The following is a 56,409-nucleotide window of genomic DNA, read 5'->3' as shown; positions in this document are numbered from 1 at the left end:
CCGCGCAGCCGGGCAAGCCGATCGACCCCGCGTTCGCCGCGGAACGGTTGCGGCTGGTCTTCCCCTGTGCGCTGATGGAGAAGGAACTCCTGCAGACGCTCGGCACGCCGGCGAAGTACACGAGCAGCAACTACACGCGCTGCTCGAACTACATGAAGGACAAGTCCGGCAAGACCCTGAACCTCACGGTGGAGATCGGCTACTCGCTGACCTCGACGGAGGTCAAGAACGCCACCAAGCAGGTCGCCGGGCTCAAGAGCAGCGAGCAGAAGCTGACCTCGTCGTGCTTCGTCAGCGCCGTGACGCAGGAGAACCCGGCGCAGGCCGTGCGGGTCCAGGTGAGCACGGGCTCCGGCGACCAGGCCGTGTCCGACCCGTGCGAGCCGGGCCGCAAGGTGCTCGAGGGCGCCGTCCGCAAGCTGCGCGGCAACCCGCAGAAGTACAACCCGCCGAAGGGGTCGCCGGTCGAGGTCGACCCGTGCACGGCCGTGGACAAGGCGACGCTCGCGCCGGTTCTCGGCGCCTCGCCGCGGATGCTGGCCTTCGGTCTGCACCAGTGCTCGTGGACGGGGCAGAGCGCGCAGATGCAGCTCGAGTTCAAGACCGCGCGCGTTCCGAAGGACGGCAAGTTCGACCCCAAGTCCACCGAGGTCGATCTCGGCGGCGGCGTGAAGGGCTACCAGGCGCTGAAGGACGGCGCGTTCCCCACGTGCGAGATCATCCTGGTGCGCACGAAGGACTCGAGCGACGCGGGTGAGATCGCGGAGTTCAGCGTGGGAGCTTCGAAGAACAAGGAACTGGATCGCTGCCAGGCGGCGCAGGCGTTCGTCAAGGCCGTGCTTCCCGGCCTGCCCAGCGCCTGACGGGACCAGGCGGGGGCTGAAAGTTCTTCAAGTACGCGTTAGTGTCGAGGTTACTGGCGAGTACCCGGGAGGGCCCCAATGACGCAGACCGCTTCGGACAGCGCGCTGTCGGCCGATGGCGAGCAGCGGCGGTTCGCCTCACTGGACCCGCGCACGGGCGAGGTCGTCGCGCATCACCCCATCCACACGGCCGCCGAGGTCGAGGAGGCCGTGTCCTCCGCGCGTGAGGCCGCCGCGTGGTGGGCGGGCCTCGGTTTCGAGGGGCGCAAGACCAAGCTCGACGCGTGGCGCAGAGTGCTGTCGCAGCGCGCCGACGAGTTCATCGCGCTGATCAGCGCGGAGACCGGCAAGCCTGCCGACGACTCCCGCGTCGAGATCGCGCTGGTGATGGACCACCTGCACTGGGCGGCCCGGCACGCCGGCCGGGTGCTGGGCAAGCGCCGGGTGTCCTCGGGCATGCTGATGTTCAACCACACCGCGACGCTCGAGTACCGGCCGTTGGGCGTCATCGGCGTCATCGGGCCGTGGAACTACCCCGCGCACACGCCGATGGGTTCGATCTCCTACGCGCTCGCCGCGGGCAACGCCGTGGTGTTCAAGCCCTCGGAGTACACACCCGGCGTGGGCACGTTCCTCGCGTCGACGTTCGCCGAGGCGGTGCCGGAGTACCCGGTGTTCCAGGTGGTCACGGGCTTCGGTGAGACGGGCGCGGCGCTGTGCGCGTCCGGCGTCGACAAGATCGCGTTCACCGGTTCCACGCGGACCGGCAAGAGGGTCATGGCCGCGTGCGCGTCGACGCTGACGCCGGTGCTGGTCGAGTGCGGCGGCAAGGACGCGTTGATCGTCGACTCGGACGCCGACCTGACCGCCGCCGCCGAGGCCGCGATCTGGGGTGCGGTGTCGAACGCCGGCCAGACGTGCGCGGGCGTGGAGCGCGTCTACGTCGCGGAGGACGTCGCCGACGAGTTCATCGCGACCGTGGTGAAGCGGGCAGAGAAGCTCAAGCCGGGCGGGGAACCGACCGCGAACCTCGGGCCGATCACGATGCCGTCGCAGGTGGAGATCATCCGCGAGCACGTGCAGGACGCGCTGGACCGCGGTGGCAAGGCGCTGGTGGGCGGGCCGGAGTCGATCAGGCCGCCGTACGTCGAGCCCGTGGTGCTCACGGACGTGCCGGAGGACTCGCTGGCGATCACCGAGGAGACCTTCGGGCCGACCGTGGTGATCAACCGGGTGCCGAACGCGCTGGAAGGCGTGCGACTCGCGAACCAGTCCAAGTACGGGCTGGGTGCCGCGGTGTTCTCGAAGTCGCGCGGTGAGGAGCTCGCGGCCGAGCTGCGGGTCGGCATGGTGTCGGTCAACTCGGTGCTGACCTACGCGGCGATCCCCGGGCTGCCGTTCGGTGGCGTCGGCGACTCCGGCTTCGGGCGCATCCACGGCGAGGACGGGCTGCGCGAGTTCACCTACGCCAAGGCCGTGACGAAGGAGCGGTTCAAGTCGCTGATCAACATGGCGACGTTCGACCGGTCCTCGATGGCGGGCAAGCAGATGCTGCGGCTCGCGCGGATGCTCTTCGGACGCTGAGCACCCGCGCGGGCCGCACGCTCACGCGCCGAGCTGCTTCTGCAGGTCGTCCAGCACCACGTTGGCGGCGAGCACGCCGAGTCCGAGGAAGTAGGTCTCGTCGAGGACCGGCTTCGCCTTGCCCGCCTTGACCGCGTTCAGGCCGCTCCACAGCGGACCGCCGACGACCGAGCCCTCCGCGGTCTTGGCAGGGTCGCCGTAGGTGGAGTAGACGATGAAGTCGCCGTCGGCCTTGCCGATCTGCTCCGCGCTGACCTCCGCGGCGAGGTCGTCGACCTGCGACGGGGTCGGCTGCGGGATCTTGGCGTCGATCAGGATCGTGCCGATGAACGACTTCTTGGCGTAGAGGCGGATCTTGCCCGGCATGAAGCGCAGCGCCGTGACCGTCGGGCGCACGCCGAGCTTCTTCTCGATGGCGTTGCCGACCTCGGTGGCCTTGTTCGTGTAGTCCTCGAGCATTTTCGCGGCGTCGGCCTGGCGGTCGAGCGCGGCGGCGTTGAGGAGGAAGTTCTCCTTCCACACGTAGCCGGGGCGCACCGAGAACACGGTCGGGGCGATCGCGCTCAGCTTCGGGTAGAGGGCTTCCGCGCGCAGCTGCGAGCCGAGGATGAGGTCCGGGTTGAGCTTGGTGATCGCCTCGAGGTTGAGGTTGTTGATCGTGCCGACGTTCTCCGGCTTGCCGCCCTTGTCGCCGATGTAGGACGGCATGGCCGGGGAGCCGTCGGTGAACGCGATGCCGACCGGCTTGATGCCGAGGGCGACGACGTTGTCGAGCTCGCCGGTGTCGAGCACGATCACCCGTTCGGGCTTCTTCTCCAACTTCGTCTCGCCCATCGCGTGCTTGATGGTGCGGGGGAACTCGCCGGGCTTCGCGGTGGTGCCGAAGCCGTTGCTCAGCTCGTAGGCCTTGCCGAAGTCCTGGCCGCCCTGGGCGACGGTCGGCTTGTCCGGGGTGCTCTGACCGCAGGCGGCGAGCACCAGGGCGACTGCGGCGAGCAGCGCTGCTCTCTTCGACACGACGTGGTTCCTCCGCTACTTGCAGTGATGTTGACCTGCGTTTATTAGGGCAGCCTAACGGTACCGGGGACGTTTGCCCGTTCCGAGTGTCAGACCCCCGGAGTAAGAAGGAACACGGTCACCGCCGACTCGGAAGGGCGCTTCGATGAAGAAGATCATCAATGATCCGGAAACCGTGGTGCAGGACGCGCTGCGGGGGATGCAGGCCGCCCATTCCGATCTGCTGACGGTGCACCACGACCCGGCCGTCGTCGTGCGCGCGGACGCTCCGGTGCAGGGCAAGGTCGCGATCATCTCGGGTGGCGGGTCGGGCCACGAACCGCTGCACGGCGGGTTCGTCGGGCGCGGGATGCTCGACGCGGCCTGTCCCGGCGCGGTGTTCACGTCGCCGACGCCGGACCAGGTCCTCGACGCCGTCGCGCGCACGGACGGCGGCGCGGGCGCGCTGCTGATCGTGAAGAACTACACGGGCGACGTGCTGAACTTCGAGACCGCGGGCGAGATGGCGGAGTCCGAGGTGCGCAGCGTGGTGATCGACGACGACGTGGCGGTGAAGGACTCGCTGTACACGGCGGGGCGGCGCGGCGTCGGCGGCACGGTGCTGCTGGAGAAGATCGTGGGCGCGGCGGCGGAACGCGGCGACGATCTGGCGGCCTGCGAGGCGCTGGCGTCACGGGTGATCGGGTCGGTGCGCTCGATGGGGCTCGCGCTGACCGCGTGCACGGTGCCGCACGCGGGTACGCCGAGCTTCGAGCTGGCCGACGACGAGATGGAGATCGGCATCGGCATCCACGGCGAGCCCGGTCGCCAGCGGGTGCGTGCCGGTACCGCGTCCGAGATGGTGTCGGCGTTGCTCGAACCGGTGCTGGAGGACCTGCCCTTCGCGGCGGGCGACCGGGTGCTGCTCTTCACGAACTCGATGGGCGGAACTCCGTTGATCGAGCTGTACTTGGCGCACGGCATCGCGGAACAGCTGCTGGCCGATCGGGGGATCACCGTGGAACGCAGGCTCGTCGGCTCGTACATCACCAGCCTGGAGATGCAGGGCATGAGTCTCACCCTGCTCCGGCTGGACGACGAGATGATCGAGCTGTGGGACGCGCCGGTGCACACGCCCGCACTGCGGTGGGGAGTCTGAGGTGGGGTGCACGGCAGCGGACGTCGTGGCAGCGCTGCGAGCGGCCGCCGAGGTGGTGAAGGAACACCGCGACGAGCTGGTGCGCCTGGACCAGGCGATCGGCGACGGCGACCACGGCGAGAACCTGAGGCGCGGCTTCACCGCGGTGCTGTCCCGTTTGGACACCGAGGAGCCCGCTGCTCCCGGCAAGGTGCTGAAGCTGGTCGCCACCACGTTGATCTCGACGGTGGGCGGTGCGGCGGGCCCCTTGTACGGCACGGCGTTCCTGCGCGCGTCGGCTGCGGTGGGCGACTTGGAGGAGCTCGACCGCGACGCAGTGGCACGAGCGCTGCAGGCCGCGCTGGACGGCGTGGTGGCACGCGGCAAGGCCGTGGTGGGCGACAAGACGATGGTCGACGCCCTGACCCCGGCGGTGGCCGCGGCGGCGTCCGTGGACGGCTCGGTGGCCGCGGTGCTGTCGGCAGCGGCCGACGCGGCCGCCGAGGGCGCGGAGTCGACGGTGCCGATGGTGGCCCGCAAGGGCCGCGCGTCGTACCTGGGCGAGCGCAGCGCAGGCCACCTGGATCCGGGCGCCCGCTCGACGTCGTTGCTGTTGCGGGCTTTCGCGGACGCGGCGGCCAAGGCATGACCGCGGCACCCCGAGTGGGACTGGTGATCGTCTCCCACAGCGACATGCTGGCAGGCGGCGTGGCCGAGCTGGCTGGCCAGATGGCCCCGGACGTGTCCGTGCTGCCCGTGGGCGGCACGGAGGAGGGCGGCCTCGGCACCGACTACGGCTCGGTGGTCGAAGCCCTGGCGGACGCCGACTCGGGCACCGGCGTGGTGGTCCTCTACGACCTGGGCAGCGCCAAGATGACAGCCGAGATGGCTGTGGAATCGGCAGACGACCCGTCCCGCTACACCGTGGTGGACGCGCCCCTCGTGGAAGGCGCGGTGGCCGCCGCCGTCGCCGCCCAGGGCGGTGCGTCCCTGGCCGACGTGGCCGCAGCGGCCGAGGGCGCGTCCGGCGAAACCCCGGCCGCCGCCCCCAGCCGTCCCGCCCTGCACGTGGTCCAGGACGCGGTGTCGGCCGAGGTGCTGCTGACCAACGAGGTGGGCCTGCACGCACGCCCGGCCGCCCTCCTGGCACGGACGGTGGCCGAACTCGACGCGGACGTCGTCGTGCGCTACGGCGACGAGGAGGCCAACGCGGCAAGCGTGCTGGCGCTGATGGGCCTGAGCGCGCCCGGCGGCAAGTCGATCACGGTGGTGGCCACCGGCAAGGACGCGGGCGAGGCGGTCAGGCGGATCGAGGAGCTCGCGGAGAGGGGGTTCGACGACTAACCCGCCCGGCGGAGCAGGGCATCCGAGGCGTTGGTGCGGCTGTTCGGCCTGCCCGCAGGTGTGAGGGGGCGCGCCGAGTGCGACGGCGTGTCCTGTGCGTGGTTGTACCGGCGGCTGTGGGTCTCGGCCGAGTTGACGCTCGTACGGTCCCGAGGCCCGTGCGGTGGCGGGTCGGCCGCCTGTGGTTGCGGCGTGTCCGCGTGCCGCCCGCAGGTGTGAAGGTGACTGCGCCGAGCGCGACGGCGTGCCCCGTGCGTGGCCGCACCAACCGCTGCGGGCCTCGACCGTGCAACGCCCGCGCGGTCCCGACAACGGGCCGGCCGCAACCCGGATGGCTCAACTTCCCGCTGCCCCACACGGGTTCACCAGGCACAAAGCCGCATCTAGGCGTTTGCTAGACCGATAACTGTTTCGATCCTGATGGCGAAGCTCACGGCGCCCGCCCACGCTGGGAGTGGCATAGTCGCCCGCAAGTTACTCCTTGGTAGCCCACGCTTTACCCCGCAGGGAGGTCTGCAGTGGCGCGCGAAATCAACACCGTCGGAGTCGTCGGCTTCGGAACCATGGGCGCGGGCATCGTGGAGGTACTCGCGCGCACCGGGCTCACGGTGAGGGTGGTGGAGGTCGACGCGGCCGGTGTCGAGCGCGGCCTCGGGCACCTCGAGCACTCCACGCAGCGGGCCGTGCAGCGCGGGAAGCTCACCGCGGACGAGAAGGCGGCGATCCACGGCCGGGTCACGACGAGCCTCGATCTCGCCAGCCTCGCCGGGTGTGACCTGGTGATCGAGGCGGTGCCGGAGAACGTCGAGCTGAAGGCGCGGATCTTCCAGGAGCTCGACGGGATACTGGAGCCCGAGGCGATCATCGCGTCGAACACCTCGAGCTTGTCGATCACCGAGATCGGTGTGCACACGAAGAGGCCCGGCAAGGTCGTCGGTCTGCACTTCTTCAACCCCACGCAGGTGCTGAAGCTGGTCGAGGTCGTGCGCACGGTCGTCACTGAGCCGGATGTGATCACCGATGTGGTCGCGTTCACCGAGCGGCTGGGCAAGTCGCCGGTCGTGATCGGGGACAGGGCTGGCTTCATCGCGAACGCGTTGCTCTTCCCGTACCTCAACCACGCGGTGAAGATGCTGGAGTCCAAGTACGCGACGCGGGAGGACCTCGACGCGGCCATGCGGTACGGCTGCGGCTACCCCATGGGTCCGTTGGCGCTGTTGGACCTCATCGGTCTCGACACCGCGTACGAAATCCTCGACACGATGTACCACCAGTCGCGCAACCGGCTGCACGCTCCGGCGCCGCTGCTCAAGCAGATGATCACGGCCGGGCTGCTGGGCCGGAAGTCCGGGCGCGGCTTCTACACCTACGACGGGCCCGATTCGCCGGTCGTGGTCAAGGACGCGCAGACGCCGTCCGAAGTGGACAGTTCGGTGCAGACGCGGGAGATCCAGCGGGTCGGCGTCATCGGTACCGGCACCATGGCGACGGGTATCGCCGAGGTGTTCGCGAAGCGCGGTTACGACGTGGTGTTGCGCGCCCGCAGCCTGGAGAAGGCCGAGACGGCCATCGGCGCGGTGCGGAAGTCGCTGGACCGGGCGGTCGCCAAGGGCAAGCTGGCCGAGGGTGACCGGGACGCGATCCTGGGGAGGATCACGCCTGCCGTCGACTTCGTCGAGCTGGCGGACTGCGACCTCGTCGTCGAGGCGGTGGCCGAGGAGATCGGCATCAAGAAGGAGGTCTTCGCGGCGCTCGACGAGGCGTGCAAGCCCGGTGCCGTGCTCGCGACGACCACGTCCTCGTTGCCGGTCATCGAGATCGCCGCGGCGACGAGCAGGCCGGAGGACGTCGTCGGTCTGCACTTCTTCAACCCCGCGCAGGTCATGAAGCTGGTGGAGATCGTCGAGACCATCTCGACGGGCGCGGACGTGGTCGCCACGGCCCGCAAGATCTGCCTCGACCTCGGCAAGCACCCGGTGCACTGCGGTGACGTGGCCGGCTTCATCGTCAACGCGTTGCTGTTCCCGTACCTCAACGACGCGGTGAAGATGCTGGAGGCCCACTACGCCGAGGCCGACGACATCGACAACGCGATGAAGGTCGGCTGTGGTCTGCCGATGGGTCCGTTCGCGCTGCTGGACGTCGTGGGACTGGACGTGTCGCTGGCGATCCAGCGGACGCTCTACAACGAGTTCCGCGAGCCCGGTTTCGCGCCGGCGCCGCTGCTCGAACATCTCGTCACGGCGGGTCGCCTCGGGCGCAAGACCGGCAAGGGATTCCGGGACTACTCGTGAGCCGCTAACAGGGGCACCATGTCCCGTCTGGCATGGTGGTGCCATGCGGCGACTGGTGCTCCTGTTGGCTGTCCTCGTGCTCGCGTCCGGCTGTGCCAGGACGACCGTCGGGGGCACTCCGGTCGCGCAGGCCCCGCTCGACGTGACGTCCCCGTTCGACAAGGACAGCTCGACCGATCCGAGCGCGTCCGAGGACCCCGACGTCTCGACCGCGCCGATCGACGGCGAGGTGCAGGGCGTGTGCGCGAAGCTGAAGTGGACCGACCTGCCCTACCCCGGCGCGAAGGCCGACACGCCGCCAACCCAGATCAACTACGACTCGACGTTCGACCAGTCGTGCCGCTGGACGACGAAGATCGACAACGTCGAGGTCGGTGTCTCCCTGCGGTTCCGCGAGGGCAGGCAGATCAAGATCGAGCGCACGACCGGCGACTGGGACGTGAAGGGCCACAAGGTCTCGTACCTCGACCGGTCCAACGAGCAGGACGTCGAACCCTCGTGCGTGCTGGTCGTTCCCTACAACGGCGGCGGGCTCGGCATCATCGTCATCGACTCGTCCGGCAAGTTCGGCACCGTCTGCGATCAGGGTCGCAAGGTCGCCGAGGTGCTGATCGACCGCGAGAACTCCTAACCCGGCCTGTCACATTCCGGGCGGCTGTGCCGTCTGGTGGTCATGGCCACGCACACCAAGCTCCTGCACGCGATCGTCGTCCTGCAGACAGCAGCTGTTTTCGTCCAGTCGATCACCGCGGGACTGATGATGACCATCCCGTCCGGTCACGTCCTGCACAGCGCCGGCTCGTACACGTTGTGGGTCGTGACGGTCGCCCACGTCGTCGTCGCGGTTCTCGCGTGGCGGCCGGGCGGCGGGTCGGCCCAGCCGATCTGGTACGCGCTCGGCTTCCTGGCGTTGATCACCGGTCAGGTGTACGCCGGCGTCTTCCACCTCACGGCGCTGCACGTCCCGCTCGCGGCCGTGCTGCTCGTCGCCAGCCTGCTGTACCTGCTCAGGATCCGCAGCAGCCTCCGCCGCAACACCCGCCCCCGCCCTGCGGCTGCTGCTGCGTACCGCTGATTCCCGCCATGGACAGCAGCTTGACCGTGTCGGAGTGGCCGTCGGGGCAGCTCGCCGGTGCGGACGACTCGCTCATCGGACGCTGCAGCTCGAAGGTGTCGTCGCAGGTTCGGCAACGGAACTCGTAGGTCGGCACGACCTGATTCTACGAGCGGTTACCGTGTGGTCGTGCCTCGTCGTAACGCGCCCAAGAACGAAGACCCCAGGCCGCTCGGGGGCGGTGTCGGCTGGGCCCGTGCCGAGTCGGGCCCGGACGGCGACTGGCTGGTCCGCGCCATCTCGGGGGCGCAGGCCCAGAAGACCTATCGCTGTCCGGGCTGCGACCACGAGATCCGCCCCGGCACGCCGCACGTCGTCGCCTGGCCTGCGCAGGAGTCGGGCTCGGTGGAGGAGCGCCGCCACTGGCACCAGGGCTGTTGGGACTCGCGTGGCCGCCGGGGTCCTACAGCCCGGCGGTGGTGAGCCAGCGCTCCACCAGCTCGGCGAACCGCTCCGGCTGCTCCACCGGTGGCAGGTGGGCGACCCCTTCCATCTCGACGAACGTGCTGCGCGGCAACACCTCCGCGAGCTGCCGGCCGATCTCCGGCGGCATGAGCGGGTCGAGCTCGCCGGTCACCACGAGCGCGGGGATCTCCGCCTTGCCGAGCACGTCAGCGGAATCAGGCCGTTTCGCCATCGCCCGCTGCCACCACGCCACGTCCTCCGGCCGCTGCTCGAGGATCATGGTCGTGACGAGCTTCCGCGCCTGCGCCGACGCGTTCGGGCTGAGCAGGTTCGGCAGCATCGCCTCCGCGAGCCACTCGCCGACACCCTCCGCCTCGACCCGATCGGCCATCGCATGCCGGTTCCGCACGGCTTCCGGCGCGTCCGCGGTGTGCTTGGTGTCGACGAGGACGAGACCTTTCACGCGTTCCGGCGCGCGCCTGAGCACGGCCATCGCGACGTAACCGCCCATCGAGCACCCGCCGAGCACGACCTCCCGGTCGCCGAGCTCGGCGATGACCTGGCTCGCGAGCGTGTCGAGGTCCGGTTCGCCGTGCCCGCGAAGGGTCGGCGTCAGCGCACCCGGCACGTCCCACATCCGTGCGTCGAGCGGAAAGGCGTGCAGCAGCACGAGATCGTCCATCAGCTCTCCCACTCCGGCGCCAGCACCGACCAGACCTCGAGGTCCTGCCGGACCCCGCGGTGCACGAAGTACGAGCGCAGCACCCCGTCCCTCGTCAGCCCGAGCCGCCGCGCGACGGCGATGCTGGGCGCGTTCTTCGACGACACCAGCCACTCAACCCGATGCATGCCCCGCTCGCGAATCGCCCAGTCGATGAGCACCCTGGCGGCCCGCGTGATCAGTCCCTTGCCCGTCGCCGCCGGTTCCAGCCAGCACCCGACCTCGGCCCTGCCCTGCGACACGTCCATCTCGCGGAAGATGACGCCGCCGACCAGCTTGTCGTCGAGCCAGATCCCGTAGATGCGACCGGTGTCGCTCGCCGTCTTGTCCGCGTAGCGCTGCAGGAGGTTCCGCGCGCTGTCGAGATCCTTCGCCGCGTCCGCGAACCCGATGTGCTGCCCGATGAACTCCCGCCCGCGCTCCATGTGCGCGAAGAACTCTTCTGCCTGCCACGGCTCCAACGGCCTCAGCTCGGCTCCGTCGCCCAACGACCTCACGAACATCGTTCCCCCATGATGAGTGTTATGCCGACCCGAATCGTATTAGTGCGTCATGCACAGTCCGTCCCACCACGGTTCGGTGTGCCCGACTACGACGAGCGGCCCCTGAAGCCGGAAGGTCTGGCGTCCGCGCGGGCTCTGGTGCCGCGCCTGGTGAGTTGCGCGCCGGTGGCGGTGCTGTCGAGTCCGCTGCTGCGGGCGGTGCAGACCGTCGCGCCGACCGCGGAGGCGCTGGGGCTCGAGGTGACGACCTGGCCGGAGTTGCGGGAGTGGAGGTCGGGGCTGGTGCCGAGCGCCGACTTCGTGGAGCAGTACTCCCGTAGCTGGGCGAATCCCGGGTTGGTGCACGGGGACGGCGAAAGCCTCGACGAGCTGACCGTGCGGGCGGGGAAGGCGTTGGCGCGCATGGCCGAGGAGCACCCGGATGCGACCGTGCTGGTGGGATCGCACGGGATGTTCGTGTCACGCGCGTTGATCGCGGCAGGACATCGCGCGGACATCGAGTTCCTCCACGCGATGCCGATGCCGGCGATCTACGAGGTCACTTCTTCGCCGGTTGCGGGCGAGTGATCTTGGCCGTGGGACCGTCGACCTGCTTCGTCTCCGCGGGCTTGGCCGGTGCGGCGGGCTTGGCCTGAGGTGCCGCGGGCTGTGCCGGAGCGGGAGCGGCAGGAGCAGGAGCCGCGGGAGCCTGTGCCTGCTGGGCGGGAGCCTGCTGCGCGGGAGCGGCCTGAGCAGGAGCCTGCTGCGCGGGCACCTGCGACCCCTCCGACGCCCCTGCCGGCGGCTCCTTCTCCTCCTCCACCGGGTCGAGCAGCGGCACGACCTCCTGCAACGCCGTCCGCACGCTGTGCAGCTGGTGCGACAGGCGGTTGCGGAGGGTGCGGAGCTGGTCGACGCGCTGGGTGGCGGCGGTGGTGCGGCGGTTGGCTTCCTCGGTGGCCTCGCGGACGCGGCGGTTCGCCTCGTCGGTGGCCTCCTGGATGCGGGCCGTGGCCTCGGTGATCGAGTCGTGGCGGCGGCGGTTGGCCTCCTCGGTGGCCTCGCGGACTCGGCGTTCGGCTTCGGCCTTGGACGAGGTCTGTTCGGCGGCGATGGCCGCGCGGACGCGGGCGGCTTCCTCGGCCGCCTCGCGCAGGCGGCGGTCCGCCTCCGCCTTCGAGGTGGCCTCCTGCTGGGCGAGGGTGGCCATGGCCTCGCTGCGGCGGGCCGCCATCGCGATCTCGAAGTCCTCCTCGACGGTCACTCGGCGGGCCTCGGACTCGTCGGCGATCTTGCGGGCGGCCGCCTCGGCCTCGGAGACGATCTTCTCGGCCTCGGCGCGGGCCGTCTCCAGGACGCCCTTGTGCTCGGCCTCCATCTGGGCGCGGCGTTCGTCGAGTTCGGCGATGAGCTTCTCGTAGCGCTGGCGGAGCACACCCGCGTCGGCTTCCGCCTTGGCGCGGATGTGCCCGCCCTCCGCTTCGGCACGGGCCTTGATCTCGTTGGCCTCGTCCTGGGCCAGCCGCAGCATGCGCTGGAGGCGCTCGGAGAGCCCCTCCAGCGTCGTCGGCGGCAGCGACAGGCGCTCCACCTGGTTGCGCAGCTCGGTGATCTCCGAGCGTGCGGCTTCCAGCTGGCGCGCCAGGTCGGACGTCTGGGACACGGCGGCATCGCGGTCAGCGGCCAGCAGCCGCAGGTCCGAGTCGAGGCGTTCGAGATGATCCTCGACCTGGGCGCGGTCGTAACCGCGCTTGACGATGTCGAAGCCGGATCCCAGTGGGACGAGGTCACGGTCGTCGGCGAGGCCCATGCCCCTCACGCTACCCGTTCGGGTAACCCTGGAAGGTCACACACCCCGGAATCGGTTGATGGCCGTGAGGTGCTTCTCGCGCATCTCGTGATCGAGAACACCCAGACCCTCTTCCGGGGCAAGGCACAGCACGCCGACCTTGCCCTGGTGCACGTTGCGGTGCACGTCGTGCGCGGCCTGGCCCGTTTCCTCCAACGAGTACACCTTGGACACTGTCGGGTGGATCTTTCCCTTGGCGATCAAGCGGTTCGCCTCCCACGCCTCGCGGTAGTTCGCGAAGTGCGAGGAGATGATCGACTTCAGGTTCATCCACAGGTAGCGGTTGTCGTACTGGTGCATGTACCCGGAGGTCGACGCACACGTCACGATCTTGCCGCCCTTGCGCGTCACGAAGACCGAGGCGCCGAACGTCTCCCGGCCGGGGTGCTCGAACACGATGTCCGGGTCCTCGCCGCCGGTCAGCTCGCGGATCTTCGCGCCGAACCGCTTCCACTCGCGCGGGTCCTGCTCGTGCTCGTTCTTCCAGAACTTGTAGCCCTCAGCCGAACGGTCGATGATCAGCTCAGCGCCCATGGACCGGACGATCTCCGCCTTCTCCGGCGAGGAGACGACGCAGATCGGCGTGGCGCCGCCGTTCAGCGCGAACTGCGTGGCGTACGAGCCGAGACCGCCGGACGCACCCCAGATCAGGACCGTGTCGCCCTGCTTCATGTTGGCGCCGTTGGTCGACACCAGCTGCCGGTACGCGGTGGAGTTGACCAGACCGGGGGAGGCGGCCTCCTCCCACGTGAGGTGCTTGGGCATCGGCATCAGCTGGTTCGACTTCACCAGCGCGAGGTCGGCGAGACCTCCGAAGTTCGTCTCGAAGCCCCAGATCCGCTGCTGCGGGTCGAGCATCGTGTCGTTGTGCCCGTCCGGCGCCTCCAGCGGCACGTCCAGGCAGTGCGCGACCACGCGGTCGCCCGGCTTCCACGCGGTGACGCCGGGACCGACGCGCACGACGACACCGGCCAGGTCCGAGCCGACGACGTGGTACGGCAGGTCGTGGCGGCCGCCCAGCTTCTTCAGGAAGCCGAACGTGGACACCGGCTCGAAGATCGAGGTCCACACGGTGTTGTAGTTGATCGCGGAGGCCATGACGGCGACCAGGGCCTCACCAGGGCCGAGCTCCGGCGTGGCGACCTCGTCGACGTGCAGCGACTTGCGCGGGTCCTTGTCCCGCGTCTCGAGACCCGAGAACATGTCGGCCTCGTCCGCGTGCACTGTCACGCCCCGATAGCTCTCCGGAACGTCCAAGGAACCGATCGCGTCCAGCTCGTCGGCCAGAATCGCATCAAGGATCTTCTGCACGGCGGCATTCCTTCCCTAGTGAGGGATCGTCGCAGGTTGCCGGAGGTTACCGACCAGTAAACGATCCAGAATCATGCCTGTGAGGGATTCCACTGAGATTTCTTGACCGGGCGGCCAACCAAGCGGAGCATGGAGGTGTCCGAGCAAGGAGGAGGTGTGTGGAGATGACCAAGGCGTGGACCAGGTGGCAGGACTGGGCCGAGGTGGCTATCGGCGTTCTGGTGCTGCTCTCTCCGCTCGTCGTGGACACCTCGAACGCGGCCATGTGGACGATGATCGTGCTCGGCGCGCTCATCGCGATCGACGGACTCGTCGATCTGGCCATGCCCGCGATGATCTACGGGGAGTACGTGCAGATGGTGCTCGGAGCACTGCTGTTCATCTCGCCGTGGGTGATGAGCTACACCGACATGACCCAGGCCTCGTGGGTTTCCTGGGTCGGCGGCGTGCTCACCGTGGCCGCGGGGGCGCTGGCGATGCCCGCCGCGAACGCAGCGCACTCGGCTGCGGCGCAACCGCACTGACCAGAAAACCGTGGGCCCGGGAGCAGTCTTGGGCCCACATCCCTGCTCGTTGGAGGCTCGCGTGGAGGATTCGGCCAAGGAGCGCATCCTGGCCGCGGCCGAGGAGCTGTTCGCCGACTCCGGCTTCGACGCCACCCCGACCTCGCGCATCGCCGAACGCGCCGGCGTGCCCAAAGGCCTGGTGCACTACTACTTCAACCGCAAGAAGGACCTGCTGGCCGCACTGGTCGCGCGGTTGCCCGACAGCACCGTCGACCACCGCAGGGTCGTGGTCGTGGGCGACATCGCCGAGTCGTTGCGAAGGCTCGTCGCGGCACTCGACGCGCGCCTGAACGCCTCACCCCTGCTGTCCCACCTGCTCTGGCGTGAAGCGGATACGCATTCGGCGGTCCGCGACGCGATGCAGGCGCGCTACGACAACGTCGCGGCGCAGATCAAACAGGTCATCCTCGCCGCGGGCGGGGCAGCGGTGGCGATCAAGGACGTCGAAGCGGCCGCGGCACTCCTCGCGCTGGCCGTGAGCTACCGGCACTCGGTGGCACGGCACAGCGACGAGGACGACCCGATCGATCGAGAACTGAGCTTCGTCGCTAATGCGCTGACCCGGCGGGTTCAACCAGCTCGATGAGCACGCCGCCCGCGTCCTTGGGGTGCACGAAGTTGACGCGGCTGTTCGACGTGCCGCGCTTGGCCGCGTCGTAGAGCAGGCGCAGCCCCTTCGCGCGCAGCGCGTCCGCCGCGACGTCCACATCGGACACCCGGTAGGCGAGCTGCTGCAGGCCGGGGCCGGAGCGGCCGATGAACTTGGCGATCGTCGAGTTCTCGTTCAGCGGCGCCAGCAGCTGGATCGCCGTGCCGTCCTCGTCGCCGGGCGCGTGCAGCATCGCCTCGCGCACGCCCTGCTCCTCGTTCACCTCTTCGTGCGCGACTTCGAGGCCGAAGTTGTCGCGGTAGAACGCGATGGCGACGTCGAGGTCGGGCACCGCGATGCCCACGTGGTCGATCGCGGTCACGAATCGGGCGATGTCTGCGTTCATAGCGGGGAAGGGTAACTACCTGATCGGTGCAGGTGCCCCTGTGCGTGGTCTCACACGATTACCGCCCAGTAGCCGCGGGTATGGTGCCTAGTTAACGACCGTTCGCTCTTCCATGGAGGCAGCTGTGTCCGGTTCCGTCATCGTCGCCGGGGCGCGCACCCCGATGGGGCGACTGCTCGGATCGCTCAAGGATTTCTCCGGCGCCCAGCTCGGTGGCGTCGCGATCAAGGCGGCACTGGAACGCGCGGGCGTGGCTCCCGAGCAGGTTCAGTACGTGATCATGGGTCAGGTGCTCACCGCCGGTGCGGGCCAGATTCCCGCCCGCCAGGCCGCGGTCGCCGCGGGCATCCCGATGAACGTGCCCGCCCTGACCATCAACAAGGTCTGCCTGTCGGGCATCGACGCCATCGCGCTCGCCGACCAGCTCATCCGCGCGGGTGAGTTCGACATCGTCGTGGCCGGTGGCCAGGAGTCGATGACCCAGGCGCCGCACCTGCTGCCGAAGTCGCGCAGCGGGTTCAAGTACGGCGACGTGCAGCTGCAGGACCACATGGCGCACGACGGCCTGTTCTGCGCGTTCGACCAGGTCGCGATGGGCTCGTCGACCGAGAAGTACAACGCCCGCTACGGCGTCACCCGCGAGGAGCAGGACGCGTTCTCCGCGCGGTCGCACCAGCTCGCCGCGAAGGCCGCCGAGAACGGCGTGTTCGACGCCGAGATCGCGCCGGTCGCCATCCCGCAGCGCAAGGGCGACCCGATCCTGTTCAGCACGGACGAGGGCGTTCGCGGCGACACCACCGCCGAGTCGCTCGCCAAGCTGCGTCCCGCGTTCGCCGCGGACGGCACCATCACCGCGGGGTCGGCGTCGCAGATCTCCGACGGTGCCGCCGCCGTCGTCGTGATGAGCAAGGCCAAGGCCGAGGAGCTCGGCCTGGAGTGGATCGCGGAGATCGGCGCGCACGGCGTCGTCGCGGGTCCCGACGCCTCGCTGCACGAGCAGCCGTCCAACGCCATCAAGGCCGCGTGCGCCAAGGAGGGCATCGAGCCCGCCGACCTCGACCTGGTCGAGATCAACGAGGCGTTCGCTGCGGTCGGCATCGTGTCGACCCGCCAGCTCGGGATCTCCGAGGACAAGGTCAACGTCAACGGCGGCGCCATCGCGCTCGGCCACCCGATCGGCATGTCCGGTGCCCGTATCGCCCTGCACCTCGCTCTGGAGCTGCAGCGGCGTGGGGGCGGCGTGGGTGCCGCGGCGCTGTGCGGCGGTGGTGGTCAGGGCGACGCTCTGATCATCCGCGTGCCCAAGAAGGCCTAGTGTCTTTGGCTGTGGCCAAAGCTGTTGACGTAGCAGGACTGGTCGACCGCGCGCGTGACGGCGAACCGCGCGCGGTCGCCAGGCTGATCTCCCTGGTGGAGCAGGGGAGTTCGCAGCTGCCCGAGGTGGCCGCGGCGCTCGCTCCGCACACGGGCGACGCCCAGGTCGTCGGCATCACCGGCGCGCCCGGCGTCGGCAAGTCGACCTCCACCAACGCTCTGGTGCGGGCTTTCCGCGACCAGGGCAAGCGGGTCGCGGTGATCGCCGTCGACCCGTCCAGCCCGTTCTCCGGCGGTGCGCTGCTGGGCGACCGCGTGCGGATGGGCGACCACGCGACCGATTCCGGCGTCTTCATCCGTTCGATGGCCACGCGCGGGCACCTGGGCGGGCTCTCCTCGGCCACACCGCAGGCGTTGCGCGTGCTCGACGCGGCCGGTTTCGACGTGATCCTGGTCGAGACGGTCGGCGTCGGTCAGTCCGAGGTCGAGATCGTGGCGCTGGCCGACACGACGCTGGTGCTGCTCGCGCCGGGCATGGGCGACGGCATCCAGGCCGCGAAGGCGGGCATCCTGGAGATCGCCGACGTGTTCGTCGTCAACAAGGCCGACCGCGACGGCGCCGACCAGACCGCGCGCGACCTCAAGTACATGATCTCGCTGGGCCGCCGCGACCGGGAAGGACCGCTGTGGCGCCCGCCCGTCGTGAAGACGGTCGCCGCGCGCATGGAGGGCCTGGACCGCGTCGTCGAGGCCATCGCCGAGCACCGGGAGTGGATGGCCTCGCACGGCGAGCTGGAGGAACGCCGGCTGCGCCGCGCGGCCGCCGAGATCGAGGCGATCGCGGTTGAACGTGTGCGAACGCGATTCGGCCCGGTGGACCAGCTGGCCAAGCGCGTGGTGTCCGGCGAGCTGGACCCGTTCGCCGCCGCGGAGCAGTTGATCAGCGGTAACCTGCCGGAATGACCGCTTGGGGACCGCCTCCACCTGTCGTCGTCGACCTCGGCAAGAGTGCCACCCGCAAGGTGCTGATCGGCGGCACGGTCGCCGGCGGGCTGGGCATCCTCGCCCTGATCGGTGCCGTCAGCGCCTTCGCGGACGGCGAGCCGGTCGGCGGGATCATCGCGGGCATCATCGGCATCGCCTTCACCGGCATCGGCGTGATGGCCGTGGTGAAGTGGAAGGTCGTCTCGCGTCCTCGCAAGCTGATCATCGAGCAGCAGGGCATCCGCCTCGACGACCCCCAGGGCATGCCGTGGGCGGTCGGCTGGCAGGAGCTGGGCGCCATCTCGATCTCGCGCACGCAGGAACGCGCGGTGCAGCTCGCGGACGCGCTGGTCAGGCGCACGATGGTCCGCGTCGACCTGCACCCGCGCGACCCGCAGCGGTTCCGGCCGGCGCACCCCACGATGGAGCCGCTGTGGGAGTTCCACCGGGTGCGGAACGGGTACCGGCTGCCGCTCGGGGACTCGGCGGGGTTCATCGCACCGATCGACCACGGCTTGCGGACATTCGCGCCGCAGATCTACCGCGGTGTTGTGGACGAAGGGTTCAGTGTCGGGCTGCACTGACGTCCGAACGGGTACATCTCTACTCTGAGTAGTTCTCCTTTTCACCGTTTGCGGTGATGGGGCTCCCCTTTGACTACTGAGGGGAGTTACTCTCGGTCGTTCGTACGGTGTCACTTCTCTCCCCCCAAAGGGGTGAAGCCGTGGGCGGCAACGTGAGCACGGAACAGCGGGTGCTGGACGTCGTGCTGTCGCTCGCCGACGACGACACCCTTCCCGAGCTGCTACGACACGTGGTCGAGTCGGCGTGTGAGCTGATCGGCGCCCCCTACGGCGCTCTCGCTGTCATCAACGGCCACCGCGAGCTGCTGGAGTACGCCCACACCGACGGCCAGGCCCACGTCACATCGGGTGATCCACGCTCGATCGGCGTAGCGGACTTCCTGGGCGCGCCCGTCAAGGTCCACGACGAGACCTTCGGCAACCTCTACCTCGCGGGCAAACCCGAGTTCACCGACCAGGACAGGGACATCCTGACCGCGCTGGCCACCGCGGCGGGCTCCGCGATCGGCCACCTCGACCGCTACGAGCAGACGCGCAAGCGCGAGACGTGGCTGCGCGCCGCCGCCGAGGTCACCACGAACCTCCTGACCGGCACGAACGGCAGGGACGCCCTGTACGTGGTGGCGCGAACGGTGAGGGAGACGGCCAAGGCCCACTTCGGCGCGGTCGTCCTCCCGGACCACAACGGCGACCTGGTCATCGAGGTCACCGACGGCGGCACCTACGACGCCGAGGGCATGCGCCTGCCGAGGAAAGGCACGGTCAGCTACCGCGTCTACGAGTCGGGCCGGTCCGAGTGCCACGACGAGGGCACGGTCCCGACGGTGCCCGGCCCGTGCGCCGTGGTCCCGCTGACCGTCGGCGACCGCACGATCGGCGTCCTGATCGTGGCGAGGCGGAAGGGCGAGGCCACGTTCGACGACGTCGAGCTGATCGAGGCCTTCGCCGCCCAGGCCGCGCTCGTCCTGGAGTTCGCCCGCGCGAAAGGCGACACGGAACGCCTGGCGGTGCTGGAGGAGCGCGACAGGATCGCCCGCGACCTGCACGACCTCGTCATCCAGCGGCTCTTCGGGCTCGGTCTGGGCCTGCAGGGCCTCACGGGGATGAGCGGCACGCCCGTGCTCACCGAACGGATCACCGGTTTCGTGGAGGAGGTCGACCACACGATCCGCGAGATCCGCAGAACGATCTTCTCCCTCCAGGAACCGCCCACCGGCGGCATGAGCCTGCGCGGTCAGCTGCTCAACGCGGTGCACGAGTCCGCGCGGCTGCTGGGCTTCGAGCCGGACGTGTCGCTGGAAGGCCCGCTGGACACCGTCGTGCCCGACCAGGTCAGGCCGGATCTGCTGGCCACGCTCCGAGAGGCGCTCACGAACGTCGTGCGGCACGCGAGAGCACGGCACGTGGCTGTCGCCGTGAGCGTGAACCGCACGATGACCCGGCTGGAGCTCAGCGTCTCCGACGACGGCAGAGGCTTGCCGTTGACCGACGATTCCTGCGCTGTGCCCCATCACGCCGGTGGGCTCGCGAACATGGCGGCTCGGGCGCGGCGCCACCACGGCGACTGCGCGGTGGACTCGATTCCGGGTGCGGGCGTGAGCATCACCTGGTTCGTCCCTCTGGTGCTGCAGGAGGCGAGATGGCGATAGCGGTGCTCTTGGTGGACGACCACGAGATCGTCCGGCGCGGGCTGGTGCAGCTGCTGGCCCAGGCGGACGACATAGCCGTGGTGGGGCAGGCGGACAGCGCCACCGCCGCGATCGCGCTGGCGCCGAGGCTCAAACCCGACGTGGCGATCATCGACGTCCGCCTGCCAGACGGCGACGGCGTCACGGTGTGCCGGGAGATCAGGAGCCTGGTGCAGCCGTCACCCGCGTGCCTGATGCTCACGTCCTATTCGGACGACGAGGCGCTGTTCGGCGCGATCATGGCGGGCGCGTCCGGGTACATGCTGAAGGAGGTCAGCGGCAACGACCTCGTGGCCGCGGTCCGCACGCTGGCGTCCGGCGGCTCGCTGCTGCACGCCGGTGTCACCTCGACCGTCCTGCAACGGCTCAGGGGTGGGCCGGAGGAGGACCCGCGCTATGCGGCGCTGAGCCCGCAGGAGCGCCGGATCCTCGACCTGATCGCGGAGGGGATGACGAACCGGCAGATCGCGAACCGGCTCTTCCTCGCCGAGAAGACCGTGAAGAACTACGTGTCCTCGCTGCTGCACAAGCTCGGGTTCGACCGGCGGACCGAGGCCGGTGTCTACGCGGCCAGACGCCGGCGGACACATCCCGGTACGTTCTGAGAGTGCTCGATGCCCGCTTGGCCGCTCATGGTGCTGTCTCCACGACGTTGGCCGGGCTCGATGATCACGAACTGCGCGACCTCGTCGAGAGGGCGGAACCGATCGGCTCCGGCATCGGCGGAACTTCCGCGCTGCTGGACGTCGGCGGAACGCCGGTCTTCGTCAAGCGGGTGCCGCTGACTGATCTGGAACTGCGGCCGGAGAACGTCCGGTCCACGGCCAACCTCTTCGGGCTGCCCGTCTTCTGCCACTACGGCGTCGGGCTCATCGGCGCGCCGGGTTTCGGTGCGTGGCGGGAGCTGGCCGTGCACACCATGACGACGGACTGGGTGCTCGCGGGGGACCACGAGGGTTTCCCGCTGATGTACCACTGGCGGGTGCTGCCGCATCCGGGGCAGTCGCTTCCCGACGAGCTGGCCGACGTGGACGCGGCCGTCGCCTACTGGGGCGGTGGAGCGGAGATCCTCCACCGGATCGAGGCTCTGCGCGACTCCTCGGCGAGCATCGCTCTGTTCCTGGAGTACATCCCGCAGAACCTGCACGACTGGCTGGGCTCTCAGGTCGAGCTCGGCGACGAGGCTCTCGAAGGTGCCTGCGCCATGGTCGAAACGCAGCTGGAGGCCGGGACGTCGTTCATGAACGCCAGAGGTCTCCTGCACTTCGACGCCCACTTCCAGAACGTCCTGACCGACGGCGAGCGCCTGTACTTCGCGGACTACGGCCTCGCGATCTCCTCCCGGTTCGACCTGTCCGAGGAGGAGACGGCCTTCTTCGCCGAACACCAGGCCTACGACCGTTGCTACAGCGTCACCCACCTGGTGATGTGGCTCAACGCCGTTCTGCCCGGCCGCGTCCCGCCACAGGTCGCGGCGATCCTCACCCGCCACGCCCCGGTGGCCGAGGCGATGACGGGCTTCTACCGCAGGTTCCAGCGCGAGAGCAGGCAGACCCCGCACCCGCTGAAGGACCTCTAGGCCACCCGCGGCACCGGCTTCGCGGCCGGAGCTTCCTTCTCCACCAACCGTTCCGTCTTGGCCCACGAGTTGCGCCCGGCGAAGTGCCGGTACAGCGCGCGCAACGTGGAGATGGAGCCCAGGATCAGGAACGCCGGGTAGGCGAGACCGACCGCGAGGCACCGCCACAGCGGTTCGTCGGCGTGCCTGAGCCGGTGCACGACGCCCCAGATCAGGCCGGGCAGCACCAGTGCCACGAGCCAGATTCCGAGTGCCAGCAAGGTGTTCGAGCCGCTCACGGACATGCCGCCGATGCTGTGGCCGCTGAACTGCGCGTAGAAGTTGATGCCCACCAACGCGGTGATGAGCAACGTCATCGGTGCGACCAGCCACGGCGTCAGCAAGTACTGCAGGAACTCAAGTAGCGCGACGGAGCCCACGTGCTTGGCTCTGACCAGCTTCGGCACGTAGCCGAGGCACTGGAGGTTGCCCTGGCCCCAGCGGGTTCGCTGCCGCAGCAGGCGGTTGACGTCGATCAGGCCCTGCTGGGTGATCGTCGCGCGGGTGGCGTAGCGGATGCGCTGGCCGGAGAGGTGCACACGCAGACCCAGTTCCAGGTCTTCGACCAGGCAGGCGGACCAGGGCGCGTCGCCGAGTTCCCGCAACGTCGAGAGCCGCACGAACTGGCCGTTGCCGCCGAGTCCGACGGTGCCGAGCACGTCTCGCAGCGACTGGGACGCGTCCACGACACAGCTGAACTCCAGGTCCTGCAGGAACGCCAGCAGGTTGGTGCGGTTGTGGATGCGGACGCGACACTGCACGGCGCCCACGTCGCGCTGCCCGAAGTACGCGGAGATCTCGGACAGCATGCCGGGCTCGCCGCGGCCGTCGCCGTCGATCACGCCGACGATCGTGCGGTGCACGGTGCCGGCCTCCTCCGCGATGCCGCGGACGTACCGGTACGCGTGGTTCAGCGCCTCACCCTTGCCCTTGCGGGCATCGGGCGGGTTGCGGCGCAGCACGTGCAGCCGGTGGTCGTCGATCTCGGCGAGCACGTGCGGGGTGCGGTCGTCGGATCCGTCGTCCACGACGACGACCTGGACCGGTGTGCGCGCGCCGTCGAGCGCCAGTGCGGAACGCACGGTGTTCGCGACGACACGTTCCTCGTTCAACGCCGGAATGATGATCCAGTACTGCAGCGGATGCCGCGAAGGTACTTCCGATCCGCCCGGTTTCGGACGCCACCAGACGAACAGCGCCAGCACCAGGTTGTAACTGGGCCAAAACACCAGCAGGACGAGCATGAACGTCGCGAATTGTGTCGTGTCGCTCATGACACAAACCTGTCTACAAAAGCGGTTGTGCTGGCAACAACAGCCAACCGGAGATGAAGTTGAGTCATTGCTGGCTCCTGGTAACGATGCGCTGGGCCGGTGCGAGATACCAGACAGCAAGGCCAGGAGCTGGTGTTCGAGGCGAGACTAGGGCGGGTGGAGCGGAGCGTCAACCGGCCATATCGGGGACGAATGGAGCTTCGTTACACGAAGTTCGTCAACCTAATCACCGATATGGCGGTACCCGCGCGAGGCGGGTGCTAATTGATTGTCAGCGATGATCGAGTCGCTGTGGGTGATGGCGCACGTTCGCCGCGCGTGCCTGAAGAGTCCGAAGAGGTAAAAGATGGGACTAAGTGCCCTGGTACCCGGCCCTCGGCAGTTATATCCGGGCGAGGTTCCCGAGGTTTTCCTGGTCGCGGGAACCAGACCGGAGGCGGTGAAGATGGCCCCGGTCGCCGCCGCGATGTTCTCCGGCGGGCGCATCCGGCCGGTGCTGGTGAACTCCGGGCAGCACCCGGAGATGGTCGACCAGGCCCTGGAGTCGTTCGGCTTCGTGGCGGACGTCGCGCTCAAGCTGAACCGCGTCACGGGCGGTCAGGCCGAGCTGACGAGCCAGCTGATCGAGGAACTCGACCGGCTCTTCACCGAACGCACGCCCGCCGCCGTCCTGGTCCAGGGCGACACGACGACGACGCTCGCGGGGGCGCTCGCCGCGTTCTGGCACCAGATCCCGGTCGTGCACCTGGAGGCAGGACTGCGCTCGCACGACCTGACCTCGCCGTTCCCCGAGGAGGGGAACCGCAAGATGGTCGGCCAGCTCGCGTCCCTGCACCTCGCGCCGACGGCGGACGCCGCCGCGCACCTCGCCGCGGAGTCGTTGCAGGGCAACAACGTCCTGACGATCGGCAACACCGTGGTGGACGCCGTGCTCGACGTCGCCGCCCGGCGCGCGCCGTACGGGGACGCGCGGCTGCAGGAGATCGAGAACCGGGTCCACGCGGGACAGTCGCGGCTCGTGCTGGTCACCACGCACCGCCGCGAGTCGTGGGGCGAGCCGCTCGACCGCGTGCTGCACGCGGTGGCGGACATCGTCGAGGCCCGCCCGGACGTCGAGGTGGTCCTCCCCGCGCACCCGAACCCCGCCGTGCGCAGGCAGGTGCTCGACGTGCTCGGCGGGATCAGCCACGTCACGATCACCGACCCGCTGCCGTACGCGCAGATGGCCAGGCTGCTCGCGCAGTGCACGCTGGCGTTGTCCGACTCGGGCGGCATCCAGGAGGAGGCACCGTCGTTCGGTGTTCCCGCACTGGTGCTGAGGGACGTGACCGAGCGGATGGAGGCCGTCAACGCGGGCTGTGCCGTGCTCGTCGGCACCGACCGCGAGCGCATCACGTCACTCACCATCCGTCTGCTCGACAACCCCTCCGCGCGCGAGGCGATGACCGCCGACGGCAACCCGTTCGGCGACGGTCTCGCGTCCGTGCGCACCGAACAGGCATTGGCCTGGCTGCTGGGCCTGCAGCAGCAACGACCCGTTGAGTTCGCTCCTTACGCCGGCAGCGCGACGGTGCGCATGCCGGGAGAGGTGGATGTCGCATGAAAGGTCGGCTGATCAAGCTGGCTGCCGGGGTCGCACTGGCGGTCTCGATGGTTTCCGTGCCCGCCGCACAGGCGGACCTCGCGCTCGACCCGCATCTCGGCGAGCTCGTGAACAACGCGCTGCCCGCGCCGCCGACGCCGCAGACCAAGCCGTCGACGACCAGCACCCGCTTCGGCAAGCTCACGACGGACCCCAAGCCGATCTCGACGGCGATCGGCCCGTTGTCGCTGTCGTTGTCGCTGGGAGCCACGTCCACGTCCACGTCCGCGGCCGCGGCCGGCACGAACGGCGGTGGGGCACCGGGCGCGAAGGCGGGGCAGAAGACGCTGGTGCTCTACGACAGCACCGGTCAGTGGGCGTGGCTGGGTGAGGCGTACGCGGCGCAGGCGGGCAACCTCGCCTCGCACGGCAGCTCGTACGTCATGCACCCGGTCGCCGGCTACACCGCGGGTGAGATCGCCGGCTACACCGGCGTGATCTACATCGGCTCGACCTACGACGAGCCGATCCCGGTGCCGTTCCTCGACGACGTGCTCGCGACCACCAAGCCCGTGCTGTGGATGGGGCACAACATCTGGCAGCTCACCGCCCGTGCGCCGAGCTTCGGCACGACGTACGGCTGGAACTGGGTGCAGTTCGACTTCGGCGCCGCGACCACGGTCCGGTACGAGAACACCGACCTCGGCCGCAGCTCGCTCGCGACCCCGTCCGGCCTGATGATCACGCAGATCACCAACCCGGCGATCGCGTCGGCGCCCGCCGTGGCGAACGGCTCGGCGTACGGCCCGATCAACTGGGCCACCAAGGCGAAGAACCTGACCTACGTCGGCGAGATCCCGTTCAGCTACGTCGACCACGGCGACCGCTACCTGGCCGCCGCCGACCTGATCAGCAAGGTCTCGAACCCGACGATGGCCGACCGCAAGCGGGCCCTCGTGCGCATCGAGGACGTCGGCCCCGACGCCGACCCGTCCGAGCTGCGCGCGATCGCGGACTACCTGTACCGGCAACGGATCCCGTTCAGCATCGCCACGTACCCGAGGTACGAGAACCCGTACGGCGTGGAGAACAACGGCGTGGCCGAGTCCTACACCCTCGCGCAGCGCCCGGACGTGATCAACGCGTTGCGGTACATGCAGAACCGCGGCGGAACGATCCTGATGCACGGCTACACGCACCAGTTCGAGAAGCTGATCAACCCGTACGACGGCGTCAGCGGCAACGACTTCGAGTTCTACACGGCTCACGTCGACGCCAACAACAGCGTGATCTACGACGGCCCGGTGCCCGGTGACTCGGCGGCGTGGGTGCAGAGCAGGATCAACGCGTCGACGTCGGCGTTCGCGGCGGCGGGCTTCCCCAGGCCCGCGATCTTCGAGCCGCCGCACTACGCCGCGTCGGCCGCGGACTACGAGGTCATCCAGCAGAACTTCGGCAAGCGCTACGACCGCGGTCTGTACTTCGCCGGATACTGCCCGGGCGGCGCGTGCGGCACCGGCACGCCGCAGTACGACAAGATCTACGGCCAGTACTTCCCGTACCTGGTCCGCGACATCTACGGCTCCGTCGTGGCGCCGGAAGCGGTGGGCAACGTCGAGCCGGAACCGTTCAACAACCACCCCGCCAGGCTGCCGGCCGACCTGATCAAGACGGCGCAACAGCTCAAGGTGGTCGATGATGGTGTCGCGAGCTTCTTCTACCACCCGTACCTCGGTACCGGGTACCTGAGGGACACCGTCAACGGGCTGAAGAACGCGGGCTACACGTTCGTGTCCGTCGGTACCGTGATGGCGGGCTGACAGGAGGTTGGCGTGCGCTGGTTGTGGGCGGTGCTGATCCTGGCCGGCTGTTCCGCAGGTCAGGTCGGCCCGCCCACCTCCGGTGGCACCGACGAGGGCTGGCAGGTCACCGTCTACTACACGGCGGTCGAGAAGTTCCACAGTGGACCGACGGTGCCCGTGCGCGGGTGCCCGGTCATCGACTGCGAGCACGGCAACGAGCTGCTCGGCACGTTCCCGCAGTCGTTCGCGAAGGCGGTGAAGGACGAAGGTACCGGCCGGACCGCCTCCGGCCGGTACCTCAACTGGTCCCACGACAAGGGCTACTGGCTGGACGACGCCCCGCGGGACGCGTTCGGCAAGCCCCTGAAGCCGTTCGTCTCCGCGGCCGCGGACGGTCTGCGGCAGGGTTCGCGCATCAAGATCGTCTCTTGTGGACAGACGCAGGAGGGCGCGAACGTCGACTTCGCCGTGTGCCAGAAGCTCGCGGCGTCGTCGTGGGAGATCACCGACGAGTTCACCCCTGGACTCGGCGGGAGCCGGCACATCGACCTCTACCTGGGCGAGGAGACCGGCCCCCGCTTCACGGAGAGTCCCTGGTACACCACCTTTTCCGAGGCGGTGCTGGAGGTTCACCAGCCGAGCTGAACCGCCAGCTGCCGCGCCTGCTCCAGCACCCCGGCCCGCTGCTGTCCCGGCTCCGGCAGCGGTACGCCGGGACAGGACAGGTCGGCGGACGGCGTCACGCGGTCGACGAGGTAGCGCTCGACGACGTCGTTGACGCAGCCGTTGTTCATCCCGTAGATGCCGTGGTCACCCTCGTCCTGCACGGTCAGCAGCCGTGAGCCGGCGAACCCGGCGTGGGCCTTGCGCGCGCCCTCGATCGGCGTCGCAGGGTCGCGCACCGACTGCACCATCAACGTCGGCGCGACACCGATTCCGTCGGGGTGCTTGAGCTGCACGTTCGGGCGGTCCCAGAACGCGCACGGGCCCATGATCTGGTAGTAGCCGAACAGCGGCCACCTCGCCCCGTCGCGCACCGCGTCGCGCTCCAGGTACCTGCGCCCGCCCTGGAACGGCGTGTCGTTGCAGAGGATCGTGTACAGCGTGGCGGTCTGCGCGTCCGGGTAGTTCGCCTGCGCCTTCAGCTGCGCCGGCACCGCACCCGCCAGCTCGGCGAACTTCTGCGCGGTGGCTTCGAAGGAGTACTTGCTGTACTGCCCGCGGAAGAGCAGGGCGTCCAGCGTGACCGGGTAGTAGGTGCCGCCGTCCGGCAGGGTGACGGGCTGCGCGGCGAGCTTCGCGCGCGTCCGCTCATAGGTTTGCCGCACCTCTTCAGCGGTCTTGCCGAGGTGGTAGAGGTTGTCGTACTTCGCGGCCCACGGGAGGAAGTCGACGCGAAATCGCCGTTCGACGCCCATGCCGAAGTCGTCGAACACCTCCTGCCACGGCCCGGTGAACTGGGCGTTCGAGTCGAGCACGATCTTGTCGAGGGTCTTCGGGAAGTACGTGGCGTAGTAGGCGCCCATCCAGCTGCCGCCGGAGTAGCCGAGCCAGTCGACCTTCTTGCGCCCCAGCACCTGCCGGAGCAGGTCGAGGTCCTTCACGGTCTGGTCGGTGGTGACGTACCGGCCGAGCTCGCCCGACTTGGTCTGGCAGAACTTCGCCTGCAGCTCCATGCCGCGGTAGAGCAGGTCGAGGTTGGCCTTGCTGCGGTCGCGCGGGTCGGTCGAGCCGAGCGTGTCATACAGGCCGCAGGTGATGTTGCTGCTGGCGCCGGTGCCGCGCACGTCGATGCCGTAGATCTCGGCGTTCTCGCTGAGCTTCGGTCGGCTCAGGAAGGCCAGCGGCAGCGTGCGGCCCTCACCGCCGGGCCCACCTGGATTGGTGAAGACAGCGGTCTTCCCCTTGCCGTTCAACGGAACCGTGCGGCTGACCGCGATCGTGATGGTCTTGCCGTTGTGCGGGTTGTTCCAGTCCATCGGAGTGGTGAACTGGCCGCACTCCAGACGTTCCGCACCGGGCGGGAAGCCGGGCGGGACCTGGTCGAAACACTTCTGCCACGTGATTTCCTGCTTGGCGAAGGCGTTCTCGGCCTGCGCCTGCGGGACGATCCACAGCGACGTTGCTGTCACGACGGCCAGCGCCGCCGCGATTTTCCTGCGTTGCATCGGTTTCCCCTCTTCTACCAACCGAGCTGGGTCGCGATCCTGCGTGCCTCGGCGAGCGGGTTCCGCACGGTCTCACCGGGTGCGGGCAGCGGAACCCCTGGGCACTTCAGGTCTTTCGCGGGCGTGACGCCGTCGACGAGGTACTGCTCGACGATGTCGTCGACGCAGGAGTTGCCGAAGCCGTAGATCCCGTGGTCGCCTTCGTCCTCCACGGTGAGCAGCACGGAGTTCCGGAAGTTCCGGTGGGCCTTCTGCGCGCCTTCGAGCGGCGTCGCAGGGTCGCGCACCGACTGCACCATCAACGTCGGCGCGACGCCGATTCCGTTGGGGTGCTTGAGCTGCACGTTCGGCCGGTCCCAGAACGCGCAGGGCCCCATGATCTGGTAGTAGCCGACGAGCGGCCACTTCGCACCATCACGCTCGGCGTCCCGTTCGAGGTACCTGCGCCCGCCGTGGAACGGCGTGTCGTTGCAGACGATCGAGTACGCCGTGCCGGTCTGGGCGTCCGGATAGCTGGCCTGCGCCGTCAACCGCGCGGGCACCGCACCGGCGAGCTCCGCGAACGTCTGCGCGGCATCGACGAAGGACGCCTTGCTGTACATCGCGCCGATCAGCAGGTAGTCGAGCGTCACCGGGTAGTAGACGCCTTCCGGTCGCGTGACGGGCTGCCGGGCCAGCTCGGCGCGCGTGCGTTCGTAGGCCTGGCGCACCTCCTCGCCGGTCTTGCCGAGGTGGTAGACGTTGTCGTACTTCGCCACCCACGGCAGGAAGTCGACGCGGAACCGGCGCTCGAAGCCCATGCCCCAGTCGTCGAAGATCGGCTGCCACGGCCCGGTGAACTCGACGTTGGAGTCGAGCACGATCCGGTCGAGCGTCTTGGGGAAGTACGTGGCGTAGTAGGCGCCCATCCAGCTGCCGCCGGAGTAGCCGAGCCAGCTGACCTTCTTCCTGCCCAGCAGCTGGCGCAGCAGGTCCAGGTCCTTGACCGTCTGGTCGGTCGTGACGTACCTGCCGAACTCGCCGGACTTGGTCTGGCAGAACTTCGCCTGCAGCTCGACGGCCCCGTAGAGCACGTCGAGGTTGGCCTTGCTGCGGTCGCGCGGATCGGTCACGCCGACCGGGTCGACGTTCCCGCACGTGACGTTGCTGCTGCCGCCGGTCCCGCGCACGTCGATGCCGATGATCTCGGCGTTCTCGCTGAGCTTGGGCCGGTCGAGGTAGATCAGCGGCATCGAGCGCCCCGGCCCGCCCGGTCCGCCGGGGTTGGTGAAGACGGTGCTCTTCGCCGTGCCGTTCCTGGGCCTGAGCCTGCTGACCGCGATGGTGATGGTCTTGCCGTTGTCCGGGTGGTTCCAGTCCATCGGCGCGGTGAAGCTGCCGCACTCCAGCCGTTCGGTGCCGGGAGGCGCTCCCGGCGGCGGCGTGTCGAAGCACTTCTGCCACTGGATCTGCTGGGTGGCGCTCGCCTGTGCCTGTGGTGCGATGAGCGACGTGGCGGTGAGGACGGCCAGCGTCGCCGCCAGTTTCCTGCGGTGCATCCGGTTGTTCCCCCTTCTGTCGGCCGAGCCCGGCCGGCACCCCAGCTCATCGCGTCCGGGGGTACGGGAACATCGGCCTAAGGGTGGCAACCGGATACAACTCTGGTCTTACGCCGACCCGGCCAAACCCCTATGACGTTCGTCATCCGACGTAGATGAAGGGGCTCCTTCATCCACCTGACGTGGATGAAGGAGCCCTTCATCGATCTGAACGTCGAGGTCAGCAGGACTGCTTGTAGAAGTACTTCGAGTTCTTCTCCGCGTCGTCCTTGGTGATCGCGACCAGGTCGGTCTCGATGTTCCGCTTGGTCGCCTTGCCCTCGATCGCGGCCAGGGCCTGCTCGACGCCCTGCTTGCCGATCGTGGCCGGGTCCTGGGCGATCAACGCCTGCACGGTGCCCGCCTTCAGGTCCTCCACCTGCTTCGGCGAGGCGTCGAACCCGACCAGGTTCACCGCGCCGGTCTTGCCCGCGTTGCGCAGGCCGGTCGCCGCGCCCTCACCGGTGTTCAGGTTGGTGGCGAACACGCCGATCAGGTCCGGGTTCGCGGCCAGGGTCGCGGTCACCTTCGAGGCCGCGGTGGCGGGCTCGTTGTCGGTGTACTGCTGGCCGATGTACTTGAGGTTCGAGTACTTCTTGATCTCGTCCTCGAAGCCCTTGGCACGGGCGTCGGTGGTGGACGTGCCGGCCTTGGTGTTCAGCACCAGCACCGAGCCGGTCTTGCCGGCGCTGAGCTTGTTGAGCGTCTCGGCGGCGAGCTTGCCGCCCTGCTCGTTGTTGGACGAGATGGTGGACGAGGCGATCGAGGTGTCCTGGAGCTTGGTGTCGACCTCGACGACCTTGATGCCCGCGTCCTTGAGCTGCTTCATCGGGCCCGCCATGGCCTTGTCGTCGGTCGGGGCGATGAGCACCGCGGCGGGCTTGGAGGCGAGGACGCCCGTGACGATCGGGGTTTGCTGGGCCGCGTCGAACTTGGCGGGTGCCTGCGTGTCGAACTCGTAGCCCGCGGCCTTGGCCGCCTCCTGGAAACCGCACTGCATCGAGATGTAGAACGGTTCCGCCGTGATGCCGGGGATCAGCACCAGCTTCTTGTTCGCGGCGGAGTTGCCCGAACCCGAATCGCCGATCTGCCCGCCTCCGCCACACGCGGCGAGCAGGAAAGCGGCTGAGAGGGCCACTGCGGAGCGGATCTTCATTGGTCCAGCACCTTTCCCTAACGTTGGTTGCGCGCCCGCCGCCGTGTCTGGTCCAGCCACACGGCGGCCACCAGCACGATCGCGACCGCGATCGGCTGCCAGAACTCCTTGACCCCGATGATCACGAGGCCCTTCTCCAACACCGCCGGGATGAACACGCCGAACACCGTGCCCAGCACCGAACCCGTGCCGCCGAAGATGCTGGTACCACCCAGGACGACGGCGGCGATCGCGTTCAGGTTGTCCGTCTCGTGGCCGGTGACGACCGCGACGCGGAAGAACGCGTTGCCCATGAAGCCCGCGAGGCCCGCGAGGGTGCCCGCGAGCAGGTACACCTTCGTGAGGTGGCCGCGCACCGAGATGCCGACGCGCCTGGCCGCCTCCTCGTTCGAGCCGACCGCGTAGGTGTAGCGGCCGAACCGCGTGGTGGACAACAGAAGCGCGCCGAGCGCGGTGACGATCGCGGCCACGATCACGATGTTCGGGATGCCGAAGTACGTGCCTGAGCCGAAGGTGCGGTTCAGCTTGTCCGGGATGCCGGACACGTTGGAACCGTTGTTCAGCAACAGGGCCGCGCCCTGCGCCGCGCCGAACGAACCCAGGGTCACGATCAGCGGCGGGATCTTCGCTCGCGAGATCAACAGGCCGTTCAGCAGGCCCCAGACCGCGCCGCTCACCACCGCGACCAGCAGGCCGAACGCGATCACGCCCCAGCCGGCGTTCGTCGCGTCGCCGCCGGAGACTGCGTTCATCGCCATCGCGGACGAGACGCTCGCGAACACCAGCACGGATCCCACGGACAGGTCGATGCCGGACGTGATGATCACGAAGGTCATGCCGACCGAGAGCACCAGCAGCACAGCGGTTTCCGCGAGCAGGAACTGCAGCGTGGTCACCTGGAACACCGCGTCCGGCCGGATCGCGCCGAACACGGCGATCAGGACCAGCAGCACCAGGCCGATCCACAGCGTGTTCGCGCCTGTCAGACGCTTCAGCAGCGGGGTGCGCTGCTCGTCCGACTGAGCTGACAACGTTGTCTTCTCATCGGTCATCATGCGGCGTCCTCTTGCGACAGTGCGCCGGTCATTGCACCGACGAGCTCTTCAACGGTCGTGTCGGCGGCCTTGAAGCGGGCCACGCGGCGGCCGAGGCGCAGCACCTCGACGCGGTCGGAGACCGACAGGACCTCCGGCATGTTGTGCGAGATCAGCACCACGGCGATGCCCTCGTCGCGCACGCGCTTGATCACCTCCAGCACGCGTTCCCGTTGCACCACACCGAGAGCGGCCGTCGGCTCGTCCATGAACACGAGCTTCGACGCCCACGCCACCGAACGCGCGACCGCGACCGACTGGCGCTGACCACCGGACAGCGCCGCGATCGGCACGTCGATGCTCTGCAGCGACGCGCCGAACCGGGTGAAGTGCTCCGCGGCCTGCCGGCGCATCGCCTTCTTGTCGAGCACGCCCAGCCAGCCGAGCACGCCGGGCTTGAGGATCTCCCTGCCCAGGAACATGTTCGCGGCCGGGTCGAGGTCCGGCGCGACCGCGAGGTCCTGGAACACCGTCTCGATGCCGCGGTCGCGGGCGTCGTTGGGGGAGCTCAGGTGGAGGGGCTTGCCGTCGAACAGCAGTGTTCCGCTGGTCGGCTGCTCCACCCCGGACAGGCACTTCACCAGGGTGGACTTGCCCGCGCCGTTGTCGCCGATCAGCGACACGACCTCGCCGGGGTAGGCGGTGAACGACGCACCGCGGAGTGCCTCCACGGTGCCGTAGTTCTTCGTGAGGTCACGAGCCTCCAGCAAGGGCTCGCTCATGGTGAGACATCCTCTACTGTGGACAGTACGGGCGGACGGCAGCGGATCGCCACCAGGTCACCGGTCAGCCCGAGCTCGCCCGCAGCGTGCGGAACGACGACGGTGCTGCCCTTGCGGACCTCCAGCTCGCCGAGCTGGCCTGACCCCTCCAGCACCACCAGCACGGCGAACGACGGCTCCAGTGCGAAGGAGCCCTCCACGTGCAGGCGGTCGGCCTGGAAGAACGGGTCGGCGTCGTGGCCGAGCAGGTCGACCGACGGCGCCCACTTCTCGGACGTCTGGCGCACGAGCTTCTCCAGCCTGCCGCCCCAGCCGTGCCGGTCGACGCAGTCCAGCGCGACGTCGTAGCCGAGGCCGAGGTGACCGACGTCCGCGTCGGCGAGGAAGCCCTGCCACTCCAGCGTCACCGAGAAGTCCGTGGGCTGCTGCAGTTCGACGATGAACACCCCCTCGCCGATCGCGTGCGGCACACCGGCGGGCACGAAGACCGTGTCGCCCGGCCGGACGCGGACGGGGTTGAGCGAGTCGAGCATCGCCCTGGTGTTCTGCTCCGCCACCCATTCGGCGACGGTCTCGGCGGGCACGTCGTCGCGAAATCCGATGTAGACGGTCGGGTCCGGCCCGGTCGTGCCGACGACGATCCACGCCTCCGTCTTGCCGTGGCGGCAGTTCAGGTGCGAGGACGCGAAAGCGTTGGACGGGTGGCAGTGCACCGGCAGGCGCTGGCCCGCGTCGAGCAGCTTCACCAGCAACGCCGTGTCGGCGCCGAACTTCGCCACGTGCTCGGGGCCGAGCCACCCCTCCGGATCCGCCTCGACCGCGTCGCGCAGCAGCACGCCGTTCGGCAACGTTGTCAACCCCGCGTCGCTGCGCCCGAACAGCGTCGTCGTCGAGGCCACCCAGTCCTCCGGCCCGAAGTCGCCGCTCGTGCCGCCGCGCAACGCGGCGATCGCCTCGCCGCCGCGGTAGAACTGCTTCGGCTGGTTGGCCGGCAGGTTGACAGGCTGGTGGAGCACACCAGAACTCACGCGTGGACCTCCCCGGATCCTCGTGGCACCAAGCGCACCGGCAGCACGACGCGGCGCGGTGGTGAGTTGTCGCCGTCCAGTCGGGCGAACAACAAATCGGTGGCCGCCTTGCCGAGCGCGCTCGCGTCGTGCGCGATCACGGTCACCGGCGGCGACAGCAGGTCGGCGAGCTCGAAGTCGTCGAACCCCACCAGCGCGGGCCGTTCCGCGACACCCGCGAGCGAGCGCAGGATGTGCACGGTGATGCGGTTGTTGCCGGCCACGATCGCGGTCGCGGGTTCGCGCAGGTTCTGCAGCCGCTGCAACGTGGTCGCCACGCTGCTCTCGTCGTGCGGTCCCATCGCCACGAGCTCCTCGTGGTAGCCGATGCCCGCACGCACACAGCCCTCGCGGTAACCGCGCAGGCGTTCGTTGGCGGTGAAGATGTCCGGCGCGTCGCCGAGGAACGCGATGCGGCGATGGCCGTGTGCGGCCAGATGGGTGACGGCTTCGACGGTGCCGCCGATGTTGTCCACCAGCACGGTGTCCGCCACGACGTCGCCGGCGGGCCGGTCGAGGAACACGACGGGCGTGCCCGCGCGCATCTCCGGCACCAGGTAGCTGTGCTGCAGGCCGGCCGGAACGATCAGCAGCCCGTCGACCCGGCGGCTGCAGAACTCCAGCGCCAGCTCGCGTTCGCGGCCGGGATCCTCGTCCGACGACCCCGAGATCACCTGTCTGCCGCGCAAACGGGCGATTTCCTCGACAGCGCGCGTCACCCCGGAGTAGAACGGGTTGCCGACGTCCTCCAGCACGAGCCCGATGGTGCCGGTGGACGAGCCGCGGCGCAGGTTGCGGGCGCTCAGGTTCCGCCGGAACCCGAGCTGGTCGATGGCGGCCAGCACGCGCTCGGCGGTGGACGGGTGCACACCCGGCTCGTCGTTGACGACGCGCGAGACGGTCTTGATGCTCACGCCCGCGAGCCGCGCGACGTCGTTCATCGTCGCGCGACGGACCTTGCGCTGACCGGCAACCGGTCCGCTGGGGGACAACGTTGTCATAGTGGCCGTATCTCACCCCGCCTTCACGTCCTTGTCAACAGTTGCGGAACCGGTCAAGCGGCCACTTGTTGCGGCACTTGCTGTCCTGAACAGGACAAGTGCCCGCATTGGTCTTGACCACCGCCGTGTGCACTCCGCCAGGATCGGGTGCCAGACAGCGTTGTCAGGAACCGGCTGTCGATGAACGGCGCTTTTGTCCACCTCACGTGCACAAAAGCGCCGTTCATCGACAGCCACTGAGGGGAGATCGACGATGCGTGACCTGCCACGCCGTAGCGTTCTCGGCCTTCTCGGCGCCGCCGGGCTCGCGGGTGTTCCCGGTGTCGCCGCTGCTCAACCGTCACCGTCCGCGCCACCGCCTCCCGCGGAGACGGGCGCGGCTACTTCCGTTGGCGCGACGGCGATGGCGCCACCTCCCAGGGGCTGGCGCGCCGTCGCCGAGGACGTGCGCAACGAGACCCGCTGGGCCTGGCGGTCCTATGTGGAGCGTGCGTTCGGCCACGACCAGATCAAGCCGGTGTCGGGCGGCTACGAGGAGTTCTTCGTTCCCGGCCACCCGATGGGTCTCACGGTTGTCGAAGCACTGGACACGTTGTGGCTCATGGAACTCGACGCCGAGTTCGCCGAGGGCGTCCGCTGGGTCAAGGCCAACCTGAGCTTCGACGTCGACGCGCCGTTCCAGGTCTTCGAGACCAACATCCGGATGCTCGGCGGCCTGCTCTCCGCCTACCACGTGAGCGGCGACAGAGCGTTGCTGAACCTCGCTCGCGACCTGGGCGACCGGCTGCTGGTCGCCTTCACCAAGTCGCCGACCGGAATTCCGTACCGCTACGTCAATCTGCGCACCGGCGCGGTCTCGTCGCCCGAGACGAACCTCGCGGAAACCGGTACGTACATCACGGAGTTCGGCTCGCTGTCGAAGTGGACCGGCGACCGGAAGTACTACAACGCGGCGAAGAAGGCCTTCCAGGTCACGTTCGACAAGCGGACGGCCTACGACCTGCTGCCGTGGGACGTGCACGCCGAGACCGGCGCCTGGCGCAACCGCTACGCCACGATCGGTCCGCCCGCCGACTCCTACTACGAGTACCTCTGGGACGGCTGGCACCTGTTCGGCGACCGCGATCTCAAGCGGTGGTGGGACGTTCTGCTGCGCGGCATCCTGCGCTACCAGACCGACGTCGTCGGCGGCAGGTTGTGGTTCGCTCAGGTCGACGCGTTCACCGGGCGGCGGGACTCCAGGACCCAGAGCGAACTTGCGGCGTTCTTCGGCGGGTTGCTGGCGGAGAGCGGCGACGTCGCGCGGGGCCGGGCTTACCACGATTCCTGGACGGCGGTGCAGGACCGGTACGGCGTGCTGCCGGAAGGCATCAACTACACCTCGCTGCGCCCCACCTCGGTCGGCAACCAGCTCCGGCCCGAGTACGCCGATGCGGCGTTCTTCCTGTGGCTCGCCACGCGTGACGAGATCTACCGCGAGCGCGCGTACCGGCACTACCAGGAGATGAAGCGGACCTCGAAGACCAAGTACGGCTACACGATCCTCACGGACGTCACGACCGGGGCGAAGGGCGACTTCTGTCCCGGCTACTGGTGGTCGGAGCAGCTCAAGTACTACTGGCTGATCTTCGGTGACGCCAGGAGGTTCGACTACACCAGCCACTACCTCAGCACCGAGGGCAACATCTTCCTCGGCGCCAGGAGGTGACGGGCTCCGGGTCTGAGCGTCGTGACGTGGCGGCGGCGGCGCTCAGGCCCGGTCTTCCTGCCCGCGTCACAGGCTCAGGCACGAGTCGTACATGATCTTGAACACCCGGTCGCGGCCCGGCGCGTCCTTCGCCATGGTGTTGTACATCTTCGTGTTGTCCGAGCAGGAGGCCACCAGGGCGGTGCGCGCCTTCTGCGCCTCTTCCTTCAGCTTGTTGCGCTTCAGCTCCTCGTTCGCCGCGATCTCCTCCTGGCCGGACTCGGTCACCTGCTTCTCCAGCTCCACGATCCTGCGCGCCGACTGGTCGCGCTGGGAACGCGCGTTGGCGTGCATGACCACGAGCACCACGGTGACCAGCAGGCAGACGGTGGCAACGCAGGCCAGGACCACGGGCAGGGTGCGCTTCGGCGCGGCAGCCGAGGGCTCTTCCATCAGCACTTGGACTCCATTTCCACGAGTGCGCGCAAGGTTTCGTCGTCGGACTTGTCCCGCGCCGCGAGGATCAGCTCCTTGGCGGCGATGGCGCAGGGCAGCTGCTTCTCACTGCTCTGCTCCAGCTCGGCGATGCGGCCGGTGACCTCGGTGTTCTCGCGCTGGTAGTTGGCTCGTTCCCGCTTGTTCTCCTCGACGGTCTCGGTCAGGTCGTCGACCCGCAGCTGGTTGGCGCCGGCCTCGTCGCGGGCGCCCAGGTAGAGGGAGAGCATCAGACCCGCCGTCCCGAGCAGCACCCCGATCAGCAGGCTGAGCGACACGATCGCGCGTTTCATGAGGCGAGAGAACACTTTCCGCTGGAGGCAGGCGGTCCCCGGTCCGCCCGGTACGGGGTCTGACCTCGGCTGATCGAATCCCCGGACCGGCCCGGTCCGGATCTCCTCCGTGGACTCCACCGGTGAAATACTGTGATCGGCATGGACGACCACGCCCCGGCCGATCCTCGTGCCACGTTCGCCGAAGCGCTGCGCCGGTTGCGCGGCACCGTGCCGGACGTGTCCGACGAGCTGCTGGCCCGCCGCGCGAGCGCCACCGCGCTGCCGTCGGGGCGCAAGGTCGGCATCAACGCCCGCCGGCTCGGCGAGTGGCTGCACGGCCGGTCCGTGCCTCGTCAGTTCGAGCCCGTCTTCGCACTGGTGCGGACGATCGCCGCTGCCACGGGGAGTGCTCAGGGCCCGACGGTGGAGCAGTGGCGACAGATGTGGCTGGCCGCGCAACAGCACCGCGTGACACCCGTTGCCGAACAGGACGAGCCGGGCGCCGAACTGGTCGTCGGCCGTCCGCCCACGGATGCCGTGGCCATGCGCGAACGGCCTGAGCTCGCCGATGCGATCGACGCCGCGTTGACCGGCGGCGACGCCCACGTGCTGCTGACCGGTCCCGGTGGCATGGGCAAGTCGCAGCTCGCGGCCGCCGCGTTCCACCGCGCCCGGTCCCGCGGCGGCGTGTTCGTCTGGGTGCCCGCGTCGTCACGGCAGTCCGTCGTCAGCACCTACGCCCGCGCCTGGCGGGTCATCGCCGGTGAGGACCGGCCAGGTCACCAGACAGGCGGCCACGGGTACGGCTACGACGAGGACACCCAGGCCGACCTGCTGGTCGCGTGGCTGCGGTCGGCGGACCGGCCGTGGCTCGTCGTGCTCGACGACGTCGACGACCCCGCCGACCTGGAAGGGCTGTGGCCGCTGGGCGAGCGGGGCCGGTGCGTGATCACGACACGTCGCCGCGACGCCCGCCTGATCCGCGAGGGGGTCGCGGTCGTCGAGGTCGGCGTGTTCGGACCGGCCGAGTCGGTGGGCTACCTGCGCAGCCGGCTGGGTTCGGCGACGCGGGACGACGCCGAGCTGGCCGGCCTCGCGCGGGCACTGGGGCACTTCCCGCTCGCACTGGGGCAGGCGGCCGCGTTCGTCATCGACACGGGCATGGAGGTGACCGCCTACCGCGAGCTCGTCGAGGGTGAGCGAGAGCGGCTGGCGGACCTGTTCCCGGCGTCGTCACCCGCGGACGGCTACGACCGCACGGTCGCCACGACCTGGCAGCTGGCCGCGCGGCGCGCCGAGGCCCTGGCGAAGCCCGGCACCGTGCCGCGCATGCTCGAGCTCGTCTCACTGCTCGCTCCCGGCCATGTGCCGGAGGCGGTCCTGCTGACCACCGCGGCCTGCCGCTGGATCGGTGGTACGCGGCTCGACGCGCTCATGGCGTTGCGAGCCCTGCACCGGCTCGGGCTGGTCGACCACGAGGCGCAGGTGGTCGCGATGCACGCGTTGGTGCAACGGGCCATCCGCGAGGCGATGGCCGCCGCGACGGTGCCGGAGGCGGTGCAGGCCGCCGCCGACGCGCTGGACGAGTCGTGGACGGCCGCGGAGAACGCGCACGACATCGAGGCCGTCCACACCAGCATCGAGGCACTGCGGCGGGTCGCGGGCGAGCACCTGTGGCAGGGCCGGATGCACCCGGTGCTGCGCCGCGCCGTCGAGCACCTGGACCACGTCGGCCGCATGGCCGCGGCCCGCGACACCGCGGAGGACCTGCTGCGCACAGCCCGGTCGCGGCTCGGGCCGGCGCATCCCGATGTGGTCTTCCTGCGGGTGTCGTCGGCGTGCGCGACCGGCGAGCTCGGTGACCGGACCACGGCACTGGCGGCGCTGAGCGCGATCCGGAGCGACGCCGAGCCCGTGCTCGCTCCGACCGACCCGGACGTGCTGCTGGCGCGGATGCACGAGGCGCGGCAGCGGTTCGAGCTCGGCTCGGCGACCACCGCGCTCGACGACATGACCGCCCTGTACGACGACGCCAAGGCCACGCTCGGCCCGTACCACCAGACGACCCTCTACATCCGCCGCCACATGGCGTTGTACCGCGGCATGGCGGGCGACCCGGTGTCCGCGCGCGACGAGTACGCCGCGCTCGCCGAGGAGCTGGTTGCCCGGTTCGGCGCCCTGCACCCCCAGACGCTGATCACCAGGAGCGAGCTGGCCAGGTGGCTCGGTGAGACCGACGCCCCGGAAGCGGCCGTGGAGGCTTATCTGGCCGCGACCGCGGACATGGAGGTGGTGCTCGGCCGGCTGCACAACGAGACCCTGATCGCCCGGCACAACCTCGCGTACTGGCGCGGCCTCGCCGGCCAGCTGCCGGAGGCGGTCGAGGAGTTCTCCGTCGTCGCGGAGGACAGCGCGACGGCGGTCGGCCCGCGCAACCCGACGACGCTGATCGCCCGTGTCGCGCGGGCCTACTGGCTGGGCGTCGGCGAGGACCCCGCCGGTGGCATCGCCGAGCTCGACGAACTGGAGCACGTGCTCGGCGAGGTGCTGGGCGCCACGCACCCGCGCGCGCTGCGCCTGCGCCGCCAGCGCGCCGAACTGCGTCATCGCGGCGGCGACACCGAGGGTGCGGTCGCGGAGCTGACGGCGGTGCTCGCCGAAATGCGCGCGGTCCAGGACGAAGACCATCCGTACACCCGCGAAGCGGCCGCTCTTCTGGCCGACTGGGGGAGAACCTGATTAGGTGAAACCCGTGGACGCACTGGATCCCATTGAGTCGGTCAACACGTTCATCGGCACAAAGGACGAGGGCAACACGTTCCCCGGAGCGTCCATGCCGTTCGGCAAGGCCCATTCCAGCCCGGTTGGCTCGCACTACGCCGGCTACCGCTACGACGACCAGGTGATCCGCGGCTTCGGCCACTTCTTCCTGTCCGGCGCCGGGTGCTGGGAGCAGGGCGGCCTGGTCCCGATCCTCCCGGTCACGCAGCTCCCCGGCAGTTTCGACCACAAGCGGTACGGCGCCAGGTACACGCACGACGGTGAGATCGGCAAGCCCGGTTACTACAAGGTCAAGCTCGATCGCGACATCACGGTCGAGTGCACCGCGACCACGCGCGCGGGGGTCGAGCGCTACACGTTTCCCAGTGGTGCCAAGGGCACGCTGCTCGTCAACGTCGGCCAGGCCAACGACAAGGAACCGGTGTCGGCGAGCAGCATCAGGGTCGTCGACGACCGCACGATCACCGGAACCGTGGAGACGCAGGCGTTCTGCGGTGGCCGACCGTACGTCACCTGCTTCACCACCAGGTTCGACCGCCCCTTCGCGGAGTTCGGCACGTGGTCGCCGAGCGGAGCCAAGCCGGGGCAACGGGAATCCGCCGGCGGTGCCGGGCTACGGGGCGCGTGGGTCACGTTCGAGCCGGGACCGGTCACCGCGGCCACGGCACTGTCCCAAGTGGACGGACAAGGCGCGACCACCAACCTGGAGACCGAAATCGCGGGCAAGTCGTTCGACGAACTCCGCAACGAGGCCCAGGACGCCTGGCGCCAGGAGCTCTGCTGCATCGAGATCGAGACGGAGGACTGGGACGAGCGCGCGGTTTTCTACACCGCGCTCTACCACGTGCTGCTGCAGCCGTTGACGGGCAGCGACGTCGACGGCCGGTATCGCGGCTTCGACAACCAGATCCACCACACCGACGGCTGGACGTACTACGAGTACTTCTCGCTCTGGGACACCTACCGGGCGCACAACCAGTTGCTGTCGTTGATCCGCACCCAGCGGTCGAAGGACATCGCCAGGAGTGTCCTCGCGATTCACGAGCAGGGCGGGTGGCTGCCGCGCTGGGCGTTCGCGAACCAGGAGACCAACTGCATGACCGGTGATCCGGTCACGCCGTTCCTGGTGGACCTGTGGCGCTTCGGGCACCTCAAGGGCTTGGAGGAACAGGCGTACCGGGCGCTGGTGCAGAACGTCGACGGGATTCCGCCGGAGAGCTCGCGGTTCCAGGGACGGTCGGGCAACCCGAACTACCTGGCCAAGGGTTTCGTCCAGTACGACAAGCGTTTTCCCAAGAAGGGACAGGACACCGACCCGCACCACGGAGCGTCGGCGACGCTGGAGTACGCACTGGCCGACGCGACGCTGGCGATCATGGCCGAGGAGCTGGGGCACAAGGAAGACGCGGAACGGCTTCGCAAGCGAGGGCTCAACCACCGCAACCTCTGGGACCACAGCGTCACCGACCGCGGGTTCACCGGGTTTCCGCGGCCCAAGCTGCAGAGCGGGGCGTGGCTCAGCCCGTTCAACCCCCAGGGGCCGGAGGGGTTCCACGAAGGCACGGCCTGGCAGTACCAGTGGCTTGCCCAGCACGACGTCAGCGGGCTGATCACGGCGCTCGGTGGCAAGGCGGCGGCAGAGGCGCGGCTCGACGACTTCTTCGCCTACGCCGATCTGCTCGTCGACCCGAAGCGGACCGTGCGGGAGAAGTGGGTTGTCGGGCCGTACGACTACTACAACCAGTTCCGGTACAACCCGAACAACGAACCCGACCTGCACGTGCCGTGGATGTACGCGTTGATCGGCAAGCCCGAGAAGACCTCGGTGGTGGTGCGGGCAGCGCAGACGTTGTTCGTCAACGGACCCGGTGGTGTCACGGGCAACGACGACCTCGGCACGATGTCGGCCTGGTACGTGTTCAGCGTGCTCGGGATGTATCCCGCGGTGCCGGGCACGGGGGAGTTCGTGCCGCACGCGCCCCGGTTCCGGCGTGCTGTGGTCCACCTGGAGAACGGCAAGGACATCGTGATCAAGGCGGAGGCCGCGGACACCGGGAAGACACAGGTGGTGGAGCGGATCAGGAGCGGGTGGCTCAGCCGGAACAAAGATCGGATCGAGCTGGCGGAGCTGCGCTCGGGGACCACGCTCGAGGTCGACCTCCACACACTTTCCAATTGAGACGCCGAAACGGTCGTAGGCTCGTCTGATGGGCACCTGCGCGAGCTGTGGCACGGAATTCGCGCCCCTGCCGTCGCGGGCGCGGTACTGCTCGAACGCGTGCCGTCAGCGTGCCTACCGTCAGCGCTCCGCCGGTACGTCCACTGTGGTCGCCGAGCTGCCCCGTTACGACGACGCGTTCGTCGGCAGGGAAACAGAGCTGGCCGAGCTGCTCTCGTTGCTGCGCGAGCACAGGCTGCTCACGCTCGTCGGGCCGGCCGGGGTGGGCAAGACGCGGCTCGCGGTCGAGCTCGCCAGGCGGACCAGGAAGATCGAGGTCCGCTCGGTCGAGCTGGGCCGGCTGAGCCGTCCTGACCAGGTGGTGCAGGCGTTCGCGGAAGCCGTCGGGGTGTACCAGCACGCGGGTGTCGCGCTGCGGACGACGTTGCTCGCGGAGCTGGGCAACCGCAGGATCCTGCTGCTCGTCGACAACTGCGAGCACCTCGTCGAGGAGTGCTGTGACGTCGTCGACGCGCTGTTGTCGCGCTGTCCGAACGTGCAGGTGCTGGCGACCAGCCGGGAGGCGTTGCGGGCCGTCGGTGAGGCCGTCTACCCGGTGCACGGCATGGACTCCGACGCCGTCCGGCTCTTCGTCGAACGCGCAGGGGTGCAGGGTGACCAGGACGCGATCGCGGCCGTCTGCGCGCGGCTGGACGGGCTGCCGCTCGCGGTGGAACTGGCAGCGGAGGTCTCCCGATCGGTGCCGTTGTCGGAGCTCGGGGACCGCCTCGACCAGCGGCTGGATCTGCTCAGCGACGCCGGTGACCAGACGCGGCACCGCAGCCTGCGCGCGGCCGTCGCGTGGAGCCACGACCTGCTGACCAAGTACGAGAAGGAGCTCTTCCGCCGGCTCGCGCTGCTGCCGGGCGGGTTCGGCCTCGACATCGCCGGGGTCGTGCAGGGCGGGCCGGTGATCGGCCTGCTCACGGCGTTGCAGGCGAAGTCGTTGGTGGTGCGGGAGAACGACGGCCGCTTCCGGATGCTCGAGTCGGTGCGCCTCTACGCGGAGGAACGCCTGCGAGAGCACGACGAGTGGGGCGTGACGGCCGAACGGATCGTGGAGTGGCTCTGCGGGCTGGGGGAACCCGGTGTCGCGTCGTCGATTCTGGCGCCGGAGCAGGTGAAGGCGCTGCACCAGGAGTACGACAACGCGGTGTACGCGTTCGCCCATCTGGTGGCGCCGCACGACGAACGACGCCTGATGCTCGCCACGATGGTGCTGCGGGTGTGCTTCGACCGCGGTTACTTCGCCGAGGCGGGCGCGGTGCTGATGCAGGTGCTGGACCAGACGCCCGCCGACGCGCGCTACCGGATCCTCGCGCTGGAGTACGCGTCGCTGCTGGCGGGACACGAGGGCCGGCACGACGAGGCGGTGAAGTTCGCGTCGGAGGCGGTCGAGACCGCGCAGGCCGGTGGGCAGCAGGAGATCATGTGCCGCCTCTACCGCACGTTGGCGGGCGCTTACGACGGCATGGCCGATGTGCCGAACACCGCATGGGCGCTGCGCCAGTCGATCGAGTACGGCGTGCGGAACGGCAACGAGGTGAGCGTGGCCGTGTCGCGGCAGAACCTCGGCTGGTGCCTGCTCAACACCGGCTCGGTCGACGAGGCGGGCGCGCTGATCGAGGACTCGCTGCCGGTGCTGAAGGCGCACGCGCGGGCGGACATCGTTGCCATCGCCGTGCACACGTGGGGCTGCATCGCCCTGGAACAGGGTGATCTGGCCGCCGCGGGCGCGCGGTTCGCCGACGGTGTGCGGATGTCGGCGCACGTGCCACGAGCGGCGCTGGAGTCGGTCGAAGGCCGCGCGGTGGTCGCCGTCCTGTCCGGACGGCACGAGCTCGGCGTGCGGTTGCTGGTGGCGTGCGAACAGATGCGCACGACGTGGGTCGTGTCGGCGCAGCCGTGGTGGCGGCGGAAGGTGGACGCCGCGCTGGACGTCGCGCGGGAAGCCTTGTCCCGTGCGGCTTTCACGCGGGCGGTGAGCGCGGGGCGGGCGATGGATGTTCGTCATGCGGTGGAAACCGCGCTGGACAAGGAGATCGTGCGCCCCGCGGTGCTGAGCGACCGGCAGCGGATGGTCGTCGAGCTGGTGGCGCAGGGCATGACCAACGTCCAGGTCGCCGCGAAGCTGGGGATCTCGCACCGGACCGTGGAATCCCACGTGCACAACGTGAAAACGGCGTTGAATCTTTCGACTCGCGCCCAGCTCGTCGCGTGGGCCCAGCAGAACTGACACGTTCCAACTGAGACGTAACGCTGCGGTTCATCCGGATGACTTCACGCTCCCTGCCGTTCATTGTGGGTACAACCAACGGAGGGGAGGGGGACACGTGGAACCTTTCCGGCTGCTGCACCCCGACCTCGTGCCGCACAGACGTGAGTCGTTGCAGCACGCTGCGTCCATGTTCGTCCAGATGGGGTTGGACGACACGGTGCTCTCGGCGTCGCCGGTGCACCAGCGGCTCGCCCGCGTGGTGCTCGCGAGCAGCGACGTGATCGAGTGGAAGCCCGGCTTCGACGGTGGTGACGCGCGTCACGACGAGCGCTTCGGCGTCGTGCGGGTCGGCGGCGACCGCGGCGGGGTGTTCCTGTCCAGCATCCTGATCGCCTACCTCGACGTGCTCGAGAACGCGGCCAGGATGGGTACCTCGATCAGCGAGGACGCCTGGCGCACGATGCTCTGGGCGCCGACCGCGCTCTTCGACCACGTGCTGCGCCGCCCGCAGGTCGGCATGACCGTCGTGACCGCCGGTCCCGGCACCGAGTACCTGCCGCACGAACGCAAGCAGGCAGGTCACCGCCTGTACCTCGTGCTGATGCAGGCGGTGCGGTTCGCGGTGTCCGGCGTGGTGCGCGCCCAGGACGACCGCACACTGGTCGAGGACTGCGTGACACTCGCGACGGCCTGCCTGCGCGCCGCGACGGTCGCCCTCGCGTTCGCCTCCGACGTAGGTGAGGAACCGTCGCCGCCGATCGTGGAGATCACCGAGCACCAGTACCTCTGGCAGGTGATCAGCGACGTCCGCGCCGCCGCACCGCGCGCCAGGTTCGAGCAGTTCGCCGCGGCGCTGCGGCGACTCAACGACGTCTACACGGAATGTCCGCTGCTGGTCGTGGGGTGCTGAGCCGAACGTCTCGACTTCGCGCCGACTTTCGTCGTTTCACCACGTGGACCGGTCCGCGCTGACCTAACGTCGCGCCTATGACAGAGGAACGTCCGGCGGTCGTGGTGCGGGACATCCGCAAGAGCTACGGCGAGCTGAAGGCGGTCGACGGTGTCTCGTTCACCGTGGCGGAGGGCGAGTTCTTCGGCATCCTGGGGCCCAACGGTGCCGGCAAGACCACCACGCTGGAGATCATCGAGGGGCTGCGCGAGCCGGACAGCGGCGAGGTGCGGCTGCTGGGCGAGAGTCCGTGGCCGCGCAACGTGAAGCTGTTGCCGCGCATCGGTGTGCAGCTGCAGGCGTCGTCGTTCTTCGAGAAGCTGACCGCGAAGGAGCAGCTGCAGACGTTCGGCTCGCTCTACGGCGTGAGCCCCGGCACGGCCGCGGACATGCTCGAGCTCGTCGGCCTCGCGGACAAGGCGAACGAGCAGGAGAACAAGCTCTCCGGCGGCCAGCGCCAGCGGCTCTCGATCGCGTGCGCCCTGGTGCACGACCCGGACGTCGTGTTCCTCGACGAACCGACCGCCGCGCTCGACCCGCAGGCGCGCCGCAACCTCTGGGACGTGCTGCGCGCGATCAGGGAACGCGGCAAGACCATCGTCTACACCACGCACTACCTCGACGAGGCCGAGATCCTCTGCGACCGCGTGGCCATCATGGACGAGGGCAGGATCCTCGCGCTCGACCCGCCCGCGGTGCTGGTGCGCGGCCTCGACGCGCCGACCCACGTGATGGTGCAGAAGGGCGTTCTGTCCGTTGTGGACGCGTCCGCGCTGGACGGTGTCGAGGAAGCGCACGAGAACGAGGTGACGCTCACGATCTCCACCCGTCAACCGGCTCCCGTGCTGTCCGCGCTGGCCGAACGCGGTGCGCTGGACGGCCTGCAGGTCCGCACGGCCACCCTCGAGGACGTCTTCCTCAACCTGACCGGACGGGAGTACCGCGCATGACCGCGTTCAGGACGCTCTCGCTGGCGATGCTCAAGGGGTTCGTCCGGGACAAGGTGACGCTGTTCTTCACCTTCCTGTTCCCGCTGATGTTCCTGGTGATCTTCGGTCTGATCCTGCGCGACGTCGGCGCCGACAAGACCAGGATCGCGGTGGTCGGCGACGGCCAGGTCGTCAGCGCTCTGCGGGACAGCGGTGTGCTGGAGCTGGAGCAGTACGACGACGTCGACGCGGCCGTGCAGAAGGTGAAGGATGGCGACCTGCCCGCGGCGCTGATCGTGCGCGGTCAGCAGCTCGAAGTCCGGTTCGCGCAGAGCGACCAGGTCAAGTCCGCGACGGTGCTCGGGATCGTGAACGGGTTCGTGGACAAGGCGAACGTCGCGGCGACCGGCCAGCCACCGCGGTTCACGTTCTCCGCGGAGAAGGTCGAGGACGCCTCCCTCAAACCGATCCAGTTCCTGACGCCGGGCATCCTGTCGTGGGGTGTGGCGGTGTCCGCGGTGTTCGGGTCCGCGCTGACGCTGGTGTCGTGGCGGCGCAAGCAGGTCCTGCGGCGGATCCGGCTCGCGCCCGTGTCGGCGACCTCCGTGCTGTCGTCGCGGTTGCTGGTCAGCACGGGTGTCGCACTGGTGCAGGGCGGGATCTTCGTCGGCATCGCGATGCTGCCGGTGTTCGGGCTCAAGCTGTCCGGGTCGTGGTGGCTCGCGATTCCGTTGCTGCTGCTCGGAACCATCTCGTTCTTCGCGCTCGGCATGCTGGTCGGGGCGTTCGCCAAGACGGAGGAAGCGGCGTCGGCGGCGGCGAACATCGTCGTGCTGCCGATGGCGTTCCTGTCCGGCACGTTCTTCCCGGTCGAGCAGGCACCCGCGTGGCTGCAGGCCGTGTCGAAGGCGTTCCCGTTGCGGCACATGAACGACGGCATGCTCGACGTCCTGGTGCGGGGCAAGGGGGTCGAGGCGCTGGCGGTGCCGGCGGCGGTGCTGGCCGGATTCGCTCTGGTGGTCGGTTTCCTCGCCTCCCGAGTCTTCAAATGGGAGGAATAGGACTGTGTTGGATGGCCGCGCTGCCGCGCGGCGGAGGGTTCGTCCACAAGTCGGTCATCCGCCGAACCCCCGGGCGGTGGCCGTGTGCTCCCCGTCACGGTTCATGATGGGGAGTCATGACGTTCTCCACCGTGGCCGGACGGTTCCGCATCTTCGCCCTCGCCGAGGCGATCTCCTGGGCGGGCCTGCTGCTCGGGATGTTCTTCAAGTACGTCGTCGTGCAGAACGAGATCGGCGTCAAGATCTTCGGCCCGATCCACGGCGTCATCTTCGTCGGCTTCGTGCTCGTGACGCTGATGGCGAAGGAGCCGCTGAAGTGGGACGGCCGCACGCTCGTCCTCGGCCTGCTCTCCAGCATCCCGCCGTTCGGCACGGTGATCTTCGAACGGTGGGCCGCGAAGACCGGCCGTCTCGACGAGATCGCTACCGAAGCAGCGCCAGAACAGCTCTGAGCTCGGCCTGCGCGTCGCCCTCGTGGTAGATCCGCTCCGACTGCTCGACGTTGTCCAGGAAGTGCTGGTACTTCACCGCGTTGTGCAGATGTGACGCACGGCGGCCGACGTCGAGCGCTATGAGCGGGTCGCTGTCCGGACGGTGTGCGAGCCACGCTTCGCACCACACCTTCCGGATGTGGTCGCGGATCTCCGGCCCGCAGTAGGCGATCAGCCGGCACGCGTCGAGCGCCGGGTGACCCCACACGGCGTCGGCCCAGTCGATGATCTCGCCGCTGCGGCGCCAGTTGCCGGGGTGGAAGTCGCCGTGCGTGAGCGTGTCCGGCAGCCCGAACGACGGCATCGGCACGGCCGTTCCGCGGACCCGCGGTGCTCCGGCCAGCGCGTTCTGCACGGCCACCCACCGCGGCAGGATCAGCTCGACGTGCTCCGGTGTGACGGGCCAGCACTTGTCGCCGGGCGCATCGGTCAGCAGCACCCGCTGCGGTGCCGAGGCGATCACCTGCGGCACCAGGGTCGGGTCGTGCTCGGCGACCATCCTGATCACCGCACCTTCATCGCCGAAGAACGACGGGACGGCCTTCAGCCACACCGGCCCGTTCCCGGTGGGCAGCCGGTGGACGGTCGAGAGGTTCCACGTCCGCACCTGCACGGCCGGACCGGTGCGTTCGACGTGGCCGTCGGCCCACGCGACGAGCTCGTCCAGTGCGCCCAGCCGCGCGAACGGCACGCGGAACGGGGCGTCGGCCTCCGGTTCCTCCGCGGGTTCGAGGTGGGTCCGGTCGGGTTCACGGTGCGCCTCGACGTGATAGGTGACGAGGCCACCGCACGGCCGTTCGCCGCCCTCGACGCCGATCATCCTCAGAACGCTCGTGCGCACGCCGAGCAGCGCTTCGAGTGCGGCGTTGACGGGTTCGACGTGGTACCAGTCCGGCGTGTCGACCGCGATGACCGGGGTCCGGCCGGCGAACCCGCTGGGTGCGCTGACCAGAGCGATGATCGACCGTCCGCTCACGAGCCCGCCACGAGCGCGAGGGCGGCCCTGAGCTCGATCTCGGGATCTCCCCGGTGGTAGATCCGCTCGGACTCCTCGATGTTGTCGAGGAACTCCTGGTACTTCACGGCGTTGTTGAGGTGCGTCGCGCGCCGGGCCACCTCCAGGGCTTCGAGCGGCCTGCTGCCCGGCCGGTGCCGCAGCCACGCCTCGCACCACACCTGCGCGAGGTGGTCGCGGATCTCGGGCGGGCAGATCTCCATCGCACGGCACGCGTCGAGCGCCGGATGGCCCCACACGGCGTCGGACCAGTCGATGATCTTGCCGCCGGACTTCCAGTTGCCGGGGTGGAAGTCGCCGTGGGTGAGGGTGTCCGGGAGCCCGAACGACGGCATGGACACGGGCGTGGTGCGGATCCGCGGCGCGCCCGCGAGCGCGTTCTGCACGGCCACCCAGCGCGGAATGATCAGCTCGACGAGGTCTGGCCGCAGCGGCCAGCAGATGTCGCCGGGCGCGTCGCCCAGCAGGACTCGGTGGGGCGCGGAGGCGATCAGCTCAGGGACCAGCGCCGGGTCGTGGGCGGCGACCATCTCGATCACCGTGCCCTCGTCGACGAAGAACGGCGGGACGGCCTTCAGCCACACCGGCCCGTTCGCGGTCGGCAGCCGGTGCACGGTGGAGAGGTTCCACGTGCGGACCTGGACGGCCGGACCGGTGCGTTCGACGTGGCCGTCGGCCCACGCGACGAGCTCGGCCGGTCCGCCCACCCGTGCGTACGGCACGCGGAACGGAGCATCGGCGTCGGGTTCCTCTGCCGGGTGGAGGTGGGTCCGGTCCGGTTCGCCGTGCGCCTCGACGTGGTAGGTCACCAGGCCGCCGCTCGGCGACGAACCGCCCTCGACGGAGATGAGCCTGAGCACGCTGGTCCGCACGCCCAGCAGGTCTTCCAGGGCGTCGTTGACGGGCTCGACGTGCATCCAGCGCGGCGAGGAGATCGGGAGCGGGTCGGTGCGGCCCGCGAACCCGCTGGGAGCGCTGACCAGCGCGATGATCGTCCGATCGGTCATCGGTTCACCAGTTGCCGGACGGCGCGCAGCTCACCCTGCGGATCACCTTCGTGGTAGATCCGCTCGGAGGTCTCGATGTTGTCCAGGAACTCCTGGTACTTCACCGCGTTGTGCAGGCGCGAGGCCCGGCGGGCGACCTCGAGCGCCGCGAGCGGGTCGCTGTCCGGGCGCAGCGCGAGCCAGGCCTCGCTCCACACGCGACTGATCACGTCGCGCAGGTCGGCGTGGAACTCCATGAGCCGGCACGCGTCCAGCGCCGGGTGTGCCCAGCAGGCGTCGGACCAGTCGATCACGACTCCGCTGCCGCGCCAGTTGCCGCCGTGGAAGTCGCCGTGGGTGAGGGTGTCCGGCAGCCCGAACGACGGCATCGGCACGGCCGTCGGCGTGAGCTGGGGTTCGCCGGCGAGCGCGTGCTGCACGGCGACCCAGCGCGGCACGACCCGCTCGACCATCTCCGGCGTCAGGTGCCAGCAGTTGCCGCCCTCCGCCTGGCTGAGCAGCACCCGGTTCGGCGTCGTGGCGAGGACCTCCGGCACCAGCGTCGGATCGTGCGCGGCGACCATCTTGATCACGGCGCCTTCGTCGGCGAAGAACGGCGGCCTGGCCTTGAGCCACACCGGCCCGTCCGCGGTGGGCAGCCGGTGCACGCTGGACAGGTTCCACGTCCGCACCTGCGCCGCGGGCCCGGTGCGGGTGATCACCGTGTCGGCCCAGTCGAGGAGTTCGGACGGTCCGCCCTGGCGTGCCCACGGCATCCGGTACTCGGCGTCGGGCTCCGGTTCCTCCGCGGGTTCGAGGTGGGTGCGGTCCGGTTCGCCGTGCGCTTCGACGTGGTAGGTGACGACGCCGCCGAACGGAACCGTGCCGCCTTCGACCGAGACGAGGCGCAGCACGCTGGTCGGCACGCCGAGCAGCTCCTGCAACGCGGTGTTGATCGGCTCGACGTGGTTCCAGTTCGGTGTCTCGACCGGGATCGGGCCGGTGCGTCCCGCGAAGCCGCTGGGGGTGCTGACGAGCGCGATGATCGACCTGTCCGGTCGTTCCCACTGCATGGGCACATGACGCCACAGGCGGGCGTTCGTGCCAAACGAATTAATCCTCGAAGTCGCCGCTCGCCCTGCGCACCTTGGCGAGCAGCTCGGTGAGCTGTTCGGTCTGCCGGTCCGTGAGGCCCTTGAGGCCCAGGTTGACCTCGACGACCGCGGCGGTCGCGGCCTCGCGGCGCTGCAGGCCCGCGTCGGTGATCTCCACCAGCGTGGTGCGGCGGTCGGTCGGGTGCGGGGTGCGACGGACCAGGCCGTCGCTCTCCAGCCGGTCGACGATGTTCGTGACGCTCGTGGGGTGCAGCTGCAGGCGCTCGCCCATGACCCGCATCGGCAGCGCGCCCTTGCGCGAGAAGTAGAGCAGGACCAGCGCCTCGTACCTGGCGAACGTGAGGCCGTGCGGCTTGAGGGCTGCGTCCACGGCGGACTGGATGATTTGCTGGACACGCATGACGCTCGTGACGGCGGCCATCGAGGTGGACGGACCCACCCGGTCGTCCCACAGCTCGGCCGCGCGGGCGATCGGATCGAACGGCAGCGGTGTCATGGGCACCGAAGCTACCAGTCAGTACAAGGCTTGGATCATCAGGAGGCACGTGTGCTTGTCGCGTTCAGCGTCGCTCCGTCCGCATCGGACTCGTCGGGAAGCGTCGCCAAGGCCGTCGCCGAAGCCGTGCGGATCGTGCGGGAGTCGGGCCTGCCCAACGAGACGAACGCGATGTTCACCTTGATCGAGGGAGAATGGGACGAGGTGATGGACGTGGTCAAGCGCGCGACCGAAGCCGTGCAGGCCAGCGCCCCGCGGGTCTCGCTCGTGCTCAAGGCGGACATCCGGCCGGGCCACACGAACCAGCTGAGCACCAAGGTGCAGCGGGTTGAGGAGCACCTCGCCGACACGCCATGATCGGGTTCCGCCGCCGACTCTCCAAGAGCGGAGGCGCATCTCGTGAGATTCGTGATCACCCTGCTGGCCGCGTTGCTGGCCGTGACACCTGCCGCGCAGGCCGGGCCGTCCACCAGGTGGGAGAACATCGGCCCGAACGGTGCGGGCGGGTACCTGGCGTTCGCCGGAAACGTCGTCTACGTGCTGCCGGGCGCTGGCCGGCAGGTGTTCCGGTCCGCTGACCGGGGTCGCAGCTGGCGGCAGGGGCGGCAGTTCCCCGAGATGCGCGGCGCCGCGCTGGCCGCTGACCCGTCGCGGCCGGACACCGTGCTCGTGGCCGGGTACGAGGGCGGCGGCGGTGCCGGTTCGGTGCTGCGGTCGGTGGACGGTGGCTTGTCGTTCTCCGTCGCCCTGCGGACGCCTTCCGAGGTGCAGGACGTCGCGTTCGGAGGCGGGTTCTCGTACGCGGCCTCCGCCGAGGGGGTCTACCGAAGCGTTGGCGGGCTCGGGTGGTCGTTGCTGCCCGGCTCGCCCCCGTCGGCCGAAGACGTGCAGGTCGTGGGCTCGAATCTCGTCGTGGCCGCCGGTGGGGTCGTGCACGTGCTGCGTGCGGGGAAGTGGTCCGTCTCGGACGTGCCAGCGGACAAGATCAGCTCGCGCGGCGACGTCGTGGTGGCGCGGAAGTTCAGCGGCGGAGTGCACCTTTCGGCCGACCGCGGGGCGACCTGGCGTCCGGTTTCCGGTCCGTGGACGTCGTCGTGGATCTTGTACGGCGGGATCACGGCCAACGGCTGGATCCAGGTGCAGACGCTGGACGGGCACTTCATCAGCGCGGACCAGGGCGCCACGTGGAAGCGGACCGACGCGGTGGCGAAGGTCGACGTCTACACCGAGACCGGCAGCTTCCCCGACCTGCCGGACTGGCAGTGGGTCTACGGGTCCGGCGGCGTCTACGCGACCGCTGATCACGAGCACTTCAAGCGCGTCGGGGTGCCGGGAGCGCACGTGCTGTCGCTGGTGGAGTCGGGGCGGTCTCTCATCGCCGGGACGATGCAGGGCTCGTACCGGACCGATCTGCCCGTCGCCGCGCAGGAGTGGGACTTCGACGGGACCGCGCCGCCCGCGATCGGCAACCGGATCGGGGCGCTGGCCGCGCGGGACGGGGTCGTGCTGCGCGGACGGAACGGCTATCGCGGATCGCAGGACACGATCTTCGTGGAGCGGTCGCCCGACGGTGGCCGGACCTGGGTGACGACCGCCGAGATGCCGGGCAACACGCGGTCGCTGGTGTTCGACCCGGTGCTGCCTTCGCGGGTGTTCCTGGGCGCTTACCTGATCAACGCCTTCTACGTGTCCGTGGACGGCGGGCTTTCCTTCGTGCAGCGGGTGCACGCGCCTCTGCGCGGGATCAGGACGATCGCGGCCGATCCGTCGGGCATCTGGCTCGCGGACGCCGGCGGGCTCTACCGCTCTTCGGACGCTGGGGTGACGTTGAAGCAGGTGCTGCCGGGCCGGATGAACTCGGTGCTGGTGGACCCGCGCGATCCGCGGCACGTCGTCGCCGTCGGGCAGAACTCGGTGTTCGTGTCGTTCGACGGGGCTGCTTTCACCGAGGTGTCCGTGCCCGCCGAGCAGCTGTCCGCGATCGCGGCGGGGCCCGGCGGTGCTGTACCTGGGCTCGCTCTCGGGCAAGGGCGTGCTGCGGTCGGTCAACGGCGGCCGTTCGTGGACCGTGCTCGGCGGTCCGGACGCGGAGACACTCCTGGTTTCCTCGGATGGCCGAACGCTCTACGCCGGCACGGTGAGCGGATCCGTGCACAGGCGTTCGCTGGGTTAGCGTGTCGGGCGTGGACGCGAGACAGCTGTGGTTGCGGTTCGAGCCCTACCACGACGTCACGTACTTCACGCCCGAATCCCGCGCGGCGACCGACGCGCTGGGCTGCAAGGGCGGCTGGATGGGCTACTTCGGCATGCGCGCGGCACCTCTCGGCGCGGCGTCCCCGGAGTTGGTGACGGCTGTCTTCTACAACTTCGCCCCACGCATGGTCGCGCGCGCTCTGCCCGACGCGTGGGCGGTCGCCTCGCCTGCCGACTACCTGCGCGTGCGGCTGGAAGGCGTGGACGGCGCCCTGCGGCGGATGCTGGGTTCCGTGGACACGCCGGACATCGCCGAAGCCGCTGACCTGGCCCGTTCCGCGGCGCTGGCGGTCGACGTGGCCGGGCGCCCGCTGGCCGCCGCGAACCGCGCGTTGCCGTGGCCCACCGCTGCGCATCTGGCCTTGTGGCACGCCTGCACGATCCTGCGCGAGGCCCGCGGCGACGGCCACGTGGCCCACCGCTGCGCATCTGGCCTTGTGGCACGCCTGCACGATCCTGCGCGAGGCCCGCGGCGACGGCCACGTGGCCGCGCTGGTAGCGCACGGCATCGGCCCGTGCCAAGCGCTTGCGCTCTACGCCCGTGAACATTCCCTCGATCCGGCATACATGCGCACCGCGCGTGGTTGGACCATCGAGGAGTGGGAAGCCGTTTCGGACCTGCCCGGCGACCTCGCCGCAGTGGAGCGTGCAACTGATGCCGCTGCTCTCGCGCCGTGGGAGGCGTTGGGCGCCGCTGGAACGTCGCGGTTCATCGAGCTGATGACACCGCTCGCTCTACGCATCGCTTCAGCCAACGAGGCGATGCGCGTCAACCCGATGGCCCTGGACCCGGTCCGGGAACTAGCCGTGCCAGGATGGAACACGTGACAAGGCCTGATCCTCGCAAGACCGCCGCACTGTCCGCCGCGCTCTCGGGCGCCGTCGATCTGGGCGCCCTGAAGGCCCGAGCCGATGCCGCCCGCCAGGCTGCCGCCGCGCCTCCCGCCTCTTCTGGCTCGGGCGACAACGGATCCGCGCCGTGGATCGTGGACGTCACCGAAGCCTCGTTCCAGGCCGTGGTCGAGCAATCCCTGCAGGTGCCCGTGGTGGTGCTGCTGGGGGCCTCCTACTCACCCGAGTCGCAGCAGCTCGCCGCGTCGCTGACCCGGTACGCCCAGTCGTCCGGCGGCGCCTGGATCCTGGCGCGGGTCGACCTGGAGCAGGCGCCTCGGATCGGGCAGGCGTTCGGGGTGCAGTCGGTGCCGACTGTTGTTGCTGTTGCTGCTGGTCAGCCCATTGACGCGTTCGCGGGACCGATCGCGGACGCCGAGCTTTCGCAGTGGATCGCGCGGTTGCTGGACGCCCTGCGGGACCGTCTGCCCGGCATCCGGGCCGGGGAGGCTCGGGCAGGCGCTCCTGCCCAGGAGGAAGTGGTCGAGGATCCTCGGATCGTGGCTGCCGAGGAGGCGTTCGAGCGCGGTGACTACGCGGCGGCGCAGGAGTACTACTCGCAGATCCTGGCATCGGAGCCGGGGAACGAGCTCGCCAAGGAAGGGCTGGCGCAGGCTCGGTTCGCCGAGCGGGCCGAAGGCGTCGACCCTGCGGTGATCGCCAAGGCTGATTCTGCACCTGACGATGTTGAGGCTCAGCTTGCCGCTGCTGATGCTCAGGTGGCGTTGCAGCAGGTTGAAGAGGCTTTTGCTCGGCTTGTCGGCACTGTTCGGCGGGTGTACGGGGATGAGCGGGATCGGGTTCGGCAGCATCTTGTGGGGCTGTTCGAGTTGTTCCCCGCCGATGATCCTCGGGTGGCTGTGGCTCGGCGGAATCTGGCTGCTGCGTTGTACTGATTTGTTGGGGCGCGTGGGTTTTGTGGGTCGTCCCCCTGGTGCGTTGGCGGGTTCCTGTTGGGTGTCCGTAGGTGGTTGCGTGCCGTAGTCATGTGCCGGTTGGTTTCTGGGGCTCCGCCCCAGACCCCGCCAATCTGATCAAAGACCCGCCAGCGCCGCGGGCGGGTTGATGGCACGCCTGTTGGGTTGGGCGGCCGCCGGTTGCGTAGGTGGTTGCGTTTCGGGTGGGGTGGGTCCCGTCACGAGTCGCGCGTGAGCGAGCCACACCCAGGGAGGGGTGTCAACTCGGACGAAAAGCGTGTTGTCGTGTCTCGGGTGATCTGTCGCAGGTTTGTCTCGGTTGTTGTGACACAAGGTTAG

General features: G+C 69.3%; 54 protein-coding genes (1 of these 54 only partly in view). 33 read left to right on the top strand and 21 right to left on the bottom strand.

What is annotated here, in order from left to right; all coding sequences use genetic code 11:
* Together IEZ09_RS25975 and IEZ09_RS25970 are read left to right on the top strand one after the other, a co-directional pair.
* A protein-coding gene (locus tag IEZ09_RS25975) for a hypothetical protein (protein WP_189256371.1) crosses the window boundary here: on the top strand, window positions 1-863 show its 3' portion. It extends 154 nt beyond the left edge of the window; 863 of the gene's 1,017 nt are visible here — the last part of the coding sequence; its start codon lies beyond the left edge, outside the window; it ends in the stop codon at window positions 861-863.
* 78 nt (window positions 864-941) lie between these two features.
* On the top strand, window positions 942-2,447 hold the full coding sequence (locus IEZ09_RS25970; RefSeq protein ID WP_189256370.1) for an aldehyde dehydrogenase family protein: 1,506 nt from the start codon (window positions 942-944) through the stop codon (window positions 2,445-2,447).
* A 21-nt stretch (window positions 2,448-2,468) separates the two neighbouring features.
* Here IEZ09_RS25970 and IEZ09_RS25965 read toward each other — a convergent pair whose 3' ends face one another.
* Window positions 2,469-3,464 carry an ABC transporter substrate-binding protein gene (locus IEZ09_RS25965; RefSeq protein ID WP_189256369.1) on the bottom strand — a complete coding sequence of 332 codons (996 nt, stop codon included), beginning with the start codon at window positions 3,462-3,464 and terminating at the stop codon, window positions 2,469-2,471.
* 145 nt (window positions 3,465-3,609) lie between these two features.
* On the opposite strand from IEZ09_RS25965, the gene dhaK reads away from it, so the two are divergent.
* The 6 genes from dhaK to IEZ09_RS25935 all read left to right on the top strand — a co-directional run bounded on the left by dhaK (window position 3,610) and on the right by IEZ09_RS25935 (window position 9,294).
* Complete coding sequence (gene dhaK, locus IEZ09_RS25960; protein WP_189256368.1) at window positions 3,610-4,602, top strand: dihydroxyacetone kinase subunit DhaK; 993 nt, start codon at window positions 3,610-3,612, stop codon at window positions 4,600-4,602.
* Window position 4,603: 1 nt separating this feature from the next.
* Window positions 4,604-5,230 carry a dihydroxyacetone kinase subunit DhaL gene (dhaL, locus tag IEZ09_RS25955; protein ID WP_189256367.1) on the top strand — a complete coding sequence of 209 codons (627 nt, stop codon included), beginning with the start codon at window positions 4,604-4,606 and terminating at the stop codon, window positions 5,228-5,230.
* Entirely contained in the window at window positions 5,227-5,925 is a 699-nt protein-coding gene (dhaM, locus tag IEZ09_RS25950) for a dihydroxyacetone kinase phosphoryl donor subunit DhaM (RefSeq protein ID WP_189256366.1), read from the top strand. Before dhaL ends, dhaM begins: the two co-directional genes overlap by 4 nt.
* Before the next feature lie 518 nt (window positions 5,926-6,443).
* Complete coding sequence (locus IEZ09_RS25945; RefSeq protein WP_189256365.1) at window positions 6,444-8,219, top strand: 3-hydroxyacyl-CoA dehydrogenase family protein; 1,776 nt, start codon at window positions 6,444-6,446, stop codon at window positions 8,217-8,219.
* Window positions 8,220-8,262: 43 nt separating this feature from the next.
* Window positions 8,263-8,850 carry a DUF3558 family protein gene (locus IEZ09_RS25940; protein ID WP_189256364.1) on the top strand — a complete coding sequence of 196 codons (588 nt, stop codon included), beginning with the start codon at window positions 8,263-8,265 and terminating at the stop codon, window positions 8,848-8,850.
* A 42-nt stretch (window positions 8,851-8,892) separates the two neighbouring features.
* Window positions 8,893-9,294: a hypothetical protein gene (locus IEZ09_RS25935; protein ID WP_189256363.1), complete on the top strand. Its 402-nt coding sequence runs from the start codon at window positions 8,893-8,895 to the stop codon at window positions 9,292-9,294.
* On the opposite strand, the gene IEZ09_RS25930 is transcribed toward IEZ09_RS25935, so the two are convergent.
* On the bottom strand, window positions 9,227-9,430 hold the full coding sequence (locus IEZ09_RS25930; RefSeq protein ID WP_189256362.1) for an FmdB family zinc ribbon protein: 204 nt from the start codon (window positions 9,428-9,430) through the stop codon (window positions 9,227-9,229). The two genes, IEZ09_RS25935 and IEZ09_RS25930, sit on opposite strands and share 68 nt — an antisense overlap.
* Before the next feature lie 32 nt (window positions 9,431-9,462).
* On the opposite strand from IEZ09_RS25930, the gene IEZ09_RS25925 reads away from it, so the two are divergent.
* A complete protein-coding gene (locus IEZ09_RS25925) occupies window positions 9,463-9,756 on the top strand; it encodes an Rv1322 family protein (protein WP_189256361.1) in 294 nt (97 codons plus the stop codon).
* Here IEZ09_RS25925 and IEZ09_RS25920 read toward each other — a convergent pair.
* Together IEZ09_RS25920 and IEZ09_RS25915 are read right to left on the bottom strand one after the other, a co-directional pair.
* Window positions 9,737-10,420: an alpha/beta fold hydrolase gene (locus IEZ09_RS25920; RefSeq protein ID WP_189256360.1), complete on the bottom strand. Its 684-nt coding sequence runs from the start codon at window positions 10,418-10,420 to the stop codon at window positions 9,737-9,739. The two genes, IEZ09_RS25925 and IEZ09_RS25920, sit on opposite strands and share 20 nt — an antisense overlap.
* Entirely contained in the window at window positions 10,420-10,956 is a 537-nt protein-coding gene (locus IEZ09_RS25915; protein ID WP_308202425.1) for a GNAT family N-acetyltransferase, read from the bottom strand. The genes IEZ09_RS25920 and IEZ09_RS25915 overlap by 1 nt, the downstream gene beginning before the upstream one ends.
* A 15-nt stretch (window positions 10,957-10,971) precedes the next feature.
* Between IEZ09_RS25915 and IEZ09_RS25910 the strand changes: the two genes are divergently transcribed.
* Window positions 10,972-11,529, top strand: coding sequence for a histidine phosphatase family protein (locus IEZ09_RS25910; protein WP_308427936.1), 558 nt, complete (start codon window positions 10,972-10,974; stop codon window positions 11,527-11,529).
* On the opposite strand, the gene IEZ09_RS25905 is transcribed toward IEZ09_RS25910, so the two are convergent.
* Window positions 11,501-12,751 (bottom strand): coiled-coil domain-containing protein, encoded by a 1,251-nt coding sequence (locus tag IEZ09_RS25905; protein ID WP_189256357.1) that lies wholly within the window; start codon window positions 12,749-12,751, stop codon window positions 11,501-11,503. The two genes, IEZ09_RS25910 and IEZ09_RS25905, sit on opposite strands and share 29 nt — an antisense overlap.
* A 36-nt stretch (window positions 12,752-12,787) precedes the next feature.
* The gene (gene ccrA, locus IEZ09_RS25900) at window positions 12,788-14,101 is read right to left on the bottom strand and encodes a crotonyl-CoA carboxylase/reductase (RefSeq protein WP_189256356.1); all 1,314 of its coding nucleotides are present in this window, start codon (window positions 14,099-14,101) and stop codon (window positions 12,788-12,790) included.
* 164 nt (window positions 14,102-14,265) lie between these two features.
* Between ccrA and IEZ09_RS25895 the strand changes: the two genes are divergently transcribed.
* Window positions 14,266-14,625 carry an SPW repeat domain-containing protein gene (locus IEZ09_RS25895; protein ID WP_189256433.1) on the top strand — a complete coding sequence of 120 codons (360 nt, stop codon included), beginning with the start codon at window positions 14,266-14,268 and terminating at the stop codon, window positions 14,623-14,625.
* Between the two features lie 61 nt (window positions 14,626-14,686).
* The gene (locus IEZ09_RS25890; protein WP_229812965.1) at window positions 14,687-15,253 is read left to right on the top strand and encodes a TetR/AcrR family transcriptional regulator; all 567 of its coding nucleotides are present in this window, start codon (window positions 14,687-14,689) and stop codon (window positions 15,251-15,253) included.
* Here IEZ09_RS25890 and mce read toward each other — a convergent pair.
* Window positions 15,216-15,662, bottom strand: a complete 447-nt coding sequence (mce, locus tag IEZ09_RS25885; protein ID WP_189256355.1) for a methylmalonyl-CoA epimerase — start codon at window positions 15,660-15,662, stop codon at window positions 15,216-15,218. The two genes, IEZ09_RS25890 and mce, sit on opposite strands and share 38 nt — an antisense overlap.
* 124 nt (window positions 15,663-15,786) lie before the next feature.
* On the opposite strand from mce, the gene IEZ09_RS25880 reads away from it, so the two are divergent.
* From IEZ09_RS25880 to IEZ09_RS25855, 6 genes are all read left to right on the top strand, one after another.
* Entirely contained in the window at window positions 15,787-16,977 is a 1,191-nt protein-coding gene (locus IEZ09_RS25880; protein ID WP_189256354.1) for an acetyl-CoA C-acetyltransferase, read from the top strand.
* An 11-nt stretch (window positions 16,978-16,988) separates the two neighbouring features.
* Window positions 16,989-17,939 carry a methylmalonyl Co-A mutase-associated GTPase MeaB gene (gene meaB / locus IEZ09_RS25875; protein WP_189256353.1) on the top strand — a complete coding sequence of 317 codons (951 nt, stop codon included), beginning with the start codon at window positions 16,989-16,991 and terminating at the stop codon, window positions 17,937-17,939.
* Window positions 17,936-18,544: a hypothetical protein gene (locus IEZ09_RS25870; RefSeq protein ID WP_189256352.1), complete on the top strand. Its 609-nt coding sequence runs from the start codon at window positions 17,936-17,938 to the stop codon at window positions 18,542-18,544. The genes meaB and IEZ09_RS25870 overlap by 4 nt, the downstream gene beginning before the upstream one ends.
* 140 nt (window positions 18,545-18,684) lie before the next feature.
* Window positions 18,685-20,193 (top strand): sensor histidine kinase, encoded by a 1,509-nt coding sequence (locus IEZ09_RS25865; RefSeq protein ID WP_189256351.1) that lies wholly within the window; start codon window positions 18,685-18,687, stop codon window positions 20,191-20,193.
* A complete protein-coding gene (locus tag IEZ09_RS25860; RefSeq protein WP_189256350.1) occupies window positions 20,184-20,837 on the top strand; it encodes a response regulator in 654 nt (217 codons plus the stop codon). Before IEZ09_RS25865 ends, IEZ09_RS25860 begins: the two co-directional genes overlap by 10 nt.
* A 2-nt stretch (window positions 20,838-20,839) precedes the next feature.
* On the top strand, window positions 20,840-21,811 hold the full coding sequence (locus IEZ09_RS25855) for a BUD32 family EKC/KEOPS complex subunit (protein ID WP_189256349.1): 972 nt from the start codon (window positions 20,840-20,842) through the stop codon (window positions 21,809-21,811).
* On the opposite strand, the gene IEZ09_RS25850 is transcribed toward IEZ09_RS25855, so the two are convergent.
* Complete coding sequence (locus IEZ09_RS25850) at window positions 21,808-23,124, bottom strand: glycosyltransferase family 2 protein (RefSeq protein WP_189256348.1); 1,317 nt, start codon at window positions 23,122-23,124, stop codon at window positions 21,808-21,810. The two genes, IEZ09_RS25855 and IEZ09_RS25850, sit on opposite strands and share 4 nt — an antisense overlap.
* A 346-nt stretch (window positions 23,125-23,470) precedes the next feature.
* Here IEZ09_RS25850 and wecB point away from each other — a divergent pair, with 346 nt between their 5' ends.
* Genes wecB through IEZ09_RS25835 form a run of 3 tightly spaced genes read left to right on the top strand, consistent with a single transcriptional unit; the run spans window position 23,471 to window position 27,153 of the window.
* Window positions 23,471-24,727: a non-hydrolyzing UDP-N-acetylglucosamine 2-epimerase gene (gene wecB, locus IEZ09_RS25845; protein WP_189256347.1), complete on the top strand. Its 1,257-nt coding sequence runs from the start codon at window positions 23,471-23,473 to the stop codon at window positions 24,725-24,727.
* On the top strand, window positions 24,724-26,526 hold the full coding sequence (locus IEZ09_RS25840; RefSeq protein WP_229812964.1) for a DUF2334 domain-containing protein: 1,803 nt from the start codon (window positions 24,724-24,726) through the stop codon (window positions 26,524-26,526). The genes wecB and IEZ09_RS25840 overlap by 4 nt, the downstream gene beginning before the upstream one ends.
* 12 nt (window positions 26,527-26,538) lie before the next feature.
* The gene (locus tag IEZ09_RS25835; RefSeq protein WP_189256346.1) at window positions 26,539-27,153 is read left to right on the top strand and encodes a hypothetical protein; all 615 of its coding nucleotides are present in this window, start codon (window positions 26,539-26,541) and stop codon (window positions 27,151-27,153) included.
* Here IEZ09_RS25835 and IEZ09_RS25830 read toward each other — a convergent pair.
* The 7 genes from IEZ09_RS25830 to IEZ09_RS25800 all read right to left on the bottom strand — a co-directional run bounded on the left by IEZ09_RS25830 (window position 27,138) and on the right by IEZ09_RS25800 (window position 35,233).
* Window positions 27,138-28,676, bottom strand: coding sequence for an alpha/beta hydrolase (locus IEZ09_RS25830; RefSeq protein ID WP_189256345.1), 1,539 nt, complete (start codon window positions 28,674-28,676; stop codon window positions 27,138-27,140). The genes IEZ09_RS25835 and IEZ09_RS25830 overlap by 16 nt on opposite strands.
* A gap of 14 nt (window positions 28,677-28,690) precedes the next feature.
* Window positions 28,691-30,214, bottom strand: a complete 1,524-nt coding sequence (locus IEZ09_RS25825; RefSeq protein WP_189256344.1) for an alpha/beta hydrolase — start codon at window positions 30,212-30,214, stop codon at window positions 28,691-28,693.
* A gap of 220 nt (window positions 30,215-30,434) precedes the next feature.
* Window positions 30,435-31,409, bottom strand: coding sequence for an ABC transporter substrate-binding protein (locus tag IEZ09_RS25820; RefSeq protein ID WP_189256343.1), 975 nt, complete (start codon window positions 31,407-31,409; stop codon window positions 30,435-30,437).
* 17 nt (window positions 31,410-31,426) lie between these two features.
* Window positions 31,427-32,464, bottom strand: a complete 1,038-nt coding sequence (locus IEZ09_RS25815; RefSeq protein WP_189256342.1) for an ABC transporter permease — start codon at window positions 32,462-32,464, stop codon at window positions 31,427-31,429.
* Window positions 32,461-33,225 (bottom strand): ATP-binding cassette domain-containing protein, encoded by a 765-nt coding sequence (locus tag IEZ09_RS25810; RefSeq protein WP_189256341.1) that lies wholly within the window; start codon window positions 33,223-33,225, stop codon window positions 32,461-32,463. The genes IEZ09_RS25815 and IEZ09_RS25810 overlap by 4 nt, the downstream gene beginning before the upstream one ends.
* On the bottom strand, window positions 33,222-34,253 hold the full coding sequence (locus tag IEZ09_RS25805) for a class I mannose-6-phosphate isomerase (RefSeq protein ID WP_229812963.1): 1,032 nt from the start codon (window positions 34,251-34,253) through the stop codon (window positions 33,222-33,224). The genes IEZ09_RS25810 and IEZ09_RS25805 overlap by 4 nt, the downstream gene beginning before the upstream one ends.
* Complete coding sequence (locus tag IEZ09_RS25800) at window positions 34,250-35,233, bottom strand: LacI family DNA-binding transcriptional regulator (RefSeq protein ID WP_189256429.1); 984 nt, start codon at window positions 35,231-35,233, stop codon at window positions 34,250-34,252. Before IEZ09_RS25800 ends, IEZ09_RS25805 begins: the two co-directional genes overlap by 4 nt.
* 313 nt (window positions 35,234-35,546) lie before the next feature.
* Between IEZ09_RS25800 and IEZ09_RS25795 the strand changes: the two genes are divergently transcribed.
* Entirely contained in the window at window positions 35,547-37,001 is a 1,455-nt protein-coding gene (locus IEZ09_RS25795) for a glycoside hydrolase family 47 protein (RefSeq protein ID WP_189256340.1), read from the top strand.
* Window positions 37,002-37,067: 66 nt separating this feature from the next.
* Here IEZ09_RS25795 and IEZ09_RS25790 read toward each other — a convergent pair whose 3' ends face one another.
* A complete protein-coding gene (locus IEZ09_RS25790; RefSeq protein ID WP_189256339.1) occupies window positions 37,068-37,439 on the bottom strand; it encodes a hypothetical protein in 372 nt (123 codons plus the stop codon).
* Entirely contained in the window at window positions 37,433-37,768 is a 336-nt protein-coding gene (locus IEZ09_RS25785) for a hypothetical protein (protein WP_189256338.1), read from the bottom strand. The genes IEZ09_RS25790 and IEZ09_RS25785 overlap by 7 nt, the downstream gene beginning before the upstream one ends.
* Window positions 37,769-37,909: 141 nt before the next feature.
* Between IEZ09_RS25785 and IEZ09_RS25780 the strand changes: the two genes are divergently transcribed.
* From IEZ09_RS25780 to IEZ09_RS25750, 7 genes are all read left to right on the top strand, one after another.
* Entirely contained in the window at window positions 37,910-40,489 is a 2,580-nt protein-coding gene (locus IEZ09_RS25780) for an NB-ARC domain-containing protein (RefSeq protein ID WP_189256337.1), read from the top strand.
* A 13-nt stretch (window positions 40,490-40,502) separates the two neighbouring features.
* Window positions 40,503-42,710 carry a GH92 family glycosyl hydrolase gene (locus tag IEZ09_RS25775; RefSeq protein ID WP_308202426.1) on the top strand — a complete coding sequence of 736 codons (2,208 nt, stop codon included), beginning with the start codon at window positions 40,503-40,505 and terminating at the stop codon, window positions 42,708-42,710.
* Between the two features lie 28 nt (window positions 42,711-42,738).
* Complete coding sequence (locus IEZ09_RS25770; protein ID WP_189256335.1) at window positions 42,739-44,985, top strand: helix-turn-helix transcriptional regulator; 2,247 nt, start codon at window positions 42,739-42,741, stop codon at window positions 44,983-44,985.
* A gap of 97 nt (window positions 44,986-45,082) precedes the next feature.
* Window positions 45,083-45,877: a 3-methyl-L-tyrosine peroxygenase-related protein gene (locus IEZ09_RS25765; protein WP_189256334.1), complete on the top strand. Its 795-nt coding sequence runs from the start codon at window positions 45,083-45,085 to the stop codon at window positions 45,875-45,877.
* 77 nt (window positions 45,878-45,954) lie between these two features.
* Complete coding sequence (locus IEZ09_RS25760; RefSeq protein ID WP_189256333.1) at window positions 45,955-46,866, top strand: ABC transporter ATP-binding protein; 912 nt, start codon at window positions 45,955-45,957, stop codon at window positions 46,864-46,866.
* A complete protein-coding gene (locus IEZ09_RS25755) occupies window positions 46,863-47,906 on the top strand; it encodes an ABC transporter permease (RefSeq protein ID WP_189256332.1) in 1,044 nt (347 codons plus the stop codon). Before IEZ09_RS25760 ends, IEZ09_RS25755 begins: the two co-directional genes overlap by 4 nt.
* A 116-nt stretch (window positions 47,907-48,022) precedes the next feature.
* Window positions 48,023-48,358 (top strand): DUF3817 domain-containing protein, encoded by a 336-nt coding sequence (locus IEZ09_RS25750; RefSeq protein WP_189256331.1) that lies wholly within the window; start codon window positions 48,023-48,025, stop codon window positions 48,356-48,358.
* On the opposite strand, the gene IEZ09_RS25745 is transcribed toward IEZ09_RS25750, so the two are convergent.
* From IEZ09_RS25745 to IEZ09_RS25730, 4 genes are read right to left on the bottom strand one after another with little or no spacing between them, the layout of a single operon-like run.
* A complete protein-coding gene (locus tag IEZ09_RS25745; protein ID WP_189256330.1) occupies window positions 48,330-49,373 on the bottom strand; it encodes a phosphotransferase in 1,044 nt (347 codons plus the stop codon). The genes IEZ09_RS25750 and IEZ09_RS25745 overlap by 29 nt on opposite strands.
* Window positions 49,370-50,419, bottom strand: a complete 1,050-nt coding sequence (locus IEZ09_RS25740; protein ID WP_189256329.1) for a phosphotransferase — start codon at window positions 50,417-50,419, stop codon at window positions 49,370-49,372. Before IEZ09_RS25740 ends, IEZ09_RS25745 begins: the two co-directional genes overlap by 4 nt.
* Window positions 50,416-51,471 (bottom strand): phosphotransferase, encoded by a 1,056-nt coding sequence (locus IEZ09_RS25735; RefSeq protein ID WP_189256328.1) that lies wholly within the window; start codon window positions 51,469-51,471, stop codon window positions 50,416-50,418. The genes IEZ09_RS25740 and IEZ09_RS25735 overlap by 4 nt, the downstream gene beginning before the upstream one ends.
* Window positions 51,472-51,511: 40 nt before the next feature.
* Window positions 51,512-52,009 (bottom strand): MarR family winged helix-turn-helix transcriptional regulator, encoded by a 498-nt coding sequence (locus tag IEZ09_RS25730; RefSeq protein WP_109634492.1) that lies wholly within the window; start codon window positions 52,007-52,009, stop codon window positions 51,512-51,514.
* 51 nt (window positions 52,010-52,060) lie between these two features.
* On the opposite strand from IEZ09_RS25730, the gene IEZ09_RS25725 reads away from it, so the two are divergent.
* From IEZ09_RS25725 to IEZ09_RS25715, 4 genes are all read left to right on the top strand, one after another.
* Window positions 52,061-52,366: an MTH1187 family thiamine-binding protein gene (locus IEZ09_RS25725; protein ID WP_189256327.1), complete on the top strand. Its 306-nt coding sequence runs from the start codon at window positions 52,061-52,063 to the stop codon at window positions 52,364-52,366.
* Between the two features lie 1,817 nt (window positions 52,367-54,183).
* Window positions 54,184-54,807, top strand: a complete 624-nt coding sequence (locus IEZ09_RS46770) for an SCO6745 family protein (protein ID WP_440590328.1) — start codon at window positions 54,184-54,186, stop codon at window positions 54,805-54,807.
* Window positions 54,746-55,090, top strand: coding sequence for a helix-turn-helix domain-containing protein (locus IEZ09_RS46765; protein ID WP_229812960.1), 345 nt, complete (start codon window positions 54,746-54,748; stop codon window positions 55,088-55,090). The genes IEZ09_RS46770 and IEZ09_RS46765 overlap by 62 nt, the downstream gene beginning before the upstream one ends.
* Entirely contained in the window at window positions 55,087-56,049 is a 963-nt protein-coding gene (locus tag IEZ09_RS25715; protein WP_189256326.1) for a tetratricopeptide repeat protein, read from the top strand. The genes IEZ09_RS46765 and IEZ09_RS25715 overlap by 4 nt, the downstream gene beginning before the upstream one ends.
* The last annotated feature ends 360 nt before the right edge of the window (window positions 56,050-56,409 follow it).

The sequence above is a fragment of the Lentzea flava genome, from assembly GCF_014648475.1.
In the GTDB taxonomy this organism is placed as follows: Bacteria; Actinomycetota; Actinomycetes; order Mycobacteriales; family Pseudonocardiaceae; genus Lentzea; species Lentzea flava.
Note: the sequence above shows the minus strand (reverse complement) of the source record. Positions and strands in the feature narration are given on the sequence as shown.

Excerpts from the sequence above, each read along its gene's own strand:
- IEZ09_RS25970 (WP_189256370.1), top strand. The coding sequence starts at position 942 with ATGACGCAGACCGCTTCGGACAGCGCGCTGTCGGCCGATGGCGAGCAG.
- dhaK (WP_189256368.1), top strand. The coding sequence starts at position 3,610 with ATGAAGAAGATCATCAATGATCCGGAAACCGTGGTGCAGGACGCGCTG.
- dhaM (WP_189256366.1), top strand. The coding sequence starts at position 5,227 with ATGACCGCGGCACCCCGAGTGGGACTGGTGATCGTCTCCCACAGCGAC.
- IEZ09_RS25940 (WP_189256364.1), top strand. The coding sequence starts at position 8,263 with ATGCGGCGACTGGTGCTCCTGTTGGCTGTCCTCGTGCTCGCGTCCGGC.
- IEZ09_RS25935 (WP_189256363.1), top strand. The coding sequence starts at position 8,893 with ATGGCCACGCACACCAAGCTCCTGCACGCGATCGTCGTCCTGCAGACA.
- IEZ09_RS25920 (WP_189256360.1), bottom strand. The coding sequence starts at position 10,420 with ATGGACGATCTCGTGCTGCTGCACGCCTTTCCGCTCGACGCACGGATG.
- IEZ09_RS25910 (WP_308427936.1), top strand. The coding sequence starts at position 10,972 with ATGATGAGTGTTATGCCGACCCGAATCGTATTAGTGCGTCATGCACAG.
- IEZ09_RS25905 (WP_189256357.1), bottom strand. The coding sequence starts at position 12,751 with ATGGGCCTCGCCGACGACCGTGACCTCGTCCCACTGGGATCCGGCTTC.
- IEZ09_RS25895 (WP_189256433.1), top strand. The coding sequence starts at position 14,266 with ATGACCAAGGCGTGGACCAGGTGGCAGGACTGGGCCGAGGTGGCTATC.
- mce (WP_189256355.1), bottom strand. The coding sequence starts at position 15,662 with ATGAACGCAGACATCGCCCGATTCGTGACCGCGATCGACCACGTGGGC.
- IEZ09_RS25870 (WP_189256352.1), top strand. The coding sequence starts at position 17,936 with ATGACCGCTTGGGGACCGCCTCCACCTGTCGTCGTCGACCTCGGCAAG.
- IEZ09_RS25860 (WP_189256350.1), top strand. The coding sequence starts at position 20,184 with ATGGCGATAGCGGTGCTCTTGGTGGACGACCACGAGATCGTCCGGCGC.
- IEZ09_RS25850 (WP_189256348.1), bottom strand. The coding sequence starts at position 23,124 with ATGAGCGACACGACACAATTCGCGACGTTCATGCTCGTCCTGCTGGTG.
- wecB (WP_189256347.1), top strand. The coding sequence starts at position 23,471 with ATGGGACTAAGTGCCCTGGTACCCGGCCCTCGGCAGTTATATCCGGGC.
- IEZ09_RS25840 (WP_229812964.1), top strand. The coding sequence starts at position 24,724 with ATGAAAGGTCGGCTGATCAAGCTGGCTGCCGGGGTCGCACTGGCGGTC.
- IEZ09_RS25830 (WP_189256345.1), bottom strand. The coding sequence starts at position 28,676 with ATGCAACGCAGGAAAATCGCGGCGGCGCTGGCCGTCGTGACAGCAACG.
- IEZ09_RS25825 (WP_189256344.1), bottom strand. The coding sequence starts at position 30,214 with ATGCACCGCAGGAAACTGGCGGCGACGCTGGCCGTCCTCACCGCCACG.
- IEZ09_RS25820 (WP_189256343.1), bottom strand. The coding sequence starts at position 31,409 with ATGAAGATCCGCTCCGCAGTGGCCCTCTCAGCCGCTTTCCTGCTCGCC.
- IEZ09_RS25815 (WP_189256342.1), bottom strand. The coding sequence starts at position 32,464 with ATGATGACCGATGAGAAGACAACGTTGTCAGCTCAGTCGGACGAGCAG.
- IEZ09_RS25810 (WP_189256341.1), bottom strand. The coding sequence starts at position 33,225 with ATGAGCGAGCCCTTGCTGGAGGCTCGTGACCTCACGAAGAACTACGGC.
- IEZ09_RS25800 (WP_189256429.1), bottom strand. The coding sequence starts at position 35,233 with ATGAACGACGTCGCGCGGCTCGCGGGCGTGAGCATCAAGACCGTCTCG.
- IEZ09_RS25795 (WP_189256340.1), top strand. The coding sequence starts at position 35,547 with ATGCGTGACCTGCCACGCCGTAGCGTTCTCGGCCTTCTCGGCGCCGCC.
- IEZ09_RS25785 (WP_189256338.1), bottom strand. The coding sequence starts at position 37,768 with ATGAAACGCGCGATCGTGTCGCTCAGCCTGCTGATCGGGGTGCTGCTC.
- IEZ09_RS25780 (WP_189256337.1), top strand. The coding sequence starts at position 37,910 with ATGGACGACCACGCCCCGGCCGATCCTCGTGCCACGTTCGCCGAAGCG.
- IEZ09_RS25770 (WP_189256335.1), top strand. The coding sequence starts at position 42,739 with ATGGGCACCTGCGCGAGCTGTGGCACGGAATTCGCGCCCCTGCCGTCG.
- IEZ09_RS25760 (WP_189256333.1), top strand. The coding sequence starts at position 45,955 with ATGACAGAGGAACGTCCGGCGGTCGTGGTGCGGGACATCCGCAAGAGC.
- IEZ09_RS25755 (WP_189256332.1), top strand. The coding sequence starts at position 46,863 with ATGACCGCGTTCAGGACGCTCTCGCTGGCGATGCTCAAGGGGTTCGTC.
- IEZ09_RS25750 (WP_189256331.1), top strand. The coding sequence starts at position 48,023 with ATGACGTTCTCCACCGTGGCCGGACGGTTCCGCATCTTCGCCCTCGCC.
- IEZ09_RS25740 (WP_189256329.1), bottom strand. The coding sequence starts at position 50,419 with ATGACCGATCGGACGATCATCGCGCTGGTCAGCGCTCCCAGCGGGTTC.
- IEZ09_RS25735 (WP_189256328.1), bottom strand. The coding sequence starts at position 51,471 with ATGCAGTGGGAACGACCGGACAGGTCGATCATCGCGCTCGTCAGCACC.
- IEZ09_RS25730 (WP_109634492.1), bottom strand. The coding sequence starts at position 52,009 with ATGACACCGCTGCCGTTCGATCCGATCGCCCGCGCGGCCGAGCTGTGG.